The sequence below is a fragment of the Methylobacter psychrophilus genome (assembly GCF_025583945.1).
GTDB classification, from domain to species: domain Bacteria; phylum Pseudomonadota; class Gammaproteobacteria; order Methylococcales; family Methylomonadaceae; genus Methylobacter_C; species Methylobacter_C psychrophilus.
The window spans coordinates 1-42,968 of record NZ_JAOEGU010000032.1 but is presented as its reverse complement, the minus strand read 5'-3'; the positions used below and the strand labels follow the sequence as shown (position 1 = coordinate 42,968).

Annotated in this window: 37 protein-coding genes; 3 read left to right on the top strand and 34 right to left on the bottom strand. The window is 43.3% G+C overall.

The window, feature by feature from the left end; translation table 11 throughout:
- Positions 1-618 precede the first annotated feature (618 nt).
- The 31 genes from N7974_RS14215 to N7974_RS14065 form a co-directional block, all read right to left on the bottom strand.
- Complete coding sequence (locus N7974_RS14215) at positions 619-945, bottom strand: P-II family nitrogen regulator (protein WP_262966256.1); 327 nt, start codon at positions 943-945, stop codon at positions 619-621.
- Between the two features lie 9 nt (positions 946-954).
- Entirely contained in the window at positions 955-4,023 is a 3,069-nt protein-coding gene (locus N7974_RS14210; protein ID WP_262966255.1) for an efflux RND transporter permease subunit, read from the bottom strand.
- Positions 4,024-4,035: 12 nt separating this feature from the next.
- Positions 4,036-5,187 (bottom strand): efflux RND transporter periplasmic adaptor subunit, encoded by a 1,152-nt coding sequence (locus N7974_RS14205; protein WP_262966254.1) that lies wholly within the window; start codon positions 5,185-5,187, stop codon positions 4,036-4,038.
- Between the two features lie 70 nt (positions 5,188-5,257).
- The gene (locus tag N7974_RS14200; protein WP_262966253.1) at positions 5,258-6,616 is read right to left on the bottom strand and encodes a TolC family protein; all 1,359 of its coding nucleotides are present in this window, start codon (positions 6,614-6,616) and stop codon (positions 5,258-5,260) included.
- A 274-nt stretch (positions 6,617-6,890) separates the two neighbouring features.
- Complete coding sequence (locus N7974_RS14195; RefSeq protein WP_262966252.1) at positions 6,891-8,345, bottom strand: carbohydrate porin; 1,455 nt, start codon at positions 8,343-8,345, stop codon at positions 6,891-6,893.
- Positions 8,346-9,181: 836 nt separating this feature from the next.
- On the bottom strand, positions 9,182-9,895 hold the full coding sequence (locus tag N7974_RS14190) for a hypothetical protein (RefSeq protein ID WP_262966251.1): 714 nt from the start codon (positions 9,893-9,895) through the stop codon (positions 9,182-9,184).
- On the bottom strand, positions 9,892-10,905 hold the full coding sequence (locus tag N7974_RS14185; RefSeq protein WP_262966250.1) for a tryptophan--tRNA ligase: 1,014 nt from the start codon (positions 10,903-10,905) through the stop codon (positions 9,892-9,894). Before N7974_RS14185 ends, N7974_RS14190 begins: the two co-directional genes overlap by 4 nt.
- A 153-nt stretch (positions 10,906-11,058) precedes the next feature.
- The gene (mtaB, locus tag N7974_RS14180) at positions 11,059-12,360 is read right to left on the bottom strand and encodes a tRNA (N(6)-L-threonylcarbamoyladenosine(37)-C(2))-methylthiotransferase MtaB (RefSeq protein ID WP_262966249.1); all 1,302 of its coding nucleotides are present in this window, start codon (positions 12,358-12,360) and stop codon (positions 11,059-11,061) included.
- A 3-nt stretch (positions 12,361-12,363) separates the two neighbouring features.
- Entirely contained in the window at positions 12,364-13,593 is a 1,230-nt protein-coding gene (locus tag N7974_RS14175) for a nucleoside recognition domain-containing protein (RefSeq protein ID WP_262966248.1), read from the bottom strand.
- 162 nt (positions 13,594-13,755) lie between these two features.
- Positions 13,756-15,657, bottom strand: coding sequence for a glycoside hydrolase family 17 protein (locus tag N7974_RS14170; RefSeq protein ID WP_262966247.1), 1,902 nt, complete (start codon positions 15,655-15,657; stop codon positions 13,756-13,758).
- Between the two features lie 408 nt (positions 15,658-16,065).
- Positions 16,066-17,145, bottom strand: coding sequence for a class II fructose-bisphosphate aldolase (fbaA, locus tag N7974_RS14165; protein WP_262966246.1), 1,080 nt, complete (start codon positions 17,143-17,145; stop codon positions 16,066-16,068).
- Between the two features lie 97 nt (positions 17,146-17,242).
- Complete coding sequence (locus N7974_RS14160) at positions 17,243-18,229, bottom strand: transaldolase (RefSeq protein WP_262966245.1); 987 nt, start codon at positions 18,227-18,229, stop codon at positions 17,243-17,245.
- Positions 18,230-18,442: 213 nt separating this feature from the next.
- Positions 18,443-19,231 carry a hypothetical protein gene (locus N7974_RS14155; protein WP_262966244.1) on the bottom strand — a complete coding sequence of 263 codons (789 nt, stop codon included), beginning with the start codon at positions 19,229-19,231 and terminating at the stop codon, positions 18,443-18,445.
- Between the two features lie 3 nt (positions 19,232-19,234).
- Positions 19,235-19,951 carry an LPXTG cell wall anchor domain-containing protein gene (locus tag N7974_RS14150; protein ID WP_262966243.1) on the bottom strand — a complete coding sequence of 239 codons (717 nt, stop codon included), beginning with the start codon at positions 19,949-19,951 and terminating at the stop codon, positions 19,235-19,237.
- Between the two features lie 124 nt (positions 19,952-20,075).
- The gene (tkt, locus tag N7974_RS14145) at positions 20,076-22,070 is read right to left on the bottom strand and encodes a transketolase (RefSeq protein WP_262966242.1); all 1,995 of its coding nucleotides are present in this window, start codon (positions 22,068-22,070) and stop codon (positions 20,076-20,078) included.
- A gap of 128 nt (positions 22,071-22,198) precedes the next feature.
- Positions 22,199-22,732 carry a 6-phospho-3-hexuloisomerase gene (gene hxlB, locus N7974_RS14140; protein WP_262966241.1) on the bottom strand — a complete coding sequence of 178 codons (534 nt, stop codon included), beginning with the start codon at positions 22,730-22,732 and terminating at the stop codon, positions 22,199-22,201.
- 2 nt (positions 22,733-22,734) lie between these two features.
- The gene (gene hxlA, locus N7974_RS14135; protein ID WP_262966240.1) at positions 22,735-23,376 is read right to left on the bottom strand and encodes a 3-hexulose-6-phosphate synthase; all 642 of its coding nucleotides are present in this window, start codon (positions 23,374-23,376) and stop codon (positions 22,735-22,737) included.
- A gap of 325 nt (positions 23,377-23,701) precedes the next feature.
- Positions 23,702-24,466, bottom strand: coding sequence for a TatD family hydrolase (locus N7974_RS14130; protein ID WP_262966239.1), 765 nt, complete (start codon positions 24,464-24,466; stop codon positions 23,702-23,704).
- Between the two features lie 11 nt (positions 24,467-24,477).
- On the bottom strand, positions 24,478-24,828 hold the full coding sequence (locus N7974_RS14125; RefSeq protein WP_262966238.1) for a PilZ domain-containing protein: 351 nt from the start codon (positions 24,826-24,828) through the stop codon (positions 24,478-24,480).
- A gap of 2 nt (positions 24,829-24,830) precedes the next feature.
- Positions 24,831-25,820, bottom strand: a complete 990-nt coding sequence (locus N7974_RS14120) for a DNA polymerase III subunit delta' (protein WP_262966237.1) — start codon at positions 25,818-25,820, stop codon at positions 24,831-24,833.
- Positions 25,817-26,440: a dTMP kinase gene (tmk, locus tag N7974_RS14115; RefSeq protein ID WP_262966236.1), complete on the bottom strand. Its 624-nt coding sequence runs from the start codon at positions 26,438-26,440 to the stop codon at positions 25,817-25,819. The genes N7974_RS14120 and tmk overlap by 4 nt, the downstream gene beginning before the upstream one ends.
- Positions 26,437-27,462 carry an endolytic transglycosylase MltG gene (mltG, locus tag N7974_RS14110; RefSeq protein ID WP_262966235.1) on the bottom strand — a complete coding sequence of 342 codons (1,026 nt, stop codon included), beginning with the start codon at positions 27,460-27,462 and terminating at the stop codon, positions 26,437-26,439. The genes tmk and mltG overlap by 4 nt, the downstream gene beginning before the upstream one ends.
- Positions 27,437-28,270: an aminodeoxychorismate lyase gene (gene pabC, locus N7974_RS14105; protein ID WP_262966234.1), complete on the bottom strand. Its 834-nt coding sequence runs from the start codon at positions 28,268-28,270 to the stop codon at positions 27,437-27,439. Before pabC ends, mltG begins: the two co-directional genes overlap by 26 nt.
- A gap of 30 nt (positions 28,271-28,300) precedes the next feature.
- Positions 28,301-29,545 carry a beta-ketoacyl-ACP synthase II gene (fabF, locus tag N7974_RS14100; protein WP_262966233.1) on the bottom strand — a complete coding sequence of 415 codons (1,245 nt, stop codon included), beginning with the start codon at positions 29,543-29,545 and terminating at the stop codon, positions 28,301-28,303.
- 175 nt (positions 29,546-29,720) lie between these two features.
- Positions 29,721-29,951, bottom strand: coding sequence for an acyl carrier protein (gene acpP, locus N7974_RS14095; protein WP_243220801.1), 231 nt, complete (start codon positions 29,949-29,951; stop codon positions 29,721-29,723).
- 140 nt (positions 29,952-30,091) lie between these two features.
- Positions 30,092-30,820 (bottom strand): 3-oxoacyl-ACP reductase FabG, encoded by a 729-nt coding sequence (gene fabG / locus N7974_RS14090; RefSeq protein ID WP_243220800.1) that lies wholly within the window; start codon positions 30,818-30,820, stop codon positions 30,092-30,094.
- Entirely contained in the window at positions 30,813-31,763 is a 951-nt protein-coding gene (gene fabD, locus N7974_RS14085; protein WP_262966232.1) for an ACP S-malonyltransferase, read from the bottom strand. The genes fabG and fabD overlap by 8 nt, the downstream gene beginning before the upstream one ends.
- 15 nt (positions 31,764-31,778) lie before the next feature.
- Positions 31,779-32,747, bottom strand: coding sequence for a beta-ketoacyl-ACP synthase III (locus N7974_RS14080; RefSeq protein ID WP_262966231.1), 969 nt, complete (start codon positions 32,745-32,747; stop codon positions 31,779-31,781).
- A complete protein-coding gene (gene plsX, locus N7974_RS14075; protein WP_262966230.1) occupies positions 32,744-33,772 on the bottom strand; it encodes a phosphate acyltransferase PlsX in 1,029 nt (342 codons plus the stop codon). Before plsX ends, N7974_RS14080 begins: the two co-directional genes overlap by 4 nt.
- Positions 33,773-33,853: 81 nt before the next feature.
- The gene (gene rpmF / locus N7974_RS14070) at positions 33,854-34,033 is read right to left on the bottom strand and encodes a 50S ribosomal protein L32 (RefSeq protein ID WP_243220797.1); all 180 of its coding nucleotides are present in this window, start codon (positions 34,031-34,033) and stop codon (positions 33,854-33,856) included.
- Positions 34,033-34,560: a YceD family protein gene (locus N7974_RS14065; protein ID WP_262966229.1), complete on the bottom strand. Its 528-nt coding sequence runs from the start codon at positions 34,558-34,560 to the stop codon at positions 34,033-34,035. The genes rpmF and N7974_RS14065 overlap by 1 nt, the downstream gene beginning before the upstream one ends.
- Before the next feature lie 446 nt (positions 34,561-35,006).
- Here N7974_RS14065 and N7974_RS14060 point away from each other — a divergent pair, with 446 nt between their 5' ends.
- From N7974_RS14060 to N7974_RS20690, 3 genes are all read left to right on the top strand, one after another.
- A complete protein-coding gene (locus N7974_RS14060) occupies positions 35,007-35,891 on the top strand; it encodes an NAD(P)-dependent oxidoreductase (RefSeq protein WP_262966228.1) in 885 nt (294 codons plus the stop codon).
- Positions 35,884-36,648: a hydroxypyruvate isomerase family protein gene (locus tag N7974_RS14055; RefSeq protein WP_262966227.1), complete on the top strand. Its 765-nt coding sequence runs from the start codon at positions 35,884-35,886 to the stop codon at positions 36,646-36,648. Before N7974_RS14060 ends, N7974_RS14055 begins: the two co-directional genes overlap by 8 nt.
- A 385-nt stretch (positions 36,649-37,033) precedes the next feature.
- On the top strand, positions 37,034-37,510 hold the full coding sequence (locus N7974_RS20690; protein ID WP_317451613.1) for a septal ring lytic transglycosylase RlpA family protein: 477 nt from the start codon (positions 37,034-37,036) through the stop codon (positions 37,508-37,510).
- A gap of 225 nt (positions 37,511-37,735) precedes the next feature.
- Here the strand turns inward: N7974_RS20690 and N7974_RS14045 are convergent, their stop codons facing one another.
- The 3 genes from N7974_RS14045 to N7974_RS14035 all read right to left on the bottom strand — a co-directional run bounded on the left by N7974_RS14045 (position 37,736) and on the right by N7974_RS14035 (position 42,957).
- Complete coding sequence (locus tag N7974_RS14045) at positions 37,736-38,221, bottom strand: YchJ family protein (RefSeq protein ID WP_262966226.1); 486 nt, start codon at positions 38,219-38,221, stop codon at positions 37,736-37,738.
- 118 nt (positions 38,222-38,339) lie between these two features.
- The gene (locus tag N7974_RS14040) at positions 38,340-42,050 is read right to left on the bottom strand and encodes a pyridine nucleotide-disulfide oxidoreductase (protein WP_262966225.1); all 3,711 of its coding nucleotides are present in this window, start codon (positions 42,048-42,050) and stop codon (positions 38,340-38,342) included.
- A 376-nt stretch (positions 42,051-42,426) separates the two neighbouring features.
- Positions 42,427-42,957 (bottom strand): hypothetical protein, encoded by a 531-nt coding sequence (locus N7974_RS14035; RefSeq protein ID WP_262966224.1) that lies wholly within the window; start codon positions 42,955-42,957, stop codon positions 42,427-42,429.
- Positions 42,958-42,968: the final 11 nt, after the last annotated feature.

The following is a 42,968-nucleotide window of genomic DNA, read 5'->3' as shown; positions in this document are numbered from 1 at the left end:
ATGCTATCCATGGTATGTTGAAAAATGACGAACCTTTCGATAATACACGTTTTTATAAAATTTCAGAATCAGTCGAATAGTTAAAAATGAACGAAATACCTTTGACTTTGAACAGAGTATCTACATGCTTACCGGTGAGCGATCGTTTTATACCAGTGAGCAGTGATTGTATATCGATGGACAAGCGTTTTATATCGGTGATCATTCATTGTTAAGTGCTAGTCAATAATCATAGGCTATTGATGTAACTACCATGCCGGTCGGATTTTTTAACCTCGACTGAAATATTTAAAGACTTCAATAACTTTCAAAACAGGAGCAACCAGGTTACAAACCCCGTCACGCTTCAGAACCAGTGAATGCCATAATTTCTACGCTTTTTCTACGCTTTTTCTTCGTGTCCTTCGTGTCCTTCGTGTCCTTCGTGTCCTTCGTGTCTTCGTGTCCTTCGTGTCTTCGTGTCTTCGTGTCTTCGTGTCTTCGTGTCTTCGTGTCTTCGTGTCTTCGTGTCTTCGTGTCTTCGTGTCCTTCGTGTCCTTCGTGTCTTCGTGTCTTCGTGGTGATATGTTTTTTGATGTGCAAGTACTTCGTGGTGACATGGCCTTTGATGCACAGGTACTACCCCAAATCAGCATCTCTTTCACCGGTACTAATGCGTGCGCCTTCAAGCATATCCATGATATATACTTTGCCGTCACCATGCTGACCGCTATAGGCGGCCTGTATGATGGTTTCAAAAATAATTTCTACCAAGCTGTCCGGGGCGAAAATTTCAAGGCGTTTTTTAGGTAAAAAGGGCTTGTAATCTTGAACGTGTTGCGTACGTTCGCGACCAAAACCATCACAATCCATAACCGTCATACCGGGAAATCCGGGGACTTCCAGCAAAGCCATGGTGACATGGCTGAGCTTGTGAGGCTGAATAAAGGCACGTATTTCTTTCATTAATTTCCTTTAAAGTTCGTCAGGTTCGGCAAAATAGCGGTACAACGCCGGCAATAACGTCAAGGTTAAAAGAGTGGCCGTCAGTAAGCCACCAATAATTACTACGGCGAAAGGCTTTGCCGTTTCCGAACCGACACTGGTTGAAAGAGCGGCAGGAAACAGTCCCAGCATGGCCATCATAGCCGTCATTACCACCGGTCTGAGACGACTGACCGAGCCATTGACTATGGCATCATGCAGTGACTGGCCTTCCCTGCGCAGCTTGTTAAGTTGCGAAACCAAAATCACGCCATTTTGCACGGCAATACCAAACAAGGCAATAAAACCAACCGCTGCGGAGACGCTAAGATTAATCCCTGTCGCCAACAAAATCAGGATACCACCGATCATCGCGAAGGGCACATTCATAAGAATCAGTAGTGCATTTTTGATCGACATAAAAGCCCAAAACAATAACACAAAGATCAGCCCCAAACTGATCGGTACGATAACTGCCAAACGCTTCATTGCCCGCTGCTGATTTTCAAACTGTCCGCTCCAGACAATACGGTAACCCGGCGGTAAATCTACTTGAGCCGCCACTTTTTGCTGGGCTTCAGCGACAAAGCTGCCTTGATCACGGTCAATCAAATTACATTTAATGGCAATTCGGCGCATGTTGTCTTCCCGACTAATCCGGGAAGCGCCCTGATTGATTTTAATCGTCGCCAATTCCGACAGGGGGATACGCAAACCGCCAGGAGTTTGGACCGTCAGATTTTCCAGTCCCGCTACCGAATTACGGGCATTTTCTTCATAACGCAGGGTAATGTCAAAACGCCGCTCACCTTCCAGAAACTGCGACGCCGCCTTGCCACCCATACCGATTTCCATGACATGCTCCACATCGGCAACATTGATGCCATAACGGGATACCTTGGCACGATCAATATCAACCATGACCTGCGCCAAACCGGCTTGCTGCTCAGCCGCTACATCGGTTGCGCCACGAATAGAGGCCAGAATATGGGTAACCTGATCGGCTCTGTCCTGTAGGGTTTTTAAATCGCTACCAAATATTTTTACCGCAATTTCGCCCTTGACGCCGGAAATAGCTTCTTCAACGTTATCTTGAATTACCTGCGAAAAGTTGGTAAGGATTCCCGGAAAGATCGATAGTTCTTTATCCATCGCCTGCACCAGTTGATCTTTTTTCTTATAGCGCCAAGTATCTTTAGGATTAAGATCAATCAACACTTCAAGATTATTGAAGCCTTTAGGATCAGTACCATCTTCGGGCCGACCCAGTTGCGTCAAGACCATTTTGGCTTCGGAAAATGTTTCCAGTTTTTCGCGTACCTTACGCTCAAAGTCTTTGGCAGTTGTCAGCGATACCGGAGTTGGCAAGGTGATGGTCAACCAGATATTGCCTTCATCAAGCTTGGGCATAAATTCGGTGCCGATCATTTTCACCGACATAAAACTCAACACCAACGCGACGATTGCCGAAATAAACACCATGCGGGCATTTTTCAGCACCCATTCCAAAAGCCGCCGATAATGGTGTTCCATGGCGTGAACCAGCGGATTATGGCTTTCGGCCATTTTCGGCCCCAATAGATAAGTCAGCATCGCCGGCACAAAAGTCAGGCTGAATAACATGGATGCCACCAGGGCAAAACTGAGGGTATAAGCCATCGGTGAGAAAATTTTCTCTTCCACCCGCTGGAAAGTAAAAATGGGTAAAAAAGCGATGATAATAATCGCTTTTGAGAATAATATTGGTCGCCCCATTTCCGTGGCCGTAACCAGCAACGTTTGTCGCAGATGACGAATATCGACATTGCGATGCAAATCCAGGGTTACTTGTACCATGACCGCCTCAACCAATACCACGGCGCTATCGACGATGATCCCGAAATCTATTGCCCCCAGAGAAATCAGGTTGGCTGAAATACCGCCGAGATCAACCAGAATAAAAGCAAACAGCAATGATAACGGAATAATCAACGTTACCAAAAACGCCGCCATAAAGCGTCGTAAGAAGACCAACAGAATAATCATAATCAGTGCCGCACCTTCGAGCATATTATGCTCAACAGTGCGGATGGTATGACCGACCAGTTCAGTGCGATCATAAATAGGGGTAATTTTAACGCCTGGCGGCAAGCCAAAATCGTTGAGTTCTTTAATTTTCTCTTTAACGCCGCCCAGTACATTGACGGCATCGCGACCTTTGATCAGCAAGACAATGCCTTCAACGACATCATCGCGCTGGTTCATGCCAACGATACCGGTTCGCGGCTGCGGACCGACACCAATATCGGCAACATCCTTGATCCGCACCGGCACACCATCAAGAGTAGTGATGACGATCTCGCCAATTTCTTCGGCGGATTTTAACAAACCGATACTTCTCACCACCAGTGCTTCGTCACCATATTCGATATAGCCGCCGCCGGTATTATTGTTGTTGGCGGCAATGGCATCGAACACCTGCTTAAGATCGAGGTTGTAATTTTTCAGGCGATCAGGCTTGGCAGTCACTTTGTATTCTTTGACACCCCCACCGTAAGACACTACATCGGCAACCCCTTGAACCGTACGAATCTTCGGTTCAATCACCCAGTCTTGCAGGGCACGCTGCTCGGTTAGCGGTAAATTTTTGGCATCGACGACATACCGCAAAATTTCGCCAACACCGGTCGATAACGGCCCCAACTGAGGCTTACTATCGTCAGGAATGGCGGCATTTTGCAAACGTTCCAACACCTGTTGGCGGGAGAAATAATCCTCGGCACTATCTTCAAAAGTCAGAGTAACTACCGATAATCCAAAGATGGAAACCGAACGCATACTCATCAGATGCGGCAAGCCGTTCATCACGCGCTCAATCGGCAATGAGATAAGTTTTTCCACTTCTTCAGGTGCCTGACCGGGATATTGGGTGACAACCTGGACAAAAACATTTTGCACGTCCGGGAAAGCTTGTACCGGCAAATGTTCAAAAGCGATAATCCCGGAAATGGCAATAGCCAAGGTCGCGCCAATAACCATCAACCGCTGTTGCAGGCAAAATGCAATAATATGCTCAATCATGTCAACAGCCTCTTAAGGTTTATCACTACCGGTTTCGACTTCTTCTTCGGCACGTAGCGTTAGCGCACCTTCCATCACCAGCTTTTCACCAGACTGTAGCCCTTTCGTTATTACCGCTTTATCTTTTAAGCGCAAGCCTATTTCAACCGGGCGTTGCTGATAGCGATTTTCATCCAAAGCAATAAACACAAAATCAGCATCGCCTTCGGTAAAAACAGCGGTTAACGGAATCACAATAGCCTGATCGTCGGGGGTGCTGTTTACGGTAATGGAAGCATACATACCGGGTAATAAACGTCCATCCGGATTGGGCAGGTCGCAACGTACTTGTACGGTACGAGTCTTTTCATCCAATACTTGGCCTATGTATTCCACCGTGGCAGGAAAAATCTCGTTTGGATAAGCAGGGACAACAATCGATAATTTCTGGCCCAGCTTTATTTTAGCAATATTGACTTCAAAAACAGCCATCAGCAGCGTCAGCTTTTTGGTGTCGGACACTACAAATAAAGGCATCTCACGATCAGGACGAACTTCAATACCCGGATTGACATTACGCTCAACCACGATGCCGGAAACCGGCGAGCGTAGGGCAAAACGCCCGTCACTTTGCTGTGCGCTTATACGCAAGTTTTTTAATTTATCCTGAGTGCGGCGTACTTCGCTACGGGCACCATTAAAATCATTTTGCGCTTGCTCCAGATCTTTTTGAGCAATGGCTTTGCCCTCATAAAGCTCTTGCTGACGAGTAAAGCTTTTACTGCGCAGTATCAAATCAGCTTGCGCCTTGGCATAATCCGCCTCTGCAGCAGCGACATCCGGGCTATCCAGCTCCAGTAATATTGATCCTGCCTTAACCTGAGTCCCCAAGACAACCGGTATAGCAATAACGCGACCGGCAACGGGAGAGCTAATCCGTGAAGTGACACTTTCGTTATAATTTATTTTTCCGGTCAATGGCTCCAGCAAGGGATGCTGTGTCAAGCTCAAACTGGCGACCTTAACATAGGCTTTTTTCGGTGAATCAGGTGCCAAATGCACTTCGCCCTTTACTTTTGGCGGTTGCGGAACTGGCTGAGTTTTGTCAGCCGAATCGGAACAGGCCGTTAATACTGCTGCTACCAGTAACCCACATAAAAACTGTTTTTTTCTTTGATGAGGCATCTGTTTATTCGTGTCCATTATCTGCACAGGGCTAATTCTCAGGTTTTGGCAAGCTACGCCTTATAACTCGTTAGTATTTTATAGGGTCTTGACTATTGTTACTGCGAGCAATCGACGCATTATCGCCATCCACTGCCGCACCCAGAGATTTTTCCAGGTCGTAATAAGCATTGGCGCGATTGATCTCTGCTGCGTAATAATCCCGCATCACATTTTTATAACTACGCTGCGCTTCAATAAAGTCCAGTACACTGGTCGCGCCTTTACTGTAAGCCAGCTCGGAACTGTTTCTTACCGCCAGGGCATCATCAAGCAAACCATCCCTGAACCGTTGCACTATTTTGTTGGCACTGTTCCAGGTTGCCAAGGCGCCGATAACATCACTACGGATGCCCAGCTCAGTTTGCTCTGCAGCCAGTCGACTCTGACTTAAATTAACAGCGGCTTTATCGGCTTCGCCCTGATATTGATAAAACAAGGGTAACGGCACACTGACACCGACAAAGCCGGTATTAAGCGCATTGTTGCTGGGATCGTGAGCGTAGCCGCCAGTGACAGTCACATCGGGGTATTTAAGTCGCCGCGCTAATTCCAATTGCCTGTCCGCTTGTTCGGCACGCAATTTGTCACCCTGTAAATCAGGACGCTGCTGCAAGGCTTTGCTAATCAAATCCTCTTTAGAAAGGTTCTGACTGATATTATTGACTTCGGGCCACAGTTCTTTAGCTTCAAATTGCAGGCTTTTATCCGGCCAGCGCAAGATTACCGCCAAATCAGCTTGTGCCACCTCCACGGCAGCTTGTGCGTTATCGAGATCCGCTTGTCCACGCATGGCTTCCATTTTAACCCGCAAAAAATCAGACTCTGAAATGTCGCCTTTTTTCATGCGCAGACTGTTGGCTTTACTAATAATCTCGTAATGATCGACAATTTCCTGAGCAAGCCAGCGGTTTTTCTGCGTCTGTAATAATTGATAGTAACTATTCCTGACCATATTGGAAAAAATACGCACGGCATCCCGAAAATCGCTTTCGGCTGCTTGCGTTGCAAAACCGCTGCTTTGTATGCGCAAACCACGTTTACCGGCAACTTCAATCAACTGACTAAAAGAATAGTATTCAGCCGCGCCACAGGAAACATTTGAATCATGATTACAACCCGTCGCGTTGGAACCCTTATTCATATTACTGGCGCTAAGCTCTCCAATCTGAAAGCCAACCGTTGGGTTGGGAATAGCCGAAGCAATCACCGCTTCGGCTAAAGACCGGTCGATATTATATTGAGCAGCAATCAAATCAAGATTACGCTGATAAAAGATAGACAGCACTTCATCAAGTGAGAGCACCTGGCTCTGTGCTGCTGCATTAAAGGCATTAAGAAAGCTTAACAGCACCACGAAGGCCGCTGATTTTAAAGTTTTTTTGTTCATGAATTTTATCTACATGGAAGGCATTTAAAGACCAGGGAACCCGATAAATCTAAATATCATTTACCTAAAGTGGTGTTATGACCTGATTAGCTAGCCTATTTAAATACTTTAGTCGCTGTCTTTTCACTTGTTGCAAGCGATTATCATGCCAATCAATATTAGCCGTTTAACACACTGATTTTGTAAGTAAATAAATTTGGTACTTTGATAGCACGAGAAGATAAAAACCGCTAACAGGTGTAAATCAACCTATCCGCGGTTTATTTGCACAGACTTAAAATTCAAAATGCACGCGAACCCCATAGATATTTACCGGGCCACGATCAGCGTTGTAAGCCGGATTGGCTAAATATTGATAATCAAAGGAAAGCCAGCTAGAAGTAATCACATGCCATTGGTAGTAAATGTTGACCAACTGCTCCGGCCTGTAATTAATCTTGCCATCACCGATAAAGCCATCAATTCCACCCATATTTAAATAATCGACGTGTTGCTTTGAAATCCAACTCTGTGAATAGCCAAAACCTGCCGTGTCTTTTTCCCGTCCCCAACGCATGCCCTTGACTAACGTACCAAAAGATAACGATCGATCAGAGGAGGTATAAGAATAAACTTCTGTTTTCCCATCTGAATACATGCCCCTAAAAAACAGTCCCACATCTTCAGTGATTCGCTGTTCCATATTGATGCCAATACCCATTTTTACATTCGACTTTCTGGCCCAGCAAAGATCGGGGGCAGAAGAATTTTGAGAGTCATAATTATAGCCAAGGCAGGTTGTCGCATTTTTTGAGGGATCAGTTTGATATGCCGCGATAGCATCAGTAAAACTGCCCATATTTTCACGATTTCTATAGCCCAGAATTTTTATAGCCCCCGGTTGTTCTTTGATAATATGTTTATGCTCCAGCTCTACCTGATCACCATAATTCGTGAACATATAAAAATTCAAAGGTAAATCGTTAGGATGTTTAGGTGCAGCAATTCGTGCAAATCGAAATGCCCAGTCATCAAAATAATATTCGCCAACCAATCCCGTCGTATAGCCCCTTGCATCGGCAGCAAAGTCATAAGCCGCATTAGTCATAAAGGACATGTTTAAAAATTGGTGCCGAAGATCGCCTGCATAGATATTTTTATCGAAAAAATCGAGAATGCTAAAGGTACCTGCGGTAAAAACAAAACGGCGACTTTCGGCAGTTCCACCTAATTGCATCGGGCCCGATTTAACTTCAGCAGTTGTCCCGCCGAATGACAGCGTTTGCCGGTAATAAACCCTTGATAAATACCAGGTAGAATGGGTTTCACCATTTTTCTGCAGCTCAAAGTTTTGAATACTTCCGCCTATTCCCTTTAGTTCTGAAAGAGGTCGTCCGGAAAACATTTCCGGTGCGGCATAAAATTCAGCGCCTTTCCAGCCTTTAAGGCCAATATAAGAGGTAAATGTTGCGGTAAAACTGCGCTCAGCGCTGCGTGACAATGAATTGGTAGAGCCGTTTAAATTGGTATAGGCAGCAGGAAAGGCCTGTTTAAAACTGGAAATATAAGTCCCCTGTGAATAGATATTCCAGCGCTCATCTTTTAAGTCATGCCAGTCATGATCCGATAATAGTCCCATGATTGAAAATTCGTCTGCATCATATAATTCCGGATAGGACGCCGGTTCCTTGGCTTGAGCTGTCATCGCAAAAAATACAGAGCATAACAGCAAAATTTTTGAAATATTCATTCCTGTTAATATACTATGACTATGTTGATTTAATTCACAGGTGCCATAGCGGAACCATTTGATAATAGCAGGGGATTTCATGATTAAGGGGGGTATCGATTCTATTGAGTAACTTATTGCATTGGAGTTGTTTGCACAGTCTGCACGTAATACTGATTAACTTAACAGAGAACAAAAATGCAGCAGAAAATAAGCGGTCGGTAAAACAGGATTCCCGTAAAAACCATAGCCTGTCCCAAGTTAAATTTTAGCATTAGAATGGCATTAATCTGATCACTCCATTGCCTATGATCGACAAAGTAGCACCTTAATGTGACAGTCATATGACACTTTTTCTATACTATATCGTAAAGCTACACTGCAAACGTTTACGGTTGCGGATTTTTAATAAATCAAAAAAACCCAATGTAGGTTGGGTTAGCGATAGCGTAACCCAACATTTACAAGCAGTTGTCGGGTTACGTTGCACTAACCCGACCTACATTGATTTTCCGCATTTGTGACCGCTCAAAGTATACCTACACAACTTTTCCTCATAATAAAAACAATGAGATGCAGGAGCAATTGCCGACGACTGCACGGATGCAGGAGGTGGAGCAATTCAGGAACAATTGCCGAGGAGAGTAAAATCAAGCAGTTACATTCCCCTCATCCCAACCTTCTCCCTTTGGAGAAGGAGCAGTAAGACTTGTGTAGATACCTATGACTATATGGATGGAGTTTTGATCAAAACTTACTGACGCGCCACTAAATCTTTGAGTCTGAATATTTTTGGAATGCTGAAAGCGGAGAAGAATTATAAGCGGATATATCGATAAAGCTGGCCCGGCTAATGGTTATTGACTGACCTCAAAAATACTCTTGTATGAGACATACATCATTGTTGAAGTCAGCATATATAGGACCGGTGTTAACAAAGGTGTGACAACCGTACAAAGTAACGCCTCGACAATAATAAACCCCAGCGCTTTATATACTGCCTTTCGATTTCTGGAAACGGCATAATCACTGCGTTCTATTGCCTGACTCCAACTGTAATTTTTAAACAGCATCAACGGGTAACTAAACCAACTGGCAAAGGTAGTCAGCATCAATAAGGTAAAAATCAACGTGACATTAGCATACGCATAAATCCAGTTGGCTATCTCACGTGCAGACCGATGATCCAGATTCTCCGGAGTTAGCTCCCAATAAAAGAAGAATTGGCCGGTTTTATACAACTCCCCCGTTAAAAGGTTGGACACCAACATAAAGGCAAACCAAAAAAGTATAATGGTACCTGCCGCCAATACGGCTAATGGTAAACTTTTACTAACCGCCCAATAAATACTGATTGGATTTTCTGACGAACGCTTGAGATCAATATATTTTGTAATCCCTACGCCAACAAATAAGGCCGTTACCGAAAATAAAATACCCAGCAGCAGAGACGCTCGTCCAATCGTCATAAAAACCCCCACAAAGAGCGTGTATCCTGCCCAAAGCCAGGGGTCATGACTGACAAACAGCAATGACTGTTTAAGCCAATCACTGAATTTTACTTTTTTCACACTGAAATCCTGGAAATACCAACGGCTTTACGTAACTCCTTAATAAAAGGGACACTAACTGCCCGTGCTTTTATTGCGCCTTCCTGTAATTGTTCTTCAATATGTTCAGGGGCTTGTAATAAAGCCTCATAGCGTTCTCTTGCCGGAGTAATATGGTCATTAATATGTTCGAACAAAACCCGCTTCATTTCACCCCAGGCAATACCTTCTGCATAACGTTGGCGTATTTCAAGCACTTCTGCGGTAGTGGCAAAAGCCCTGTAGATACTAAATAAAGTACAATTATCCGGGTCTTTAGGTTCGCCCGGCTCCAGGGAATTGGTTTTAATTTTGTTGATCAGTTTTTTTAACTTTTTCTCGGGCTCAAATAACGGAATCGTATTGTTATAACTTTTGCTCATTTTGCGGCCATCAAGCCCGGACAAAATAGCGCCATGCTCATCAATCACTGCCTCAGGCAAAACAAAATGTTCGCCATAAATATGGTTAAAGCGTCCGGCAATATCCCTGGCCATTTCGATATGCTGTATCTGATCCCTGCCTACCGGCACTTTATTGGCATTGAACATTAAAATATCAGCGGCCATCAGTATCGGATAACTAAACAAGCCCATATTAATGCCTTTATCAGGATCATTTTCGCCACCTTGTTCATTGTCAGCAACCGCCGCTTTATAGGCATGCGCCCTGTTCATTAAACCTTTGGATGCCACGCAGGTTAACATCCATGTCAACTCCATAATTTCAGGCACATCTGACTGCCGATAAAAAACCGCATTTGACGTATCCAGCCCCAAAGCCAGCCAAGTCGCGGCAATTTCAAGACTGGATTGCCTGACTCTTTCCGGCTCCTGACATTTAATCAAAGCATGATAGTCAGCCAGAAAATAAAATGGCGTAACATTTTCATCTTTACTGGCATTAATAGCGGGTCTGATCGCGCCAACATAATTACCCAAATGCGGCGTACCCGTGGTGGTAATACCGGTTAAAACAATTGCTTTAGTCATCTGTTCCATCTATTTTTTACGTATTGGGAGTGAAATATTAACCAGATTCAAGCTGATATCCAACATTTGAATCCGGTAATAACTGTTGTCTCATGGTACTTCGGTATACCGGATTTTACTGATAAAGCAATTCTCAGATAGTGTACCGTTTATTTAAAGCAAGCGGTTATCATCAAGCTCACCAATAATATAGCCTTCCTCGACCGCCATTAATTTTGTGGCAATGATTTTATTTTCAACCGATTCATCGTTGTTCATCACACAACTGACTTTAAGGTAATTGGGCGTATAGCCAAACACCCGCTGTTTTCCGCCTTCGAGTGGTTCATGATAACCTTCCCATAGTACCGGAAATTGATTATCGATATTTTCCTGGCAAAACGCCAACTTCATATCATTCGCCAAAACATGCAACTGCTGACTACGCTGTTTTTTAATATCATTGGTCAGCTGATTTGGCAAGGTAGCCGCTTTTGTGCCTTCACGACTGGAATAGGTAAAAATATGAATATGCCCAAAACCGGTTTGTTTGATAAAGTTAAAACTGTCCTGCCATTCTTCCTCGGTTTCGCCGGGAAAGCCGACAATAATATCGGTAGTAATATTAAAGTGAGGAATTTGCGCCCGCAATTGACTAACAATTACGCTAAATTCTTCTGTTTTACAACGCCGCGCCATTCTACGTAGAACGGTATCCGAGCCACTTTGCAGCGGCAAATGTAAATGCGGCATCAAGCGTGGATTATGAAACAACGTAAAAAAATCTTCCGGTAATTCCCAAGGCTCTAAAGAACCGAGTCTAAGCCTTGGAATGTCTGTTTCAGACAAAATAGCGTTGATTAAATCGGATAAATTATTGCCCAAATCACTACCATAGCCACCTAAATGTACACCGGTAAGGATAACCTCAGTAATGCCTTGTTTATATAGGGCATTGATTTCATCTATAACAGCCTGCACGGGGCGGCTAATTTCATCACCACGCGCCACGGTAACAATACAAAATGTACAGCGATAACGACAGCCATCCTGGACTTTAACAAAAGCGCGTTGCCGTCCACGAGTAAATAATGATATTTCACCCGGCTCTGTGGACATCGCAGGCATAACGTCCATGTTAAGTTCGGTTAAGGTTTTTTCTACCAGTTGATCTTTATCCTTGTTACTCACAACCAAATCCACACCCAATAAAGACGCCGCTTCATCCTGATTTAAGGTCGCGTAACAGCCGCTAACCACCAATTTGGCTTGTGGATTATCGCGGTGTATGCGGCGAATAAGTTGACGTGATTTCCTGGCAGCGTCCTGCGTAACTGCACAGGAATTAATCACAATCAACTGGGCGGCTTCTGCCTGTTTGGTAATTGAATGCCCGGACTTTTGAAACGCTTGCGCCCAGGTTTCCAATTCTGCTTCGTTAAGACGGCAGCCGAGTGTTTTAAGGTGAACTTTCATTAATTATCCAAAGAACCAATAGGTAACAAAAATTGCGGCAATAATGCCAGCAAAATCGGCTATTATCCCACAGGCAGCGGCATGACGAATACGTTTGATACCCACCGAGCCAAAGTAAATGGCCAATACGTAAAACGTAGTTTCCGTACTGCCCTGTACGACAGACGCCAGACGGCCGGAAAATGAATCGGCACCATGTGTTTTCATGGTATCTATCATCATCGCTCTGGCACCACTGCCACTAAAAGGCTTCATTAAAGCCGTTGGTAGCGCATCAACAAAACGGTCATCAATGCCAAAATAATGCACGAGTGTCCTTGCCAAATCAGCGAGTATCTCCAAGGCACCGCTGGCTCTGAACACACCAATGGCAACCAGCATGGCCACCAGATAAGGAATGATTAATATAGCGGTTTGAAAACCTTCTTTAGCACCTTCTATAAAGGCATCGTAAGCATTAATACCTTTATAAATGGCACCAAAAATAAAACTGATGATTAACGAAAACAGAATAATATTACTGATTGCAGCAGATTGCTGAAGCATTTGCTGTTGCGGCAAGCTGGAAAAATAAACCAGCAGACCACCAACGACCAGCGTAAAGCCCCCCAGATAAGCCATGACAACTTTATCGAGTAAATTGATTTTTTGTACAAAAGCGACGGCAAGTAAACCGACCAGTGTGGATATATAAGTCGCAATTAAAATCGGAATAAATACGTCAGTGGGATTTGCCGCACCGAGCTGAGCGCGGTAAGTAAAAATAGTGATGGGAAATAGCGTAACGCCTGATGTATTAATAACCAAAAACAGAATTTGCGCGTTGGTAGCCGTATCAGGATTGGGATTTAATGTTTGCAGTTCCTTCATGGCCTTAATGCCTAAAGGCGTTGCGGCATTATCCAGGCCCAAGGCATTGGCGGAAATATTCATCACGATAGCGCCCAAGGCCGGATGTCCTTTGGGCACATCGGGCATTAAACGGCTAAATAAAGGCGTAAGACTTTGCGTTAATAACAGAATAAAACCGCTCTTTTCACCAATCCGCATAATCCCTAACCACAACGCCAGTACACCGGTTAAGCCTAGCGAAATTTCAAAAGCCGATTTAGACAAGCTAAACATGGCTTCCATGATTTGTGCAAAAACCTGCTGATCGTCTAGAAAAACCAGTTTAAACAGCGCAGTAAAAAAAGCGGCAAGAAAGAAGCAAATCCAGATGATATTTAACAAGACGGTAAACAGAATAAGTTAAGTAATAATTAACCTATTCTATTGCCTGAGATAGGGATTGTCTTGTTTTGAACAAAAAAGTGCTGGTAATCGTGTTATTGAATACAACCCAATACCTCGAATTTGCCAATATTGCGTTACGCGACTTGCTGAATAATCTGATTACGCACCAGAGATTTTATTGTCTCGGTACTGCCACAAGGGCAATGCCAGTATCAGTAAACTGGCCAGCCAAAGCAATAATTGAGGATTGGTGATTGTATAGACGAAGGCAATCCAGATTCTTTCGCCAACATTGGGGTAACTTTCGATAAAATCGTGCCCCATAAGGAACGTGCAAGTTTCGCCTACGATAATGGCTAGAACCATAAAAACCAGCGCATAAGCTCCCGTCCGTAACGGGGTTTTAAAAAGCACTGCGGTGATCAACATGGTCCACCCAAATAATTGGCTATAATTGATCGTGACCATTAATGCCGCATAAATCCTTTCGGTAACAATAGGATAGGCTTGCTCATAATTTGAGTTTTGCATAACAAAGGCCGTTTCGATGATAATTAAACTCAGACCCGTTACCACTAATACCAAACCGGTAATCTTGGCCCATTTCATTGAAAGGGTTTGTGTGCCAAATAAATCGTTAATTGCCTGTGCGAAAGTTAAGTTTTTACCTTTTGTGAAATAACTCATCAACATAAAACCGACTATTCCAATCACAGGTATAATGGTCTGCGGAGAAGGAAAGCTTAAATAGCGTCCATTCAATGCCAGCGCCTGTGATTTATATAAAGCAATAGCAACAAAAGCCAGCACCAAATAACGTATCCATACGCCACTCTTTTCTCTTATTTTATCGCTTAACCCATCCAGAGTGCGCCGCAGTATCAAGGCACCTAGTAATAAACTCAAACCGGCAATGCACAAGGCATGTAGCCGCTCGATCAGGCTGTAGCTGGTATACCAATTACCCGCTATCTGATTAATCAGCAAAACACTGAGTAGCTGGGTAAAACCGATAAAACCCAATAAACGAAGGGTTCCAAGCTCTACGAGCGCTTTGGATTGCCAGCCAACCACAAGTAATGTAATCAATCCTGCATAAAGCAACTGTTTCAGCCACAAAGGGTTTTCCGTTACGTTCCCGGTCAAGGGAAATACCAGTTTGCGGTCTGCCGAATAAAGCCCCCAATTGGCACCAACCACGCCTTCAAGTTGACTTTTCCACGGCTGATTAAATGCCTCGACAACGTTATAATCAAAACCGTTTTTATTAGCCAATTGCACCAACGAGCGAATAAATTTGGCTTCATTAACGACACTGGGTACTGCCCAACCACGCTGCCGTCCGGCACTGGGCCAACCAGACTCACCAATTAAAATCGGCTTATCGGGATAAGCTTCGCGGATTTTTCGATAATTTTTTTCTATGTGTGCGGCCGTTTCTTCAATTGTTAAGGGTTCATCTTCCCAATACGGCAAGATATGCACAGTAAAAAAATCAACTTCCTTGGCGATTTCCGGATAACGCATATAAAAAGACCAGACATCAGCATAAGAAACCGGCTGCTTAACCGCTTTTTTAACTTGGCGGATGTATTGCAGTAGCTGTTCCGGCTTTAACTCGCCTCTGAGCAGAACTTCGTTGCCGACAATAACCCGCTTGATAACATCGGGGTATTGGTTGGCGACTTTAATTAATTGATCAATCTCGGCCTGATTTTCCTCGGCCATGGTCATGCCACCTATCCAGGCACCCTGTATAACATTTAGACCATATTTTTGCGCCATAGCCGCGACATCCGTCAAGCCACGTGTACTGGCATAGGTACGTATGGTATGGGTTTCGGTAGATAGCAGACGTAAATCTTCGTCTATCTCTTGAGATGTAGGAAATACTTCTGTTAATGGACTTTGCCCTTCACGAAACGGAGCAAAAGAAACGCTACTGATTTTACCGTCAGGAACATCAGGCCCTGCATCCTGAGGTAAATTACTTAACCAGGACAACAGACCGTTAACAGAGATAACCAATAAAAAAAACAGAATGAGCCTGGAGATTTTCATATTTAAACTGACAACATTATTGATAAATTTAAGAGGGATATACTGTATTTCATGGAAATCACCGAGAGATAAATTAATATATAAATAACTATAATGACCTCAATTGTACAGTATCAAGATCCTGTTTTATAAAATATAGATTTTCAGATAAATAATTTCGATGCTAACGGATAACATCCCTTGAAGGGATGGTATCCGTAGGAGTTTACAGCGATGCGAATGGAAATTTAATTTCTGAAAGTCTATAGGTATTCTATTATTAGCAAATTATGAGCGGCATGCAATTTAGAATAGCCTCTCGACAACTATCAATCAATAACACATGAATACCGGAATAAAGCGGAATATCGGACATAAAAAAAGCCGATGCATAAACATCGGCTTTTTTAATTGAATCGTCTGCTGCTGTTACAAAGTATTTACAGCGTTCAATTCTTTAAATGCTTGTTCCAGGCGAGTAATCATTCCCACCTCACCAGCACGTTGCCAAACACGTGGGTCATAGTATTTTTTGTTAGGCTTGTCGTCACCATCAGGATTACCGATTTGACCTTGCAAATAGCCTTCATGTTGCTTGTAAAAGTTCATGATACCTTCCCAAGTAGCCCACTGAGTATCGGTATCAATGTTCATTTTAACGACACCGTAGCTAATTGATTCTTTGATTTCTGCAGCAGAAGAACCAGATCCACCATGGAAAACAAAATTTAAGGTATTCGCAGTTATGCCGTATTTTTCAGTGACATATTTTTGTGAATTGTCCAATATGCTAGGCGTCAATTTAACATTACCCGGCTTGTAAACGCCATGCACGTTTCCAAAAGAAGCAGCAATGGTGAAACGATGACTAATTTTACTTAATTCTTCATAAGCATAAGCCACATCTTCCGGCTGTGTGTACAACAATGAATGATCCAAATTGCTGTTATCAACGCCGTCTTCTTCACCGCCGGTAACACCTAATTCGATTTCAAGTGTCATGCCCATTTTGGACATACGGGCCAGGTATTGGCCACAAATTTCAATATTTTCTTGCAGACTTTCTTCCGACAAATCCAACATGTGCGAGCTGAATAAAGGCTTACCTGTTGCAGCAAAATGTTTTTCACCAGCATCCAACAAACCATCAATCCAGGGCAATAATTTTTTTGCAGCATGATCTGTATGAAGAATAACCGGTACGCCATAAACTTCTGCCATCAGATGTACATGCTGAGCGCCTGAGATAGCACCCAAAACCGCAGCTTCCTGACCGTCTAATTTAAGACCTTTACCCGCAACAAATTGAGCGCCACCGTTAGAGAACTGAATCACTACAGGTGATTTAACTTTGGCGGCCGCTTCCAATACTGCATTGATTGAATCAGTATTGATGACATTAACAGCCGGCATCGCGAACTTGTTTTCTTTACAAATTGCAAAGATTTTTTGGACATCTTCACCGGTTACAACGCCGGGGTTAACTACATCTAAAATTTTTTGTGACATTTTGGTATCCTGTTTAAGTCAATTTGCTTGAGGGGTAATAAAACTCGCCGTCATTCGGATATGAAAATCATCCACTACCGAATGACGTAGCGCTTTTTTAACCTTCCAGGCTAGCCAAACGGGCTGCAAGAAGTTCTTCAAGAGCTTCCAATGCCGTCGCGAAGCCGCTGATACCTTCAGCCAATTTATCGTTAGCCATACGGTTTTCAACGTGCATACGATCAAAAGTTTCTTTATCTATAGATAATTTTTCAATTGACAATTTTGCTGCATTTTCTGGATCAAGCTTACGTGGTAAGTCACCTTCTGTGGCTTGCAACTCGGCCAACAAAGAAGGAGCAATCGTCAACAAATCGCAACCGGCTAATTCTGTAATTTCACCAAGGCTTCTAAAACTGGCACCCATAACTTCAGTCTTGTAACCAAATTTTTTGTAGTAGTTGTAGATTTCAGTGACTGAAACCACACCTGGATCTTCTGCAGGAGCATAAGAATCACGGCCGGTATCTTTCTTATACCAATCAAGAATACGTCCAACAAAAGGAGAAATCAGAGTGATGCCATTTTCGGCACAAGCAATAGCCTGATGAAGACCAAACAATAGCGTCAGATTACAATGAATACCTTCTTTTTCAAGAACGGCAGCTGCCTGAATACCTTCCCAGGTAGCAGCAATTTTAATTAATACACGATCACGAGCAACATCATTTGCTTCGTATTGCGCAATCAATTCACGACCTTTTGCAATGGTTGCATCAGTATCGAAAGAAAGACGTGCATCAACTTCAGTTGAAACTCGGCCAGGAATAATCTCAAGAATCTTAAGACCAAAAGAAACCGCAAGACGATCAAAAGCAAGAGAAACCACCTCTGCAGAAGAAGCGTCTGATCCCAAACTTGCACGCGCTGATTTCAAAGTGTCATCAACAATACCTTGGTATTGAGGCATTTGTGCAGCAGCCGTAATTAACGATGGGTTTGTAGTTGAATCACGAGGCTTAAAAGTTTCAATTGCCTGGATATCACCGGTATCAGCCACAACAACAGTGAATTCTTTAAGTTGCTCTAGTAAATTTTTTCCCATAATTGGTGCCTTTTATATTTATAATTAAAAAATCGTATGATCGCGCGTAATGATTAACCAGTATCGCGAATGCTTGAATTTGGCCGTTGGTAGAAACGATAATAATTGAGGCAAAGTGATTTAAAGCCAGCCCCAATAGGGGAGAAACAGAGAAAAACTCCGCCAGCGATAGTTAAAATCGCTATGACGGCAGTCTGTTTCTCAAAGGATTTATCAACCTTGGTGGCGCATATACTTATCGACACCTGTTTCAATCGCAACGGGTTTTTGCTTATCAACTAAAGCTTGTCTTACCATGTATTTGGCAACTCGACTTATCTGCGGCAGGCTCGCCTGATGTTGCAGATACTGGTCAACCTTTGTTTGACCTACAGGTTGCTTAACCTGCTTCGCCGCTAAAGCCGCTAAAACTGCTTGCTTTGCCATATACTTGGCAACCCGGCTTGGCTGTGGCAAACTTGCCTGATGCTGTAAATACTTGGCAACGCCTGATACTTCAACTTGAGCGTGCTTTACTTGCAGAGCAGACAAAGCAGATTGTTTCGCCAGATACTTGGCAACTTTACTGGGTTGCGGCAAGGCAGCCTGATGTTTCAGATATTTTTCTACGCCACTAAGTCCTGGTGCTGCTTTTTTATTTTTAAGGTATTTTTCAACGCCTGTTACTTCATTTTCACCAAGTTCCTGCCTTTTCTGTTTTTCAGCTAATGACTGTCTCAGAATATACTTGGCTACACGACTGGCAGAAGACTTGCCCTGGATTTCTAAATACCGGGCAACTCCAGTTACCGATTGATCGGACATCCGGCTTTCCTGCTCAAGTTCTTTTCTGCTTAAAGCATTCTGATGATCCAAATACTTGGCAACACCAGTAAGCCCTTCGGAATCTCTGGAATAAACAGGATAAACAGCCTTAATTTCCTCGGTTTTAGGTCGCTTCATAAAAAAGAACAAGCCGGCAACAGCAGGAAAAAACAATCCACTCAAGTTATTCTGGCTCATTGATTATCCCCGGTCGCGCATGTATTTTTCAACACCAGTTGCTGCTTTTACTGCTTCTTTTGGTGATGCAGCCTGTTTTGCCATATATTTGGCAACGCCGGTTACTGATGCGGATCTTACATTTTTCTCCAGATATCTGGTAACGCCAGTACCGGATATCTTGTTTAAATACTTTCCAACACCAGTAAGCGAATAACTTCTTTTAGCAGGTTCTGATGCTTTTTTCTCAACAGCAACAGCACTACGTCTTTTGAAGAAATAAAATCCGGCCAAAGCAAGAACTACCAAGCCAATAAGATAGCTCGACATGGATGCTTCTTCAGCAACTTCAGGAGCGCTTGCACTGGCACTGACATCTTCACTTTCTACCGAAGTTGAAGCAGCTTCTTTTTTCGCTACAGTAGCTTTCACAGACTCGATAGCTTTGTAGTTGGGATCAACATACAAAACTTCCGGCTGGAAGTCTGCCGCAGGATATTTTGAATCAGCAGTGCTTTCAGGAGTAACCGCAGCTGCTGGAGCAGATGCAGGTGCTTTAGCCGCTTTTGCAGCAGGAGCCTTGGCAGTAGTTGCCGGACCACTCTTGGCGATATAGTCAGCATCCTGATAAAGTACTTCGGGCTGAAAATCTGCAGCCGGATATTGTTGGTCTGCGCTCGCAACGGTACTTGCTAATAGCAAGGCCGCAAATGCACATTTGGTCAAATTATTCTTATTCACGTTGTTCACCTAAAAGTCGGAAGAAGTGGTTAGAGAACCCGACACACCAGATTATTAGTGCGTCTAAAGTGAGGGGCTCTCTCCAAATTTAATATCTGTAACTACTCTATATTTTGCTTTAAAACTAAAGTACTGCTTCTACGTTCTTGACTACGTTTTCAACGGTGAAGCCAAACTCTTTGAAAAGCTGACCCGCTGGAGCAGACTCGCCGAAACGGTCGAGACCTACAATTTTACCGTTGGTTCCTACATACTTCCACCAACCATCAGTTACACCCGCTTCAACCGCGACACGCTGAGTCACTGCAGAAGGCAATACTGACTCACGATAAGCAGCATCTTGAGCATCGAAGATATTGGTAGACGGCATGGAAACTACACGAATTTTTTTACCTGCCGCTGTTAGTTGCTCAGCCGCTTTCAGTGCCAACTCAACTTCTGAACCGGTAGCGATGATAATAGCTTCTGGTTGGCCATCGCAGTCACTCAGAACGTATCCACCACGTGAAATCGCCTCAATTTGCTCTTGAGTACGTGGTACATGAGGCAAATTCTGACGAGAGAAAACCAAAATAGAAGGCCCGTTTTGACGCTCTATAGCTGCTTTCCAAGACACGGTAGTTTCAACTGCATCACAAGGACGCCACACTTGTATATTTGGAATCAGACGCAGTGTTGCGATTTGTTCAACAGGTTGATGAGTAGGACCGTCTTCACCCAAACCGATAGAGTCATGAGTATAAACAAACAGTGCACGAATCTTCATCAAAGAAGCCATACGCAGCGCATTACGTGCATATTCCGAGAACATCAGGAAAGTCGAGCCAAATGGAATAAAGCCGCCATGTAAGGCTATACCATTCATAATCGCAGACATGCCAAACTCACGCACACCGTAATTGATATAATTGGCATCAGGCTTATCGGCACGCATTGGTTTGTAACCAGTCCATTCCGTCATGTTGGAACAACCCAAATCGGCAGATCCACCAAAAATTTCAGGTAAAAGCTTTGCAAACCCTTCAATGGCAGCGAGTGAAGACAGACGTGTAGCAGTTGTCTTGGCTTCAGCATCAACCGCACTGACAAAAGCATCCGCATCAGCTTGCCAATTTTTGGGCAATTCGCCAACAGTACGACGTTGATATTCAGCGGCTAAGTCAGGATGAGCTACTTGATAAGCGGCGAATTTTTCATTCCATTCGTTTTCAGCTTGAGCACCTTTGGCTTTTGCATCCCAACCGGCATAAACATCCGCTGGAATTACAAATGCTTCATGATCCCAACCCAAAGCAGCTTTAGTCAGATTAATTTCATCCTGACCCAGAGCGGCACCATGACAAGCATGACTACCGGCTTTATTTGGCGAACCAAAACCAATCGTTGTTTTGCAACAAATCATGGTGGGCTTATCGGTCATAGCCTTAGCCATTTGGATTGCTTTAGTGAGCGCAACAGAATCGTGTCCATCGACATCAGCGATAACATGCCAGCCGTAAGCTTCAAAACGCATCGGTGTATTGTCGGTAAACCAGCCTTCGACATGACCGTCAATGGAAATGCCATTGTCGTCCCAGAAGGCGATTAAATTACCTAATCCCAAAGTTCCAGCCAATGAACAGGCTTCGTGAGAAATACCTTCCATCAAGCAGCCATCACCTAAAAAAGCATAGGTGTGATGGTCAACAATTTTGTGTCCATCCCTGTTGAATTGGGCAGCAAGTGCTTTTTCAGCAATCGCCATACCTACCGCATTGGTAATACCTTGACCTAAAGGACCGGTAGTTGTTTCTACGCCTGGCGCATAACCATATTCCGGGTGACCAGGCGTTTTAGAATGAAGTTGGCGAAAATTCTTTAGCTCTTCGATTGGCAAAGCGTAGCCAGTCAGATGCAACAAAGAATAAATCAGCATTGAACCGTGGCCATTAGAAAGCACGAAACGGTCCCGATTTGACCATTGTGGATTGGTCGGGTTGTGGCGCATAAAATCGTTCCACAAAACCTCGGCGATATCTGCCATTCCCATTGGAGCACCAGGGTGTCCAGAGTTTGCTTTTTGAACGGCATCCATGCTCAAAGCGCGTATGGCGTTCGCTAATTCTCGGCGCGAAGTCATATTGTTCCCCTTACTATTCTTATAAATTATGTGTAGTGACTTCTATCAGCGGTCCGATTTTGTCACGAATTTTTTTGATGCGTCATATGAAGTTTGAACGAGTGGCATAACCACTCGTTCTTTTGACATTACTCTAAATTAGCGTGTCTTTCTCTCATCACTTCTTCAGCAATACCTTTGTCATGGATAACATGAGCAATGGTTGCTTCCAAAAACAATAAGGTAGAAAGCTCAAATACGGTTCCCATTGGCATTCCTAAAACTTTGCCATATAGATCTGAACGACCAATTTGGAACACTGCATCGGCCATATCACCAATTGTTGAATCATTTTTTGCCGAAATCAGCACAATATTAGCGCCTACTTTTTTAGCGCTTTTAGTAAATGCTATCAGTTGTTCAGTCTCTCCAGAACCGGAGATGATAATCAACAGATCACCACTTTTAATGCTTGGCGTTACAATTTCGCCAACGACACTTACATCGTAACCGCCATGTACCAATCTCATGGCAAAAAAATTGCCAACCAGTTTGGACCGTCCAGCGCCTGCGATAAATATGCGTTTGGCATTATCAAGCAAGTGGGTCAGCTTAACATCATACGTATCATCGGTTGCTTCAAGAATACCTGAAATCTTTTCTATGATAAGTTGCTGATGCATAATTATACGGCGTCAACCAATTCACGAATTTCACGTGCTGCATCAGCAGGTGATGCAGCACCATAGATGGCTGCGCCAACTACGACAATGTTTGCACCGGCTCTAACAACATCTTGTACAGTTGATGCTTTAATGCCGCCCGCTACTGAAATTCTTACAGGCAAGCCTAATGCTGCGATATCATTCAAATCAGCAAAAGGTGTGTGACCTGCTGCTTGGGCATCAAGACCTGTGTGAATACCCATAATTTGAGCGCCGGCTTCTGCAGTTGCTTTTGCACAAGCGACTTTATCTTCAACATTGATTAAATCGATTTGTGCTTCTGCGCCATGAGCATTAGCTGCTTTGATCACGCCTTGGCAAGTTGCCAGACCAGATACGCCAAGAACAGTAACAATGTCAGCGCCTGCTGCATAAAATGGAGTTGCTTCGTATTCGCCAGCATCCATCGTTTTAAGATCAACTAACAACAATTTATCTGGAAATCTTTCTCTTAGCTCTCTAACCAGATTAATGCCATTATGTTTGATACAAGGAGTTCCAATTTCAAAAATGTCAACATAAGGTGCTACCAATGTAGCAAGGCCTACTGTTGCGTCAAAATCCAGTGAATCTAATGCCATTTGAATTAATGCTTTTGCCATGATAAGTGCTCCGAAGGGTTATATTAATAATTATATTTGGTTACATACTTGTTTTGCGGACATAACTGTAAAGTAGAATGGGGACAGATGTCAATCCCAAATGATCAATGGTCAATATCCCGCCTGGTCCCATAGATATAAAATAGTCTAAATAACATCAAAATGTTTTTTATTATTTCACGTGTCTAATAGTATTTTACACGATTACTGTCAAGAACGGGGTTGTTAATACAATTTCCCGCAACTAATTTGCATTACTAAGAAGAACTTACGGATAACTTGCCAATTTTTACTGTTTTTTTAACTCTACCGTAAATCAACATAATTAAAATAAATCATAAAAATTTCTGGTTGACAGGTCGGCTATTTTATTTACAGGCACACCTCGTAAATCAGCTATCTGTTCTGCCACATAACGCACATAAATTGGATAATTTGACCTGCCACGAAAAGGTACAGGAGCCAAATAGGGCGAATCTGTTTCAATAAGAAAACGGTCAGCAGGTACTTTTTTTGCCACTTCTTTAATTACTGTGGCATTGTTAAACGTAACAATCCCGGAAAAAGAAATATAAAAATTTAAATCCAGCGCCTGCTGAGCAAATTCCCAGTCTTCGGTAAAGCAGTGAATAACTCCCCCAACCTCACCGGCACCCTCTTCTTTTAGAATCCGTAAAGTATCTTCTTTGGCCTCGCGGGTATGAATAATTAACGGTTTTTTTAAACTTTTTGCCGCATTAATATGGTTTCTGAAACGTTGATGCTGCCAACTTAAATCACCTTCGCTACGAAAATAATCGAGGCCCGTTTCACCTATACCAAGCACTTTGTCGGACTGCCCTAAAGCAATTAACTCATCAACATCAGGGTCTTTACAATCCTGAACATTTGGATGCACACCAACCGTCACGGATATTTTTGAATAACCTGCTACCAAATCCAGCATGGCCGGATAGGACTCCAAATCGATAGCGATACACAATAAATGCTCAAGTTGATTCGCTTCTGCTTCCTGCATAAAACAGGCAAAATCATTTTGATAGGGTTTCAGATCAATACGATCCAGATGGCAATGCGAGTCAATTAACATGAATGAGAGAGTTACATGGTGTGGGTTGATCGGTCAGACGCCAAAACGCCGGCCAAATAGGTTTCTATTTTATTTCGTGCGACACCGCCATCCTGATCACTGAACTGCACACCAATACCACTGGTTCGGTAACTGCCTGATCGCGGCGGCGTTTTCCAAATTATTTTCCCGACTATCGGCAACCGCTCGGTTTCTTCCATTAAATTCAGTAATAGAAAGACCTCCTGCCCCATGTCATAGTCCCGGTTAGTGGGAATAAACAAGCCACCATTTATAACAAACGGCATATAGGCTGCATATAAAGCACCCTTATCCTTAATTGAAACGGTCAATATCCCTTGCCTGGGCGCGGATTCTGCCATGGTTATTTACCCAGATTAAGTTCAAGCCATTTTATTAAAATTTCTTCAAACATTGTCTGCTTGTTTATTTGAGTATTGAGACGTTGCCGACTTACCAATATTAAATCATACAATTTATAAAGCTCTTTCAGCTCAAGTTCCTGAGACAACTCTTGCAAAGATTCTTTCAAGTCCGGATTATATAACCAGTCGGCATTTATTGGGTAAAAACATTTAATCATGTCGACAATCCAAGATGTTATCCAGAATAATAAGGGTGACTCAGGTAATTTATACCAGTCCTCGGCAATAATAACCGGATGCTTGCGTTGCTTTGCTATATCAATCCATGCCTTGAAACAGTCATTACGCAGAGTTAACGTACCGTCATTGGCATATTCCAGTGCCAGTAACGGTGAACCCTGCGCCAATCCGTAAAGGGTAATAACATCACTATGAATTATGTCGGCATTCCGCTCCTTGAGCCAGGCAAAAACAGTTTCTTTATCTGGCTTTACAACAGCAAGTTTCTGACAACGACTAACAATTGTTGCGGGCAAACAGGCCGGTTTATCAGTAATTAAAATAATAACTGTGCGTTCTGTCGGCTCCTCCAGACACTTCAGAAAAGCATTCGCTGCGGCATTATTCATAAGATCAGCCGGACTGACAATGACAACGCGCCAGGAATCAAACTGGGGCTTTAAGGTCAGCCGGGTTACCAGACTGCGAATTTGTCCAATAGTAATCGATTTACCCGGCTCATCGGGTATTATCTGAATAAAATCCGGATGAGTTTGCGCATTAAGCAATAAGCAACGATCACAATGACCACAATGCAAACCGTTGTTTTGTGGCGCAGCACAAAGCAGCGAAAAAGCAAATTGATTAGCCAAATGTTGCTTACCGAGACCTTTATTTCCGCTTATTAGTAAAGCCTGAGGGACACGATTTTGTGATTTATAATCACAGAGATGCTCCCAGTTTTGTTGCTGCCAAGGCAATATAGTCATCTTAAAAAGGTACGAATAACATCAATCAGTGCCCTTTGCACGTCCCCTAACGGCTGATTAGCCTGAATGAGCTTGATACGCTCAGGATGCAACTCGGCCTGTAATAAATAGGCCCGTCTGACGCTCTCAAAAAAACTGATTTTTTCTGATTCAAAACGATCAAAAACACCTCTTACCCTGGCTCGCTCTATACCTATTTCAACAGGCGCATCCAGCAGCACGGTCAAATCAGGCTTTAGATTACCTTGTACCAGATTTTCCAACCACTCTATAGAGCTAATACGCATATTTCTACCACCACCTTGATAAGCATATGTCGCATCAGTAAAACGATCACAAAGCACCCAATTCCCCTGGGCTAAAGCCGGCTCAATGACATGTTTTATATGCTGGGCGCGGGCCGCAAAAATCAATAATAACTCGGCATGTTCTGAAATAGCTTCACTGTCTTTATCCAATAATAAATGGCGTATTTTTTCGGCTAATGCCGTTCCTCCAGGTTCGCGTGTAACAACAACAGAAATGTTATGCTGTTGCAGATAATCCTTTATAAAAGCGATATTAGTGGTCTTGCCGACACCTTCCCCGCCTTCCAGCGTAATAAACTTGCCTCTGATCATTTTTTCTTCCTTTGAAAACTATCGACGGCGACATTATGATCTTTTAATGTCGCAGAAAACTGATGCGTGCCGTCACCACGAGCGACAAAATACAAACTATTGCCAAGATCAGGATGCAGGACCGCATAAATGGCATCCCGACCAGGCATGGCGATAGGTGTGGGCGGCAAACCTCTAATGACATAAGTATTGTAAGGTGTCGCTGTTTTTAAATCGTTATAACCGATATTACCCTGATAGTTTTCGCCCATACCATAGATAACCGTAGGGTCGGTTTGTAACAGCATATCGGTTTGCAGTCTGCGTATAAACACCCCCGCAATTAAGGGTCGCTCGGCAACCACTGCGGTTTCTTTCTCGACAATGGAGGCAAGAATTAATGCTTCATAAGACGTTTTAAAAGGCAATCCCTCGGCTTTATTGCTCCATTCCTGATTTAATACTACCTGCATTTTATCATAAGCTCTTTTTAGTAAAGCAACATCAGAAGTATGCTTTTCAAAAAAATAAGTGTCCGGAAAAAACATCCCTTCAGGCGGTAGGATGGGTGCAGACGCTGCGGTACCAAACTGCGACATTAACACACCAAAATCATTATTGGACAAGGTATGTTCAAGATTGGGATTACTGTCAATGGCATGCAGCACCTCTTTAAAAGTCCAGCCCTCCGGAAAAGTAATCGCATACTGCCTGGTTTTTCCCTGGACAAATATTGCCAATATTTCGGGCAAGGTTAAACCGGAAACCAATTCATATTCCCCGGTTTTAAGCTTGCTGATTGATTTTTCCTGAATGGCAATAACCTTAAACCAGAGCGGCTTAAATTTAACATTCAGGGTTAACAGCTTATCGGTAATCTGATTAAAAGAATCGCCTTTATTGATTTCTATAATAACCGAATTACCCATTACCGCCGGCTGATGCAAAGCTCGCTGATAATCCCGCCACAGCCAATCAGACCCGATAATTAATGCCAGTAATAAACAAACAATGATTTTAAAGACCACTACTGATTGCCTCATTTTCAACTTGCGCCAGACGGATTTGTAACTTCCGGGTTATCAATCCCACTGAAAAATGGATCTGTGCGATTTGTTTGACGGGCCAAATACCTATAATCGAATTACAGACAAATACCTCATCGGCAGATAGCAGCTCATCTTTAGTAAAGGTGTGCTCTATGACAGAAATCCCGACATAAAAAGAGCTTGTCATTATAAGGCCACGAATAATACCGGCAACACCGGCTAACGTAAGCAATGATGTGTAGAGCATATTGTTTTTAACATAGAACAAATTGGTCATTGTTCCTTCAATGACCTGCTCGTTTATGTCCAGCATAATTCCTTCCTGAATAGCAGGATCAGACCATTCAGCACGAGCCAGTACCTGCTCAAGCCGGTTTAGATGCTTAATACCTGCCAACGCCGGATTTAATCCTAAACGGATGTCACAGAAACGGGTAACGACACCCTGCTGTTTAAAGGCCTCAGGATAATCAGGAAATGGATGTAAACTTAATACGCGGGTAGCCTGAATCACATCAGGTTGACGATAGCCTCGTCCACCGGAACCACGAGTGATTATCAGTTTAAGAACGGCGCTACCGGAATTTTGGGAAAGTTTTTGAGCCTCAAGCCTGAGCAAGCAGGCATCCGGACAAGGAATAGACAAGCGGCGACAACCTGCCTGTAATCGCGCCATATGTCGATCAAAAAAGACAGGTTGCCCATTAGTGATGGCTATTGTTTCAAATAAACCATCACCGTATTGAAAGCCACGATCGGATATTTCAATATGTGTCCGGTATTCACCATTAACGAGAATCATCGGTCGAGGCGCAATACTCGCGCCTTTATCTTACTCGTAACGCTTAAAAACCAAAGAACCATTAGTGCCACCAAAACCAAACGAATTGGACATGGCGACGTCAATTTTCATATTTCTTGCCGTATTCGGTACAAAATCAAGATCGCATTCAGGATCCTGATTTTCAAGATTAATGGTTGGCGGAGCAATTTGATTTTGAATACTTAGTGCTGTAATGACTGCCTCAATACCACCTGCAGCGCCTAACATATGGCCAAGCATAGATTTTGTCGAACTGATTGCCACGTTATAAGCAGAATCACCTAATGCAGCTTTCATAGCTTGAGTTTCACCGACATCACCTGCCGGCGTTGAGGTGCCATGGGCATTGATATAATCAACAGCATCGGTGTTTATGCCCGCATCACGAAGCGCATTTCTCATGCACCTTGCCGCACCTTCACCACCAGCGGAAGGCGTTGTGATGTGATAGGCATCAGAGCTCATGCCATAACCGACTAGTTCGGCATAAATTTTTGCGCCACGCGCCTTGGCATGCTCCAGCTCTTCAAGAACAACGACGCCTGCACCATCACTCAAGACAAAGCCGTCACGATCCCTATCCCAGGGACGACTTGCCGCTTGCGGGTTATCATTACGACGCGATAGCGCCTTGGAGGAAGCAAATCCTCCCATAGCGGTCGGTGATGTTGTACAGCGCTCCGCGCCGCCAGCAATCATCACATCGGCATCGCCATACTTAATTAAGCGTGCGGCATCGCCAATGTTGTGTGTACCTGTAGCACAGGCGGTAACAATGGCAAAATTAGGGCCTTTTAACCCGTATTTAATGGAAAGATTGCCTGAAATCATATTGATGATGTTGCCAGGAACAAAGAACGGGGAAATGCGACGGGGACCGCCTTTTTCATAGGTGGCATAACATTCTTCAATACCGGTAATACCGCCAATACCTGAGCCAATCGCTACGCCAATACGCTCTGCATTTGCCTCGGTAACTTCAAGGCCTGAGTCTTCAATGGCTTGAGAACCCGCAGCTATGCCGTAATGGATAAAACCATCCATGCGCTTGGCATCTTTGTCAGGAATATACTGGGCAATGTCAAAATTTCTTATGACACCACCAAAAGTGCTGGCAAAAAGAGAAATATCAAAAGAATCAATTGGTGTTATACCGCTTTTACCGTTAATAATACCATCCCAGGTTTCTGGAACAGAGTTGGCTAAGCACGTAACCGCACCCAATCCAGTTATTACAACTCGACGTTTGCTCAATGTAGTATACCGTAAGAAAAGTGAAGAAGAAGATGATGGGATAATGATCTGAAGATTGTCTTAAATAAAACTGACAATCCAGAGTTTTACAGAATAATTAAGTACACGTTGTACAATTTATTCACAAACAGCGATTAAGAGGACGAACTAGAAGTTCATCCTCTTATAATCATTATTACGCGTGTTTTCCTACGTAATCGATAGCTTGCTGAACAGTAGTAATTTTTTCAGCTTCATCGTCTGGAATTTCGCATTCAAATTCTTCTTCAAGAGCCATAACGAGTTCAACTGTATCCAGAGAATCGGCACCAAGATCATCCACAAATGAAGCATCGATAGCGATATCTTCTTTAACACCTAATTGCTCTGCAACAATCTTTTTTACTCGTTCTTCAATGTTACTCATAATTATTATCCTCAAACAATGTAAATTTTCAATTATTAGAAATTACACTGGTATTGTTATTAGTTTTTACTAGAAATCACGTCTCCGGCAAATCCAGACGGCGTGGCAATTATACTAAAGATTCCAACATTGTCACCATATTAAGGCATAAACATCCCACCATTGACATGCAAGGTTTCACCGGTAATATAACCAGCACCAGCAGAAGCAAGGAATGCAACAGTGTGAGCAATTTCTTTTGCCTCTCCTAAGCGAGACAAAGGAATCGATGCCAACAGGGCATTTTTAATATCATCATTTAATTCCCGGGTCATATCCGTATCAATAAATCCGGGAGCAACCGTATTAACAGTAATATTACGCGACCCAACTTCTTTCGCCATTGATTTGGCAAAGCCAATCATACCGGCTTTTGCGGCCGCGTAATTTGCCTGCCCTGCGTTACCGGTAAAACCGACCACAGATGAAATATTAATAATACGACCTGTCTTGGCTTTCATCATCCCGCGTAACACCGCCTTACTCATCCTGAAAACAGATGTTAAGTTGGTATTGATAATGTCATCCCATTCATCATCTTTCATCCGCATCAACAAATTATCTTTGGTGATACCGGCATTGTTAACTAATACTGTCGGCGCACCAAACTCAGTATTAATTTCTTTGATAACTTGTGCAACAGATTCAGCATCAGAAACATCAAGCTTAATACCCTTGCCATTCCCGTCCAAATAAACGGAAATTAAATCAGCACCAGCATCTGATGTTGCAGTGCCGACAACAAAAAAGCCGTCATCTGCCAATCTTTCGGCGATTGCCCTGCCTATACCTCGGCTTGCACCGGTTACTAAGGCTATTTGCTTAACCATTGAATTGCTCCAATACTTTATTTAACGATTCAGGATCATACATGGAAAAATGTTCAGCCTCTTTGGCGATACGCTTATTTAGCCCGATTAGTACCTTGCCAGGACCGCACTCAACAAAACGGGTGACACCTCTATCCTGCATCAGCTTAATGGTATCAACCCAGCGCACCGGCTTATACAACTGCTCTTTTAAGGCCTGACGAATTAGTTCCGGCGTAGTATGTGAAGCAACATCGACATTATGAATCAAAGTCATTTTCGGCTCATCAATAACTGTATTCAGCAAATATTGATCCAGCTTGTCAGCAGCTGTTTGCATCAGAGCACAATGAGAAGGCACACTAACCGGCAATAATAGGGCACGTTTAGCCCCTGCATCTTTCGCCGCAAGCATCGCCCTTTCGACAGCAGCAAGATTACCAGCGATAACCACTTGACCAGGTGCATTAAAGTTAACCGCAGAAACCACCTCATTTTCGGCAACCTGAGCACAAATAGCAACAACCTGTTGATCGTCAAGCCCCAAAATTGCCGCCATTGAGCCGACGCCAACCGGCACAGCGTCCTGCATTAATTGCCCTCTTACTGCAACCAGCTTTATGCCGTCTTCAAAAGACATTGCACCCGAACAAACCAAGGCCGTATATTCACCAAGACTATGCCCTGCCATCCAGTCCGGGCGAATAGCGCTCTGTTTACACCAAACCTGCCAAACCGCGACACCTGCAGCAAGCATGGCTGGCTGTGTATTTTGCGTTTGATTAAGGCTTTCTTCCGGACCATTGACAACAATAGACCACAAATCTTTACCAAGCGCGTCAGAAGCCCGCTCAAAAGTGTGCCTTACTTCATCATGGTTGGCTGCCAAAGCGGACAGCATACCTAACGACTGGGAACCCTGCCCGGGAAAAACAAAAGCCAAGTTATACATTTGCTTGCTCATTTTTAAAAGCTTAGTTTAATATTTAATTAATGCAGAACCCCAGGTAAAACCTGCGCCAAATGCTTCAAGTAAGACTACCTGCCCGCGCTTAATGCGGCCATCACGAACGGCTTCATTAAAGGCAAGCAACACCGAAGCGGACGAAGTATTACCTTGGCTTTCAAGCGTTACGACAACCTGATCCATGGACATTTTTAATTTTTTGGCGGTAGCGGTAATAATTCGTATATTTGCCTGATGGGGAACCAGCCAGTCAATTTCAGACATATCCATATTATTTGCTTCCAGCGTTTCATCAACAATCCGCCCCAGCGTATTAACAGCAACTTTAAAGACTTCGTTGCCACGCATACTGATACGACCGGCCTCATTCTCGTTACTATCGGTAGCAACTTGAGGGATCGTACAATACAACAGATCCTTATACTCCCCGTCGGAATGAATATGCGTAGACAAAACACCAGCTTCATCTGAAGCCCTTAATAATAAGGCTCCGGCACCATCGCCAAATAAAATACAGGTACCCCGATCGGTCCAGTCAAGAATACGTGAACAAATTTCAGAACCCACCACAAGAACTGTCTTGGCAGCGCCTGACTTGATATATTGATCAGCAATACTCAAAGCAAAAATAGATCCTGAGCAAGCCGCCTGCACGTCAAATGCAACAGCATTTTTAATGCCTAATCGCTGTTGTAGCAAACAACCTGTGCTCGGATACACATACTCAGGTGTGCCAGTCGCAACTATAATCAAATCAATTTCTTCCGGATCGCAACCAGCGGCCTCTATGGCCTGTCTGGCGGCAATCTCTGCCATACTTGCCGCTGATTCATGCGCTCCCGCAATACGGCGACTTTTAATGCCTGTTCGCTCATAAATCCAGCTATCCGAGGTATCAACAGTCTCTGATATTTGCTCATTAGTGCGAACTTCTTCTGGCAGATAACCACCGGTACCAATTACTCTTGAATAACGAATCATGCGATTTCTCTAAGAGCCAAGATTTTCTCTACTTGCTCGCTTATCTTTCTGATAACATCTTTTTTAACTTCAATTTCAGCAAGCTGAATAGCCGTTTTAAAAGCAAGAATATCTGCTCCGCCATGACTTTTAATAACTAATCCTCGAAGACCCAGAAAACTGGCACCATTATACAAACGAGGATCTATGCGCTGTTTAAAGGACTTAAGAACGGGATAGGCAAGCAAACCAACCAGCTTGGTCAAAATATTTTTGCCAAAAGCCTCTTTTAACGCAAAGCCAATCATTTTGGCCGCACCTTCAATGGATTTAAGCGCGACATTACCAACAAATCCATCAGTAACAATCAAATCAACTTTGATATGTCCGGCATTTAAAGAGTTACCTTCTACATAACCAATATAATTTAACGATGAATTTTCCAATAACTTTGCAGCAGCCTTAACCTGTCCATTACCTTTCGTATCTTCTTCGCCAATATTTAACAAACCTACTTTTGGGCTATCAATTGCATCAACCGCTTTAACCAATTCATTGCCCATGATGGCAAATTGAAAAAGATGCTCCGCAGTACAATCTACATTTGCTCCCAAATCAAGCACATGAATATGTCCGTGAATTGATGGTAACGTAGAAATAATGGCAGGACGATCAATCCCCGGAATCATTTTTAAAACAAAGCGCGCAGTCGCCATTAAAGCACCGGTATTACCAGCACTCACACAGGCATCAGCATGGCCATCACGAACCAGATTGATAGCAACCCGCATTGATGAATCTTTTTTGTTTTTAAGCGCCTTGGATGGTGACTCATCCATACCAACACACTGGGATGCATGATGGATAGTGAGTCTGTCTTGATAATCGGCTAATTCCGATGGCAATAACTGTTTAATAACAGCTTCATCGCCTACTAAAATCAGTTTTAAGTCTGGATTGTTTTTTAAACAATCCAATGATGCCGGAATAGTGACTTCAGGACCGTGGTCCCCGCCCATCGCATCAATTGAAATTGTTAAACTCACGCCGACGAACAACTCCGCAGTTATTAAAGGAAGCCGAACCAGATATGATTCGGCATGGCATCATTTCAGAGCAAAAAGCGATTACTCTTCGCTTGCGCCTACGATCTGACGACCTTTAAAGTAACCGTCCGGAGTCATGTGATGACGTAAATGCATTTCACCAGTGATTGGATCTTGAGTTAATGCTTTTGCTGTTAAGGCGTCATGTGAACGACGCTGACCACGTCTTGAACGTGACACTTTGCTTTTCTGTACGGCCATTATAAATCTCCAGTGTTTTTAAGTTTGGCTAAAATGGAAAAAGGGTTTTCAGGGGATGACGACTCGTCATTCACTAATGGATCTACGCTGTTATTGTCAATTTTCTGGACAAAACAGGCATGTTGGTGCTTTGGGAAAGCAGGTAATATGAGTAATATCTCATCTTCAATAATATTTTTAAGAAGAACTTTCTCTTCTTCAACCATCAATGGTTCATAATCTTCGGGCAATCTGTTCGCTTGATCCATTGAATTAACAATACCTAATTTGATCGCACAATCAATAGGCCAATCAACAGCCTCCAGACAATTTTGGCATTCAAGCTCCAAAACAGCCTTAATATGACCCTCAACTTTGGCCAGTCGCCCTTCCCGACCAAAAAAAAGGTCGACAGCAACTGTACCGGTGTCGTTAATCAGCATTTTCGCCAAACGATCCAGATTTTTTAATGGTATTTGACCCTTCAATTCACCACGCTTATCAGCGAGATGTAAAGGATCGATATATTCGGGTAATCTATCTAACATAACTGCGAAATAATATAGGGAAAAAATAAAAGCGTCAAATTCTAAATACAATTTTTATTATATAAAATAAAAGGCTCTCATTAAAAAACCTCACTATTTAGAATAAAACCAACCATACATGGATAGTGCAATCTTTAAAAGATCTTGTTCTTCTTAATTAACAAAGCACCTTCATTCCTTGGCTTGGAACACTTATAATATCCGCACATTATACTTTGGACAGAAAATTATCCGGTATTTTTCTTCGTTAAATGCACTCATGACTAAAAATCGATTAATTTTTCTTTTAAGATTATTAAACTTAAACTAAGGCCAACCAATGCCGAGCAATCAATACAAACTATTGCTCATTTACTGCTTTTTCCTCCCTTATATTAAGGCGCCAAATCGTTTCATATGGCGTTAAATTCCGAATCATTGACAATCCAATCCATAAAAAAATAATTATGACCGATAAAAAACCCACTCTTGGCTTCATAGGTATCGGTTTAATGGGCAGCCCCATGACTTTGCGTCTATTAAATGCCGGCTTTAGTGTCAACGTATGGAATCGTAGCCCTGAAAAACTATCGTCCGTTACCGATGCGGGAGCCAAGGTTTGCTCATCTGTTGCTGAATTAGTCAAAACATCCCACATCATTTTACTGTGCCTGACCGATACTAGCGCGGTTGAAGCGGTTGTACGTAACGATATTATGGAAAACGGCTCAGCAAACCAGCTACTAATAGATTTATCCAGTATCCACCCGGAAAATACCCGCCAACTAGCGGCAATGCTGCATAATCGATGCGGAATGTCTTGGGTCGATGCACCCGTTTCTGGTGGTGTTGTCGGTGCCGAACAAGGCAGCTTGGCAATTATGGCCGGGGGCAGCCTGGAAAACATCAATATTGCCCGCATCGTCCTGGCTCCGCTTTATAAACAACTGACCCACATGGGCGACACAGGCTGCGGACAGGTCACCAAAATATGCAACCAAATGATTGTCAGTTGCAACGTTTTGGTTATCGCTGAAATGATCGCACTAGCCCAACAAGCCGGGGTAGCTGCCGAGAAAATACCGCAAGCGCTATCCGGTGGCTTTGCTGACTCTACACCCTTGCAAATCGTCGGCCCGGAAATGGCAACAACTACTTTTGAACCCGTTAAATGGCGAGTTAAAACCTTGTTAAAAGATTTGAATATGGCTGTTGACTTAGCCATTAAACAAGGCAATGCCATTCCTATGTCCAGCCTGGCAGCACAGCTTATGCAATTACATGGCAGCCATGGCTATTTAGAACAAAACCCTTCAACTTTGATTAAACTATTTACTAAAAACGATGCTTAAATTCACAGCTAATTTAAGCATGCTATTCACAGAAGTAGATCTTATCAATCGCTTCAAAGCAGCAAAGCAAAGCGGGTTTGATGCGGTTGAAATACAATTTCCCTTTAGCTTGAGTGCAGAAACCCTTAAAAAAACCCTGGAAGAGCAACAATTAAAATTAATATTATTTAATGTAGACGCGGGCGATCTTCTTAATGGAGGCGAAGGGCTTGCTTGTGTACCGGAAAAAACAGACCAATTTCGTCAGGCGGTCGCCCAATCACTGAAATATGCAGCACTTTTAAAGCCGGAAGCCATCAATATATTACCTGGCCGTTGCTTTAATAAAACACGAAAACAGGCCTACTTGAAAACTTTTAAAGAAAACCTGAGCTTTGCTGTTGAAGCCTTTTCATCACTTGGTATTAAAACCGTCTTTGAAGCCATTAACAGCCACGATATGCCCGGCTTTATTATCCATAACGGCCAACAAATGCTGAATGTATTAAAGCAATTAAATCATCCTGATTTATTGATGCAATACGATATTTATCATATGCACATGATGGGTGACAAGCCCGATGAATTTATTACCCGACATGCTGATAAAATCGGTCACATTCAATTTGCAGATTGCCCGGGGCGAGGCCAACCAGGTACAGGGCAGATTAATTTTGAACGACTTTTCTCGGTTATTGAAAGGTCAACATATACCGGATGGACTGGCGCTGAATACAAACCGGTTGGCACAACATCTGAAAGCCTGAAGTGGTTTTAAACCAAAAACAGGCACCTCATGCCACCCGTAGCATGAAATATTTTAAAAAAAATCATATCCCTACCGTTAAAAACCTGTTCGGAAAACCTGCGTTATTAATCATTATAAACTCGTCGCCCATGATCAGGCATGACTTGTCAAAGGATAAGCAGCCAAAAATTACCCGGCATATACATATAACCCATTGATTATTATTAGCCTGTGTTTTTCAACCCTGCCTTACAATTTAAGGAAGCCTTAAGACTTGCCAAGTTAAACTTGGCTCGCGTTAAAACATTAACGCTGAACGCCCTGGAGTAAAACAATATGCTTTGGTGCGATAAAACTAGAACCCGGACAAGTTGGACATAAGCCAATACTCTGGATTCTTTATAAATGGCCACCTATGAAACAGGCCATAGATTTTAATTACAAAGGCTTTTTATTTATGAATAAACTGATACTAGCAGTTTCTTTAGTTGTTATATGCAGTTATCTTTCCAACCCTATACAATCTGCCGAAGCAGCAGGTCGTCATAAGAGTCATTCGGCAAAAGCACATTCAAATGACCATCATCAAAACAAAGCTTCTTGGTATGGTGCTGAGTTCCATGGCAAAAAAACGGCTAATGGCGAAAGATTTAACATGTATGCAATGACTGCGGCACATAAAACATTGCCTCTTTCATCTTACGCAGAAGTAACCAACCTTAAAAATCATCGTAGCGTTGTTGTTCGCATCAATGATAGAGGTCCTTTTCATGGCAGAAGAGCAATGGATTTATCCTACGCTGCCGCTAAAAAACTTGGCATCAAAGGCATTGCTTCAGTACAAATCACGCCGCTGGGATCCAATGAAACATTGGCATTATTAAGCCAATAACTCCCAATAACCGCTGTTAATCTTTTTAAATGCAATGAATTATTACAATTTTCATAGTAGGGTGCTTGGCTAAAACCAAACACTCTACTACACCAAATTGTTCAATCTATCGCAAGCTTCAGCTATTATTTATCATCATTTCAAAATATCACAATAAATTCAATCCTTACTATTGAACCATTGCCTTGTGTAAAATTTTACCCATAACTATAGAAACACAGATGCTCACCCAACCCCACAACACCGCTTAAATTTCTTGCCGCTACCGCAAGAACATGGCGCATTCTTACCCTGATTAGTTTGCAGATCCACTTTACTCATTGACTTAATAACCCCATCCAGATAGAACCAACGCCCGTTTGTTCTAGTGAAGCGACTAATTTCAGTCATAACATGCTCTTGATCATCCTGCATATAAAAGGCCTTAAATGCCACCACGCCTTTGCTGTCCTTAACTCCACCTTTTTTTATGTCGGTAATTTCCAACCGCAACCAAGCAATATTTTCTCTGGAAAAATCTATCGCCTTAGGTCGCCTGGTTGCCTCCCAAGTATCTTGTAAATAAGCCCCATTGCGTAAAACATAAGCACTGTAACGCGAACGCATTAAGGCTTCAGCAGTTACCGGTGTTTTTTCACCGGAATGAAATGGCCCGCAGCATTGTTGATAGTCAATACCGGAGCCGCAGAGACAAAGTGTTTGATTGTTCAAAAAAATTCCTTATAACGGCATTAGATATTTGTTGCTGTTTGGCTTGTGCATGTGACTGCACTATTACCCAACATTGCCGACATCGACATGTTGGGTTACAGCTATCGACTAATCCAACCTATACCACTTCTCCAGATTTTTGCTTTTCCAACAAATAATCCAACCACAAATTAGACAGCTTTTCCTGTACGGTATTTTGTCGTAAACGTGCATTTAAATGTGGAAAATCAACTTTATCCAAATCCTGATCCTGGTTGTCGCAAGAATAAACAAAATATTCCTTGCCGGTTTCGGCATCGACATGTTTACACAAACACTGGGCACAGATACCTTTCATCATGCATTGCATAGGTGAGTTGATAGAACCAACAGCATGATGAGCTTTATTAAGATAGGGTTTTAAGACATCAAAACGGGCCGATTTAACTGCTGCCATCATGCGATCCGAGCCGATAACAACCAGATGATCAACATCAGCCAGCGAAATAGGCTGTTCACCCAAATCACCTTCAGCATAAGCCACCATACACTCCAAAATATTACCGACAAAAGTTTTATCTTGTGGGCGTGTTGGTTGAATAGCGACTACATCAGTACCTTTGTCGACGGCCCAAATAACCAGATCAGCGGCCGCTTCAACGTCTTCAATTTTGAAACGATCCTGCGTATTTTTATAACCCGCAAAATAAATCACGCGATTACCGGCAGCACGCAATGCCTTACCAATAGAAAACAGTACGGCATTACCCAAACCACCACCGATTAGCAGTACGGTTTGTTTGGTGGGTATTTCAGTCGGTGTGCCGGTCACACCCATGATAACGAGCGGATCGCCCACTTTCCAAGTCGCACAAAGACGAGAAGATGAACCCATTTCCAGTGCAATCAAGGAAATCGTACCTTTTTCTTTATCGACCTCCGCACCGGTTAGCGCCAAACCTTCGGCAACCAATACGGTACCTTCAACGGTTGGCGCAAACGCTTCATAATTTTGTACGCGGTAAAATTGCCCCGGATGAAATTTTTCAGCAGCCAGTGGCGCCTTTACAATAACTTCAATAATTGTTGGTGTCAGTCGGTTAATCGCGATAATAGTCGCTTTAAACGCTGAATCCAAACGAGCAAACAAGGCCTTTAAGTCGGCATCACGTCCCGGCTGTTGCGCCGGATTTAAGCCCGCCAATTGTTGTTCAAATAATTTAACGACATAAGGATAACCATTCTTGGCACTGGCCATGGCCTTAACAACATTACCCGCATAAACAGGATGATTGTCGCCATAAAAACTGATAAATTTACCGTCTTTTTGATAGGATGTTAGCGGTGCAGGCTTACCAAGCTTTGGGAACGCTTCATCGCTCATCGGCACTAATTCAACGGCATCGTTTGTCCATTCGGGTTCATAGCGCTGGAAAAACCATTTATCCATGACAAAGGTGTCAGGATATTCATTTTGGTAAATAATATTGGGCGATGTTCCTGCAGCGACATATAAACTGCGTAACGGAACTTTAATGATTTGCCCTGAACTCTTCCAACCGTCAGTTTCCAACGTCAGTTTTTCAAAGTCTACGACCTCTAAATGCCCGTATTCATCAGCACCTGCACTGAGCGGACTCATGCCTTCTGCCAAAGCAATACCTTCTTGCAATGCCTCGTTAATTTCTTCGTGATTTTGACGATAAGCAGGAGCATCTTTCATGCCTTTACGATAAAACAGCGTTACGCCGCCCCAAGATTCCACCAACGGTTGAAAATGCGGTAACTCACCCTCAGCTTCGGCGCGTTGGCGTTCTGCGTGTATGGCTTTACCATGCTCCAGAAATTCATCAAGGATAATGGTTTCTTCTTTATCGTAACGACCACGAACAGTCTGCTCACCATAAGTCTCAGACAGCTTCTCATAACGATGCAGGATTTTTTCAACCTGCACAGGATAATACGCCATCAATTCGGTAGAGGTATCAATAGCCGTCAAACCGCCACCGATTACACCTGCGGGCAAACGCACCTGCAAATTAGCCATTGAAGAAGCCTTGGCGGCACCGGTCAATTGTAACGCCATCAAAAAGTCCGAGGCTTTACGTATGCCGCGCATCAAATTGTTTTTCAGGCCGATAATGGTTGGATTTCCCGCACCCGACGCGATGCAAATATGATCAAACCCCATACCCCAGGCATCATCAATAGTTAATGTACCACCAAAACGCACACCCCCATAAGCGCGGAAGGCTTCACGTCTTTGTAGTGTCAGGTAAATCACCTTTAGAAAGTTTTTGTCCCAGCGCACGGTAATGCCATATTCAGCCACACCGCCAAAACCTGCCAGAATGCGTTTATCCAAATCTTCATAGAGATCGTTAAAATCAACAATCGGTACCGGCAAATTATTCGCATCGCCAGTTAAAGCGACAGGTAAAGGTTCCAGCTTTAAGCCATCAATACCGGCAACACCAAAACCTTCATTTAATAAATAATGGCTCATGGTATAGCCGGCAGGACCTAATCCTACCACCAGAGCATTTTTACCGTTATAAGGCAACATGGTGGGACGCTTAACATTTAACGGATTCCAGCGGGTGAGCAAGCCGTATATTTCAAAGCCGTAAGGCATGAACAGTACATCAGTCAGCACATTGGTTTCAATTTGCGGAATATTAACCGGATCGGTTTTTTGATAAATACAACCTTTCATGCACTCGTTACAAATACGATGGCCGGTACCCGGACACATCGGATTATCGATAATGATAATGGCCAATGCGCCAATATTATCGCCATTGCGTTTAACCAGATGCATTTCCGATATTTTTTCATCCAGCGGACAGCCAATAGTCGTAACGCCGAGCGGATCAATTTTAAAGGTGTTGGTTTTCTTGTTACGCATGCCCTTTGAGCACGAATCGGTATCGCGTTCATGGCAATAGATGCAATGATTAACTTCTGACAATACCTGCCGTTGATTAAAACGTGGATCAGTCAGCTTAAATCCATCCCTACGGCGACGATGTTCCAAATCACCCATCCACGCAGTAAATTCACCACGATCAACGGTATCGTGTTCAACCAAATTTTCAAAATCGCGTTTTTCAGGAAATTTAAAACTTAACCAGTCAGCGACTATATCGTTATCTTCTTGGGCAACAAAGCTCCAGCGCTGTACGACATCCATCAAGCCGCTAATAAATTCAGCAGCGTCCGGCGCATTAATGATTTCGTCAAATTCAGTTGCCGCCAGCTCATGAGCCGCCAGCTTTGCACGTAAAGCAGAGACTTGCTCATCGGCATTTTCGTACTCACTGACTTTACCCTTGGCAAGCAATTTATAGTGGCTGGACAATAAACCAATAACCGCTCCGACACGCGCAACCCGGTGCTCAGGATCATTATCTTGATTGGCTTCCGGGAAACCCGCCTCAATCAGTAAATCAAAACGATTCAAGATAGAAGAAATAGCCCAATCACTGGTATCCTGGCCTTTAAACACAACACCCAGCTTTTCTACGACTTCGTTCTTAAAGTTAAAAATCGTGTCGATCTCATCTTTAATTTTAAGATTTTGCGTTTGATGCTGTTCGGACACATTAAATAACTTGGCAACAAACTGGCCAACATAAGGCCCCATACTCACCAGCAAGTCAGAAATTTCCTCCGGCTTTAGGCCTTCGCCCTGACTTTGGCGATAGGCGGAAAATTTATCATAGAGCTCAACATCATGCGTTTTAATTGACGCATCAAATACATCCAGTAAATCTTTTAGACGTGCGGCATCGTATAAATCGGCGTAAGTGAAGTTAGGGATTCCAAGGATTAAAGTATGTTGTTCCATAAGGCTTATATTTGATTAGCTTACATCTGTATAAACAGGTTACTGAAAGTAGAACCGGTTATGCAGACAGGTTACTGAAATTGATTATTTACCGGACATTTTAAGTAAAAATGACTATTTTATCCACTGATAATCTTTATAGATTAATCACCGCAACCATGACTATAAAGTAGCGACATTAAATCGGACAAATATTCCAAGATAACCTTTATATATAAGACATGCAGAAAATATAAGACCGACAATACATCTGACGGTGAGTAGGCCGCAGGAACTTTCCCCGACAGCCTTTCGCAGAACGGTACGCAAACTCTCGGGGAATTGTCGTTTGTTGTCCTTTCGTTGCAAGCAAATCAGTCCGTACGCCTTAGGATGATTATTGCTGCCTGTCAATTTCGCGTTGTCGCGCCAATTCTTGTTCCTTAATTTTCTGGGCTTCCGCTTGTGCACGCTCAGCCTGTTGCGACTGCGCTTCCAGTTGCTGTTGATTTTGTAGTTCCTGCTGACGCGCCGCTTCCTGTTGCTGTGCCTGCCGAGCTTGTTCTTGTGCACGCTCGGCCTGTTGCGACTGCGCTTCCAGTTGCTGTTGATTTTGTAGCTCCTGCTGACGCGCCGCTTCCTGTTGCTGGGCCTGCCGTGCTTCTACTTGAGCACGCTCGGCCTGTTGCGACTGCGCTTCCAGTTGCTGTTGATTTTGTAGTTCCTGCTGACGCGCCGCTTCCTGTTGCTGGGCCTGCCGGGCTTCTACTTGAGCACGCACGGCCTGTTGCGACTGCGCTTCCACTTGCTGTTGATTTTGCAGTTCCTGCTGACGCCCCGCTTCTTGTTGCTGCGCCTGCCGTGTTGTTTCTCTGTCTCTTCTACACCTCTGACCCTGCCCACGAGAACAGCCGATAAAAATTCTCATATCGCACTAGA

Coding starts and splice junctions, on each gene's coding strand:
- N7974_RS14215 (WP_262966256.1), bottom strand. CDS start 945: ATGAAAGAAATACGTGCCTTTATTCAGCCTCACAAGCTCAGCCATGTC.
- N7974_RS14210 (WP_262966255.1), bottom strand. CDS start 4,023: ATGATTGAGCATATTATTGCATTTTGCCTGCAACAGCGGTTGATGGTT.
- N7974_RS14205 (WP_262966254.1), bottom strand. CDS start 5,187: ATGCCTCATCAAAGAAAAAAACAGTTTTTATGTGGGTTACTGGTAGCA.
- N7974_RS14200 (WP_262966253.1), bottom strand. CDS start 6,616: ATGAACAAAAAAACTTTAAAATCAGCGGCCTTCGTGGTGCTGTTAAGC.
- N7974_RS14195 (WP_262966252.1), bottom strand. CDS start 8,345: ATGAATATTTCAAAAATTTTGCTGTTATGCTCTGTATTTTTTGCGATG.
- N7974_RS14185 (WP_262966250.1), bottom strand. CDS start 10,905: ATGACTAAAGCAATTGTTTTAACCGGTATTACCACCACGGGTACGCCG.
- mtaB (WP_262966249.1), bottom strand. CDS start 12,360: ATGAAAGTTCACCTTAAAACACTCGGCTGCCGTCTTAACGAAGCAGAA.
- N7974_RS14170 (WP_262966247.1), bottom strand. CDS start 15,657: ATGAAAATCTCCAGGCTCATTCTGTTTTTTTTATTGGTTATCTCTGTT.
- fbaA (WP_262966246.1), bottom strand. CDS start 17,145: ATGTCACAAAAAATTTTAGATGTAGTTAACCCCGGCGTTGTAACCGGT.
- N7974_RS14160 (WP_262966245.1), bottom strand. CDS start 18,229: ATGGGAAAAAATTTACTAGAGCAACTTAAAGAATTCACTGTTGTTGTG.
- N7974_RS14155 (WP_262966244.1), bottom strand. CDS start 19,231: ATGAGCCAGAATAACTTGAGTGGATTGTTTTTTCCTGCTGTTGCCGGC.
- tkt (WP_262966242.1), bottom strand. CDS start 22,070: ATGACTTCGCGCCGAGAATTAGCGAACGCCATACGCGCTTTGAGCATG.
- hxlB (WP_262966241.1), bottom strand. CDS start 22,732: ATGCATCAGCAACTTATCATAGAAAAGATTTCAGGTATTCTTGAAGCA.
- hxlA (WP_262966240.1), bottom strand. CDS start 23,376: ATGGCAAAAGCATTAATTCAAATGGCATTAGATTCACTGGATTTTGAC.
- N7974_RS14130 (WP_262966239.1), bottom strand. CDS start 24,466: ATGTTAATTGACTCGCATTGCCATCTGGATCGTATTGATCTGAAACCC.
- N7974_RS14125 (WP_262966238.1), bottom strand. CDS start 24,828: ATGGCAGAATCCGCGCCCAGGCAAGGGATATTGACCGTTTCAATTAAG.
- N7974_RS14120 (WP_262966237.1), bottom strand. CDS start 25,820: ATGACTATATTGCCTTGGCAGCAACAAAACTGGGAGCATCTCTGTGAT.
- tmk (WP_262966236.1), bottom strand. CDS start 26,440: ATGATCAGAGGCAAGTTTATTACGCTGGAAGGCGGGGAAGGTGTCGGC.
- mltG (WP_262966235.1), bottom strand. CDS start 27,462: ATGAGGCAATCAGTAGTGGTCTTTAAAATCATTGTTTGTTTATTACTG.
- pabC (WP_262966234.1), bottom strand. CDS start 28,270: ATGATTCTCGTTAATGGTGAATACCGGACACATATTGAAATATCCGAT.
- acpP (WP_243220801.1), bottom strand. CDS start 29,951: ATGAGTAACATTGAAGAACGAGTAAAAAAGATTGTTGCAGAGCAATTA.
- fabG (WP_243220800.1), bottom strand. CDS start 30,820: ATGGTTAAGCAAATAGCCTTAGTAACCGGTGCAAGCCGAGGTATAGGC.
- fabD (WP_262966232.1), bottom strand. CDS start 31,763: ATGAGCAAGCAAATGTATAACTTGGCTTTTGTTTTTCCCGGGCAGGGT.
- N7974_RS14080 (WP_262966231.1), bottom strand. CDS start 32,747: ATGATTCGTTATTCAAGAGTAATTGGTACCGGTGGTTATCTGCCAGAA.
- rpmF (WP_243220797.1), bottom strand. CDS start 34,033: ATGGCCGTACAGAAAAGCAAAGTGTCACGTTCAAGACGTGGTCAGCGT.
- N7974_RS14065 (WP_262966229.1), bottom strand. CDS start 34,560: ATGTTAGATAGATTACCCGAATATATCGATCCTTTACATCTCGCTGAT.
- N7974_RS14060 (WP_262966228.1), top strand. CDS start 35,007: ATGACCGATAAAAAACCCACTCTTGGCTTCATAGGTATCGGTTTAATG.
- N7974_RS14055 (WP_262966227.1), top strand. CDS start 35,884: ATGCTTAAATTCACAGCTAATTTAAGCATGCTATTCACAGAAGTAGAT.
- N7974_RS20690 (WP_317451613.1), top strand. CDS start 37,034: ATGAAACAGGCCATAGATTTTAATTACAAAGGCTTTTTATTTATGAAT.
- N7974_RS14040 (WP_262966225.1), bottom strand. CDS start 42,050: ATGGAACAACATACTTTAATCCTTGGAATCCCTAACTTCACTTACGCC.
- N7974_RS14035 (WP_262966224.1), bottom strand. CDS start 42,957: ATGAGAATTTTTATCGGCTGTTCTCGTGGGCAGGGTCAGAGGTGTAGA.